Raw genomic sequence first — 57,671 nt, 5'->3', positions numbered from 1 at the left:
AGAGTGAAGAAGAATCATTTGCTCGTACCTTGAACTCTGGTCAACACTTTGCCCAAACCATCGTTGAAGACTTGAAAGCTAAAGGTCAAACAGTGATTGCTGGTCAAGATGTCTTCAAACTTTATGATACATACGGATTCCCTGTAGAATTGACAGAAGAAATCGCCGAAGAAGCTGGAATGACAGTCGATCGTGAAGGTTTTGAAGCAGCTATGAAGGAACAACAAGAGCGTGCGCGTGCATCAGCTGTCAAAGGCGGATCTATGGGGATGCAAAATGAAACCCTTCAAAACATTACAGTTGAAAGTAGCTTCAACTACAATGCCAGCCAATTGCCTTCTAAGTTGGTGGCTATCGTAGCGGACAATGCTGAAGTAGAGGCTGTATCAGAAGGGACTGCATCATTGATCTTTGCAGAAACTCCATTCTACGCTGAAATGGGTGGACAAGTTGCGGACCATGGTCAAATCTTGGATGCTGCAGGAAACGTCGTAGCGACGGTGACAGATGTTCAAAAAGCACCAAATGGACAGCCACTCCATACTGTTGAAGTTCTTGCTCCTCTTGCCTTGAACCAAGAATACACTTTGGCGATCGATACCAATCGTCGTCATCGTGTCATGAAGAACCACACAGCAACTCACTTGCTCCATGCGGCTCTTCACAATATCCTTGGTAACCACGCAACCCAAGCGGGATCTCTCAATGAAGTAGAATTCCTTCGCTTTGACTTTACTCACTTCCAAGCCGTGACTCCAGAAGAATTGCGCGCTATTGAACAACAAGTCAATGAAAAGATTTGGGAAGCGATCGCAGTCGAAACGATTGAAACAGATATCGATACTGCTAAAGAAATGGGAGCCATGGCCCTCTTTGGTGAAAAATACGGTAAAGAAGTTCGTGTTGTCACTATTGGTGATTACTCTGTTGAGCTCTGTGGTGGTACTCACGTAGGCAATACTTCTGAAATTGGTCTCTTCAAGATTGTCAAAGAAGAAGGAATCGGATCAGGAACTCGTCGTATCTTAGCAGTAACTGGTAAGGAAGCCTTCGAAGCATACCGTGAACAAGAAGACGCACTGAAAGCAGTCGCAGCAACCTTGAAAGCACCTCAACTCAAGGAAGTCCCTCATAAGGTGGAAGGTCTTCAAGAACAACTCCGTCAATTGCAAAAAGAAAATGCAGAATTGAAGGAAAAAGCGGCAGCAGCTGCAGCAGGCGATGTCTTCAAGAATGTTCAAGAAGCAAACGGCCACCGTTACATTGCCAGCCAAGTTTCTGTATCAGATGCAGGTGCCCTTCGTACCTTTGCGGATAACTGGAAACAAAAAGATTACTCTGATGTGCTTGTTCTTGTCGCAGCCATCGGTGACAAGGTCAATGTCCTTGTAGCCAGCAAGACAAAAGAAGTCCATGCAGGTAATGTCATTAAAGAATTGGCTCCAATCGTCGATGGACGTGGTGGTGGTAAACCAGACATGGCCATGGCAGGAGGAAGCAACCAAGCGAAAATCCAAGAATTGTTGGATGCTGTAGCAGGTAAATTGTAATTATCGAAGAGGTTGGATGTTTGTTCAACCTCTTTTTTCAACAAAGAAGCAGAGCCAATTAGAAAAAGAATGCAACAAAAAAACCTTTCCGTTTGGAAAGGTTTTTGTCTTATAGTCCGTAATTGTAATCGTCATCCTGCATGGCTTCTACTTCACCGAGAAGGTAACCATTTCCGACTTGAGAGAAGAAGTCGTGGTTAGAGGTACCGGTTGAGATTCCGTTCATGACGATTGGGTTAACGTCATCTGCTGAGTCTGGGAAAAGCGGATCTTGTCCCAAGTTCATGAGGGCTTTATTGGCGTTGTATCGAAGGAAGGTCTTGACTTCCTCAGTCCAGCCCACACCATCATAGAGGCTCTCTGTGTAACCTTCTTCATTCTCATAGAGAGTGTAGAGCAGATCATACATCCACTCTTTGAGTTTTTCTTGTTCTTCTTCTGATAATTCGTTAAATCCAAGTTGGAACTTGTAGCCGATATAGGTTCCGTGAACTGATTCATCACGAATGATCAACTTGATGATTTCAGCTACGTTGGCCAATTTGTTGTTTCCAAGATAGTAGAGAGGTGTGAAGAAACCAGAGTAGAAGAGGAAGGTTTCAAGGAAGACGCTGGCAACTTTCTTTTCAAGAGGGGTCCCATTGAGGTAGATTTCGTTGATGATTTCTGCCTTCTTTTGAAGGAAAGGATTGGTGTTGGTCCATTCGAAAATCTCTTCGATTTCTGACTTGGTATTCAAAGTAGAAAAGATAGAAGAGTATGACTTAGCATGGACTGATTCCATAAATTGGATGTTGTTAAAGACAGCTTCTTCATGGGGAGTACGAATATCCGCACGAAGAGCCTGAACACCTGTTTCAGATTGCATGGTATCTAGAAGGGTTAATCCCCCAAAGACTTTACCAACTAGGTCTTTTTCTTTATTAGACAACTTTCTCCAGTCATCCAAGTCGTTTGACAAAGGGATACGTGTATCCAACCAGAATTGCTCTGTCAGTTTTTCCCAGGTCGATTTATCGATGACATCTTCGATTGCATTCCAGTTAATGGCTTTGTAGTATGTTTCCATTTGCATCACTTTCTTTTTCTATTCATTCAATCGTTACTATTCTACCATAAATTGATAGAATACCGCACAAAAAGTCGGCGAACCGACTTTTGATAGCTATCTAGGATAGCGGATTAGATGACACAGCTTTCACATTGGTTGGCGCCAACTTCTCCACCATCATCTGTAAAGGTACGGACGTAGTAGATAGACTTGATACCCTTGTTAAAGGCGTAGTTCCGAAGGATAGACAAGTCACGAGTGGTTTGTTTGTTTTCAGTTTTCCATTCGTAAAGACCCTTTGGAATATCGCTGCGCATAAAGAGAGTCAGTGAAAGACCTTGGTCTACATGCTCAGTTGCAGCAGCATAGACATCGATGACTTTTCGCATATCCATGTCGTAGGCAGAAGTGTAGTAAGGAATCGTTTCCGTTGACAATCCTGCTGCAGGGTAGTAGATCTTACCGATTTTCTTCTCTTGACGTTCTTCAATCCGTTGTGTAATTGGGTGGATAGAAGCAGATACGTCATTGATGTAGCTGATAGATCCATTTGGTGCGACAGCCAAGCGGTTTTGGTGGTAAAGACCATCTGCTTGAACTTTAGCACGCAGTTCTGCCCAATCCTCAGCACTTGGGATAAAGATATCTTTAAAGAGTTCTTTGACGCGATCAGATTTTGGTACAAATTCTCCAGTCATGTACTTATCAAAGTAAGTACCGTTGGCATAGTCTGATTTTTCAAAGTTGTGGAAGGTGACACCACGTTCGCGTGCAATGTTATTTGATTCTACGAGAGTCCAGTAGTTCATGAGCATGAAGTAGATACTTGTAAACTCAACAGACTCAGGTGATCCGTATTCGATCAATTGTTGGGCAAGGTAGCTGTGAAGTCCCATAGCTCCAAGTCCGAACGAATGCGCCAATTTATTTCCGTGGTCAATAGTTGGAACGGCTACGATATGAGAGCTATCTGTAACGAAGGTCAAAGCACGGACCATGGCACGAATCGAACGTCCAAAATCAGGTGAAGTCATCATGTTAACCACGTTGGTTGAACCAAGGTTACATGAGACGTCTGTTCCCATTTGGACAAATTCTTGGGCATCGTTGATCAAGCTTGGTTCTTGAACCTGGAGGATCTCTGAACACAAGTTACTCATGATGATTTTTCCATCAACAGGGTTTGCCCGGTTAGCAGTATCGATGTTGACTACATATGGATAGCCAGATTCTTGTTGCAATTTAGAAATTTCAGTTTCCAAATCACGTGCCTTAATTTTAGTCTTGCGGATATTTGGATTAGCAACCAACTCATCGTATTTTTCAGTGATGTCGATGTAGTTGAATGGTACTCCGTATTCACGTTCCACAGAGTATGGGCTGAAGAGGTACATTTCCTCATTCTTACGCGCTAACTCATAGAATTTGTCTGGCACGACGACACCAAGTGAAAGGGTCTTAACCCGAACCTTTTCATCGGCATTTTCTTTCTTAGTTGAAAGGAAGGCGATGATGTCTGGGTGGAAGACGTTGAGGTAAACCACCCCAGCCCCTTGGCGTTGTCCCAATTGGTTAGAGTAAGAGAAGCTATCTTCAAAGAGTTTCATAACAGGTACGACCCCAGAAGCGGCTCCTTCATACCCTTTGATTGGTGCTCCAGCTTCACGAAGGTTGCTGAGAGAAATCCCAACCCCACCACCGATACGAGACAGTTGAAGGGCAGAGTTGATGGAACGTCCGATCGCATTCATATCATCGGTTACTTGGATCAAGAAACATGATACCAATTCCCCACGGCGGGCACGTCCAGCGTTTAAGAAAGAAGGAGTAGCTGGTTGGTAGCGTTGGTGGATAATTTCGTTTGCGATGTCTCGCGCGATAGCTTCATTTCCATCAGCAAAATAGAGAGCATTGAAAAAGACACGGTCTTCCATGCTTTCAAGATAGTATTCTCCATCATTTGTTTTCAAAGCGTATTGGTTATAGAATTTGTAGGCCGCCATGAAGGACTTGAATTGGAAGTTTTGGTCTTTGATAAATTGGGCCAATTCCTCTAAAAATTCAGGACGGTATTTCTCGATAAAAGCTCTCTCAATGTAATTGTGCTCGAGAAGGTACTGAATCTTGTCTGTAATCGAGTCAAAGGCTTTAGTATTTGGTACAACATTTTCTTTAAAGAACGCATCCAAAGCTTCTTTATCTTTATGAAGCATGATTTGGCCGTTTACTGGACGGTTGATTTCATTGTTAAGACGAAAATACGTCACATCTTCAAGAGATTTTAATCCCATAATAATCCTTTTCTAGTTCAAAAAAATGAAGAGGAGAAGTCCTCTCTTTCCAAGTAAAAAGTCTAGTGTTAGGTTGCTAACGCTAGACCCTATTTAAGCAAAATACTGTGTTTATTAAGAAAGTTTCTTCAACTTAGCTGGTTGAAAACCAGAAAATACTTCATCCGGTGTTTGAATAACTGGAGCAGCATTGAAGCCAAGGTTCTTAACATGCTCTACAAATTCTGGCTGTTCGTCTAAGTTAATTTCGCGGTATTCCACATGATTGCTATCGAGGAATCGCTTGGTCATTTTGCATTGAACACAATTATTTTTTGAATAAATGGTTACCATTTCTTTTCCGTTCTCCTATCGAAATATAAATCTGTAAACAGTATAAACAAAATCCAGCAACTTGTCAACAAAATAAAACTAAATATTGTGCAAAGAGATGAAATGGAGTTTTTAAAGCACAATATATTGTGGTGAGCGAAAAGTGTGAAAATCGAAGAAATGGGATAAGAATAGGCTTTAAAGCATCTTTAATTAGTTATAATTTTTTGGTGAATCAATATCCTGTGGTTCAACAGCTTCTTTTCATTGAAAGCGGAGGAAAATGTTACTTATAATATAGTAGAAAATTGAAAAGATATTTTCTCTGTTCTTCAGGTGCTTCTTAAAATGTATCTAAATTGGGATTTTTCTCAGTCTTTTTCTGTAAGTCAGTGATAAAAATCTTGAAAAAAATTTCAAAAGATGATATAATACCAAATTGTAAGGGTTATCAAAAGGTAACTCAAAAACTATTTTTAAAAAGGAGAGTCAAACTATGGCTTCTAAAGATTTCCACATCGTGGCAGAAACAGGTATCCACGCACGTCCAGCAACTTTGTTGGTTCAAACTGCTAGCAAATTTGCTTCAGATATTACTCTTGAATACAAAGGTAAATCAGTTAACTTGAAATCAATCATGGGTGTTATGAGCCTTGGTGTTGGTCAAGGAGCAGACGTTGTAATCTCTGCAGAAGGTGCTGACGCTGATGATGCTATCGCAGCTATCTCAGAAACAATGACTAAAGAAGGATTGGCTTAAAATATGACAAAAATGCTAAAAGGAATTGCAGCATCTGACGGTGTTGCCGTTGCTAAGGCATATTTGCTCATTCAACCAGACTTATCATTTGAGACTGTTTCAGTCGAAGATACAAGTGCAGAAGAAGCTCGTTTGGATGCAGCTCTTGAAGCTTCACAAAACGAGCTTTCTCTTATTCGGGAGAATGCAGTAGCAAGCCTTGGTGAAGAAGCAGCGCAAGTTTTTGATGCGCATATGATGGTTCTGGCTGACCCTGAAATGATTGGTCAGATCAAAGAAACAATTCGTACGAAAAAAATCAATGCAGAAGCTGGCTTGAAAGAAGTCACTGACATGTTCATTGCGATCTTTGAAGGAATGGAAGACAATCCTTACATGCAAGAACGTGCAGCAGATATTCGTGACGTTACCAAACGTGTCCTTGCCAACTTGCTTGGTAAAAAATTGCCAAACCCTGCTTCTATCAATGAAGAAGCAATCGTGGTTGCGCATGACTTGACTCCATCTGATACAGCACAGTTGAACAAAAAGTATGTAAAAGCTTTTGTTACGAATATCGGTGGACGTACCAGTCACTCAGCTATCATGGCTCGTACACTTGAAATCGCAGCTGTTCTTGGTACAAATAACATCACAGAACTTGTCAAAGATGGCGATGTTTTGGCTGTTTCAGGGATCACTGGTGAAGTAGTGATCAACCCTACTGAAGAACAAATCGCAGAGTTCAAAGCAGCTGGTGAAGCTTATGCGAAACAAAAAGCTGAATGGGCTCTCCTTAAAGATGCGAAAACAGTGACTGCTGATGGAAAACACTTCGAGTTGGCTGCCAACATCGGTACACCTAAAGATGTTGAAGGTGTAAACGATAATGGTGCAGAAGCTGTTGGTCTCTATCGTACAGAATTCTTGTACATGGATTCTCAAGACTTCCCTACAGAAGATGACCAATACGAAGCTTACAAAGCTGTTCTTGAAGGTATGAACGGTAAACCTGTGGTTGTTCGTACAATGGATATCGGTGGGGATAAAGAACTTCCTTATTTCGACCTTCCTAAAGAAATGAACCCATTCTTAGGTTTCCGTGCTTTGCGTATTTCTATCTCTGAAACTGGTAACCAAATGTTCCGCACACAATTGCGTGCCTTGCTTCGTGCATCTGTTCACGGTAAATTGCGGATCATGTTCCCAATGGTTGCTTTGTTAACTGAGTTCCGTACAGCTAAGGGTATTCTTGAAGAAGAAAAGGCTAAATTGCTTGCGGAAGGTGTTGCTGTTGCAGACGATATCCAAGTAGGAATCATGATTGAAATCCCAGCTGCAGCAATGCTTGCGGATCAATTTGCTAAAGAAGTTGATTTCTTCTCAATTGGTACTAACGACTTAATCCAATACACAATGGCTGCTGACCGTATGAACGAGCAAGTATCATACCTTTACCAACCATATAACCCATCTATCCTTCGTTTGATCAACAACGTGATCAAAGCGGCTCACGCTGAAGGCAAATGGGCTGGTATGTGTGGTGAAATGGCCGGTGACCAAACTGCTGTTCCACTTCTTGTCGGAATGGGCTTGGATGAGTTCTCAATGTCAGCGACATCTGTCCTTCGTACACGTAGCTTGATGAAGAAACTCGACACAGCTAAAATGCAAGAATACGCTAACCGTGCTCTTACTGAATGTTCAACAATGGAAGAAGTTCTTGAACTTTCAAAAGAATACGTGAACGTAGACTAAGAATTCAACAAGACTAAGACAAATCTGTCTTAGTCTTTTTTTACATTGTTCATAAAAATGTTCATTTTATTCGTAATAAACTAGTTAGTAATAAAAATAGTGATTTAAATGTTCGGTTTTTGTTTGATTTTCCTCGTATATATAGTATAATCGTAAGTAAGATAAGGAGGATGACCAAGGAAGGATCGAAAAGGTTCGGGAAAGAAAATGGAAAAACTTTTCCTGATAATTTTACATGATTTTACAGGAATCAACTTGAAAATTAAGTGATTTTATAGTAGAATAATATCAAATAGAAAACGCTTTCAAAAAGCAAAGAGGTGAGTATATGGATAGAAGCACAGACTTATGGACATTTGGAAGAGGGGATAATTTCCATCTTCAAGAGTACTTAGGAGCTCACAAGGAAACAAGGGGAGAACAAGAAGGCTTTACCTTCCGTGTTTGGGCTCCCAATGCTCAGGCGGTGGATCTGATTGGTGATTTCACTGATTGGGAAGCTCGTAAAATTCCAATGGTTCGTAATGAAGGAGGCGTCTGGGAAGTCTTCTGTTCCGATGCAAAAGAGGGAGATATATACAAGTATTTGGTGACTCGACAAAATGGTCATCAGGTGCAAAAAATCGATCCTCTAGCGTTATGGATGGAAAAGAGACCCAATACAGGATCTATTATTAAGACCATTCCAGAGAAAAACTGGAAAGATGGTCTCTGGAGAGCACGCCGCAAAAAACTTGGTTTTAAGGAACGACCTGTTAATATTTATGAGGTTCACGCAGGATCGTGGAAACGTAATGAGGATCATAGTTCCTATACCTTCAAACAACTAAAAGATGAACTCATTCCGTATCTGGTAGAGATGAACTACACCCACGTGGAATTTATGCCAGTGATGGCCCATCCATTGGGCTTGAGTTGGGGCTATCAGCTTATGGGATATTTTGCACTCGAGCAGACTTATGGTAGCCCAGAAGAGTTTCAAGACTTCGTGGAAGAATGCCACCTCAACAATATCGGAGTGATTGTGGATTGGGTACCAGGACATTTCATTATCAATGATGATGCCTTGGCGTATTATGATGGAACACCAACCTTTGAATACCAGGATGAACATCGGGCCCATAACTATGGTTGGGGAGCTTTGAACTTCGACTTAGGAAAGAATCAAGTCCAGTCATTCTTGATTTCTAGTTTGAAGTTTTGGATTGATACCTATCATTTAGACGGGATTCGGGTCGATGCGGTGAGCAATATGCTCTATCTTGATTACGATAGCGGTCCATGGACACCAAATATTGATGGTGGAAACCTCAACTATGAAGGTGTTCATTTCCTTAGACGTTTGAATGCGATTATCAAGAACGAACACCCAGATGTCATGATGATTGCAGAAGAAAGTTCTGCTGGTCAAAAGATCACGGGTCCTGAAGAAGAAGGTGGACTTGGCTTTGACTATAAATGGAATATGGGTTGGATGAATGATATCCTTCGATTCTACGAAGAAGATCCCATCTACCGGAAATTTGACTTTAACCTGGTAACCTTTAGTTTCATGTATGCATTTTCTGAAAACTTCTTACTACCATTTTCACACGATGAAGTGGTGCATGGTAAGAAGAGTTTGATGCATAAGATGTGGGGAGATCGTTACAATCAATTTGCTGGACTCCGTAACCTCTTGACCTATCAGATCTGTCATCCAGGTAAGAAATTACTCTTTATGGGTTCAGAATTTGGCCAGTTTTTGGAATGGAAGTCAGAAGAGCAACTGGAATGGGGCAATCTAGAGGATGAAATGAATGCTAAGATGCGTCGTTTCACTTCTCAGCTCAATCATTTCTACAAAGAACACAAGGAATTGTGGGAGATTGATGATAGCTTTGATGGCTTAGAGATTATTGATGCAGATAACCGGGATCAGAGCGTTTTGTCTATGGCTCGGAAAAATCGTAAAGGAGATATTCTGGTGTGCGTCTTTAATATGGCACCAGTAGAACGCAAGGACTTTACGATTGGTGTGCCTGTATCAGCTGTCTATGAAGAAATTTGGAATACAGAATTAGAAGAATGGGGAGGTGTCTGGAAAGAGCACAATCCGACAGTTCAGTCTCAAGATGGACTGTGGAAGGATTATGAACAAACTTTGACCTTTACTTTGCCGGCTTTAGGGGCTAGCATTTGGAAGGTGAAACGGAAGGTTCGCAAAACGAAATCTAAAACATCAGATAAAAAATGATGATCGGTTGACTCTAAGGGAGTCCAAGCTTTAAAAAGAGGAAGTAGTCAATGAAGAATGAAATGCTCGCTTTAATTCTTGCCGGTGGGCAAGGAACACGTCTTGGAAAATTAACCAAAAACATCGCGAAACCTGCGGTTCAATTTGGTGGGCGCTATCGGATTATCGATTTTGCTCTCTCAAACTGTGCCAACTCAGGAATTCACAATGTTGGTGTGATTACACAGTATCAACCACTTGCCCTTAACAGCCATATTGGGAATGGTTCCAGCTGGGGCTTGGATGGAATCAATACAGGTGTGTCTATTCTCCAACCTTATTCAGCTAGTGAAGGAAATCGGTGGTTCGAAGGAACTAGTCATGCTATTCTCCAAAACATCGACTATATCGACAGCATCAATCCGGAATATGTCTTGATTCTATCTGGGGACCACATCTACAAGATGGATTACGATGACATGCTTCAAGCACACAAGGATAATAACGCAAGCTTGACTGTTGCCGTCCTAGATGTTCCTTTGAAGGAAGCAAGCCGTTTTGGAATCATGAATACAGATGCCAATAATCGGATTGTCGAATTTGAAGAAAAACCAGCGGAACCAAAATCAACTAAGGCTTCAATGGGGATTTACATCTTTGACTGGGCTCGTCTGCGCAATATGTTAGTTGCTGCTGAAAAGAGCGATATCGATATGTCAGACTTCGGTAAAAATGTCATTCCAACGTATCTAGAATCAGGCGAAAGTGTTTATGCATATGAATTCAATGGTTATTGGAAAGACGTTGGTACGATTGAGTCTCTTTGGGAAGCCAATATGGAATATATCGATCCAAATAATGCCTTGGATAGTCGCGATCGTCACTGGAAAATCTATTCACGCAACCTTATTTCACCACCAAACTTCTTTGGGGAACATGCTCACATCGAAGATTCTCTTGTAGTCGATGGTTGTTTGGTAGACGGTACAGTCAAACACTCCATCTTATCAACAGAAGCTCAAGTTCGTGAAGGAGCAGTTGTTGAAGATGCTGTCGTGATGAGCAATGCCATTATCGGTAAAGGAGCTGTCGTGAAACGCGCGATTATCGGAGAAGGTGCAGTCATTGCAGAAGGTGTCGTGATTGATGGAACAGAGGAAGTACAAGTTGTCGGTTACAATGAAAAAGTGGGGGTAGCAACAGATGAAGATTGATAAATATTCAGCCATTTTAGGAAATACAGTTGGGTATCATGATATGTCCACTTTGACCAGCCATCGTCCGGTAGCATCCCTACCGTTTGATGGGAAATACCGCTTGATTGACTTCCCGTTGTCTAGTCTTGCGAATGCTGGTATTCGTAGTGTTTTTGGGATTTTCCAACAAGAAAATATTAGTTCGGTCTTTGACCATATTCGTTCAGGTCGTGAGTGGGGCTTGTCTACTTTATTGAGCCACTATTACCTCGGAATCTATAATACTCCTGTTGAAAATACAACGGTAGGGCCAGAATATTACCAACAATTGTTGACCTATTTGAAACGGTCTGGTTCCAACCAAACAGTTGCTTTAAACTGTGATGTTTTGATGAATATTGACCTCAACCAAATTTTCCACCTTCATAATACCATTGATCGTCCGATTACAGTGGTTTATAAGAAGTTACATCTTCAAAATATCTCTGAAGTCAATGCTGTCTTGAAAATTGATGAAACAGACCATGTTTCAGAGCAAAGACTTTTTGATGGCAAGGATCCTGACGAAGTCTACAACATGTCAACAGATGTCTTTATTGTGGACACTCCTTGGTTGATTGAAAAAATTGAAGAAGAAGCTAAGAAAGAATACCCACAAAAATTGCGCTATATCTTGCGTGATTTGGCGGTGGAATACAATGCTTTTGCCTTTGAATATACAGGTTACTTAGCCAATATTCATTCAGTTGAATCATACTACCATGCAAACTTGGATATGTTGGAAAACCAAAAATTCATGAAGCTCTTTTCACCAAACCAAAAGGTGTATACGAAAGTGAAGAATGAAGAACCAACGTATTATTCCAAGACATCACATATTAAAACGTCTCAATTTGCTTCGGGTAGTATTGTAGAAGGAACCGTTGAACGTTCCATTGTTTCACGTCGGGTACGCCTTCATGAAGGTTCAGAGGTCCGCAGTAGTCTTCTCTTCCCTGGTGTTGTGATTCATGAAAATGCAATCGTCGAACATGCCATCCTGGATAAGGGTGTCGAAGTGGCTGCTGGTGTGACGATTCGTGGGACAGAAGAAGCACCTGTCGTGGTTAAAAAAGGAACGATTGTTACAGAGGATATTGTCTAATGAAACTATTATTTGTTGCAGCTGAAGGAGCACCGTTTTCTAAAACAGGTGGTTTGGGAGACGTTATTGGCGCTCTTCCTAAATCCTTAGCGAAAAGTGGTCATGATGTGCGCGTGATCCTCCCTTACTATGATATGGTAGAGGCCAAGTTTGGAGATCAAATCGAAGATGTCTTGCATTTTGAGACCAAGGTTGGCTGGAGAAGTCAATATGTGGGTGTGAAACGCATTGTGCGAGATGGAGTCACCTTTTACTTTATTGATAACCAACATTATTTCTTTAGGGGCCATGTGTATGGTGACTTTGATGATGGTGAACGCTTTGCCTTCTTCCAGCTCGCGGCCTTAGAAACGATGGAACGGGTTGACTTCATTCCAGATGTTCTTCATGCCCATGATTACCATACAGCGATGATTCCTTTCTTGCTGAAGGAAAAATACCGTTGGATTCAAGCTTATCATGGAATTAAAACAGTATTGACTATCCATAATTTGGAATTCCAAGGTCAGTTCGACCCAGGAATGTTATGGGACCTATTCGGAGTTGGATTTGAACGCTATGCAGATGGAACGCTTCGGTGGAATGATTGCCTGAACTGGATGAAAGCCGGCATTCTATATGCTGACCGTGTGACAACTGTTTCTCCTAGCTATGCGCATGAGATTATGACTGCTGAATATGGTTGTGGCTTGGATCAGATCCTTCGGATGGAGTCTGGCAAGGTGACCGGAATTGTTAACGGGATTGATGCGGATCTGTATAATCCTGAAACGGATCCACTCTTGACCTATCACTTCAGTCTCTCAGATCTTTCAGGTAAAGCAGCTAGCAAACGAGCTCTTCAAGAACGTGTTGGTCTACCTGTTCGCGATGATGTTCCTTTATTTGGGATCGTCTCTCGTTTGACACGTCAAAAAGGTTTTGATGTGGTGGTAGAAGAGTTGCATCAACTTTTGCAAAAGGATATTCAGATTGTCTTGCTCGGTACAGGAGATCCTGGATTTGAAAATGCCTTTGCTTGGTTTGGTCAAGCCTACCCAGATAAACTTTCAGCGAATATCACATTTGATGTCCAATTGGCCCAAGAAATCTATGCAGCGTCGGATGTCTTCTTGATGCCAAGCCGCTTTGAACCATGTGGCCTTTCTCAGATGATGGCCATGCGTTATGGAACTCTTCCTTTGGTGCATGAAGTCGGCGGACTTCGAGATACGGTCCAACCGTATAATGCTGTTGATGGAAGTGGAACAGGCTTTAGCTTCAATAATTTGTCTGGCTATTGGTTTAACTGGGCAGTTGATGAAGCCTTGGCTGTCTACTACAATGACAAACAGGCTTGGTATGGTCTGCAAGAGCAAGCTATGACGCGTGACTTCTCATGGGATACGGCTAGTCAACGATACAATGATTTGTACCAATCCTTATAAATAGATCTATGATACAAACGCCTTTCGAGGCGTTTTTTGTGTTGCTTTCCTCCTATAAAGAAAACGGTTCATTTTTTTGAGTTTTAGAGCTTGCTAAAATAGAAGAAAAAAGATAAGATAGGTAAAGGTAAAAAATCCCGGGAAGGTTCTTATTTCTGGAAAGGACCTCAGCCTCTCTGAAAATAATCAGGTCCCTGCTCGAGGATTAAATATTACTATATAGGAATTTTAGGATGAAAAAAGCGAAACAAACGTTTGAAAAAATGACCAAATATTCGATTCGAAAATTATCTGTCGGTGTTGGTCCGGTAGCCATTGGAGCCTTTTTATTAGGAGGAAGCTTGTTAGGAGCTCGTCCTGTCCAAGCAGATCAGGTGACCCTACCTGCTCATGTGCACTTAGGATATGTGACAGAAGAAGAGCTGACCGCTGAAGAAAAAGCACAGGTGATTCATGCAATCCCTGAAGCATATCAAAATGAAGATACTTTCTATCTCGTCTATAAGAAGAAGGAAGCAACTCAGTCGGTTCTTCCTCAAACAGGAAGTCAGGAAGTCGCCCTTTTTGGGCTAAGTCTAGCCACTGCTTCCTTTGCGGTCCTCTTACTCTCTAAAAAGCACCGGAAGAAGGTCATGGGCGTCCTTTTGATTGGAGCCATGGGACAAAGTCTTCTACTTCCAGTTGAAGTCGCAGCCCTACAAAATCAAGTTTTGCGCGCCTATAATCAGGATCTTGCGATCGCATCGAGCAAAGATCTTGCAAATGGCGTGATTCAAATTGACGGCTATGACTATATTGGTTATCTGCGCTACCCGTCAGTCCAAAAGACGAGCTTACAAGAGCCAAAGGCTATGCAGGAAACGAAACCTTCTGTAGAAGGAACGATCAAAACAAGTACAGGGATTCCACAAGTGGAACCACAAGCGCGTGTGACCCCAGAAGTCGCTCCAGCCTTTCCTCAAGTTGAAAAACCAAGCCTGGAAGTCTCTACTGAGCCTGTGCCATTTGAAACTGTCAAACAAGCTGATCCTACATTACCTAAAGGGCAAACCAAGGTGCTGACTGCTGGTCAAAATGGGGAGCGAACCTTATTGACGGAAGTGAGTATGGTAGATGGACAAGAAGTTCGCAGAGTCGTTGAAAGCAAGGTCACTAAAGAACCAGTTTCACAAATTCTTGCTGTTGGAACAAAAGAAGATGCCCAACCAACCCCTCAACCCATTCCTTCTCCAGTTGTAACGGCTAAGGGGACACAAGAAGAAGGTCATGTCGGTGAAGCTCCTGTTCAACCAGAGACTCCAGTCTATACAGGTGTGGTAGAAGCTAAGGGAACGCAGGAAGAAGGCCATGTAGGGGAAGCCCCTGTTCAACCAGAGACTCCAGCCTATACAGGAGTAGTGGAAGCCAAGGGAACACAGGAAGAAGGTCATGTAGGGGAAGCCCCTGTTCAACCGGAGAACCCAGAATATACCGGTGTAGTAGAAGCTAAGGGAACAAAGGAAGAAGGCTATGTCGGCGAATCCCCTGTTCAACCGGAGAACCCAGCCTATACAGGTGTGGTGGAAGCCAAAGGGACACAAGAAGAAGGCCATGTCGGCGAAGCTCCTGTTCAACCGGAGAACCCAGCCTATCAAGTTACAGAAGGGACGGTAACAGAGACAGAAACGGTAATCCTTCCATATGAAACAGAGTATGTAACGGATGCCAATCGTTACACCGATGAAGAAAGCCTTCTTCAGAAAGGCGAGGCTGGAAGCCAGGAGATTCATCGTGTTTATAAGACGGTCAATGGCGAGAAGATTGGCGATCCCGTGAGCACGACAACTGAAACAGTAAAAGCTCCTGTGACAGAAAAAATTAGTCGTGGGACTAAGGCGATTGAAGGCCAAAAAGATGAAGTTGCTTTTGAAGAAATTCCATTTAAGACGGTAACCGAACAAGATGCCACCTTGCTAAAAGGAACCGAAAGGGTTTCTCAAACCGGTAAGAATGGGAAGAAGAAAATCACCAAGGTCTATAAGACCATTAAGGGAGTTAAGACAACGGATGCTCCTACGATTTCTGAGGAAGTAGTTGAACAGGCGCAAGATCAGATCATTCACCAAGGGACTAAAGAACTTGAAAAGCCAACCTTGACCTTGACCAACATTGATCAGGAAGAATTGAAGCGCAGTGTCAAAGCTACTTATCATTTGGATAAACCAGACGGTGTGACCATCAAGTCCATCCAGGCTGTATTGAAGAAGGGTGATCAAGTGGTGAAAACCCTGACCCTTTCAGAGACGGACTTGGCAGCTGCTTTAGCGGACTTGGACTACTACAAGGATTATACGCTCGCAACGACCATGGTCTATGACCGTGGAAATGGGGATGAAGAAGAAGTTCTCAAGGAAGAACCACTGAGAATTGATCTTAAAAAAGTTGAAATCAAAAACATCAAGGAAACCAGTCTGATTAGCGTGGATGACCAAGGTCTTGAGACTGATAGCAGCCTCTTGACTGAAACACCGTCTGATGTGAAGCCTTACTACTTAAAGGTTACCACCCATGATAATAAGGTCACGAAACTAGCCGTTGATAAAATCGAAGAAGTGACGGTAGATGGCACGACCCTCTACAAAGTAACAGCCAAAGCTCCTGATCTCATCCAACGGACTGCGGACAACCAGTTCAGTGAGGACTATGTCCACTATATTGCGAAACCAAAAGCACATGAAGGTGATGTCTACTACAATTTCAACGAACTTGTAAAAGCCATGCAAGCCAATCCGACTGGTACCTTTAAGATTGGTAGCAATATGAATGCGGCTAATGTCCAGCCAGCAGGGAAATCCTATGTGACCAATGCCTTCAAGGGAATTTTGGAAAGTACGGATGGAAATACATTTGCCATCCATAATATCACGCGACCACTGTTTGGGAACATCGAAGGTGGCTCGGTTAAGAATCTCTTGCTTGAAAATGTTGCGATTGACCTACCTGGGACTGATCGAGTAGCTCCAATCGCAGGTGTCATCAAAAATAATGCAACTGTTGAAAATGTTAAAGTAACAGGAAGTGTTGTTGGGAACAATGACGTAGCTGGTATTATCAATAAAATTGATGGCAGTGGGAAAGTAAGTAATGTCGCCTTTATCGGGAAACTGCACGCTGCTGGGAACAAAGGTGGCTATCTAGCGGGTGTTGTTGGTGAGAACTGGAAGGGTGTCGTAGAAAAAGCTTACGTTGATGCTGAAATCACTGGGAACAAAGCCAAAGCTGCAGGTCTCGTTTATTCCTCTCAAAATGGTGGAAATAACCACACAGTAGGTAAAGAAGGGGTTCTCAGAAATTCAGTTGCTAAAGGTTCAATTGAACTCAAAGAAGCGGTTCAATCTGGTGGATTACTGGGGACCAACTGGGCCTTGGGGACTATTGAAGACAACATCACCATGATGAAAGTCAAAACGGGTGAGATGGTCTTCGGACACTCGGATATCGACGCTGATGATTACTTCACCTATTCAAGAACCAAGCGCAATTACAGCGTGGAAGGCGTGAGTGAAGGGAAGAAATCCTTTAACAACTCCCGTAAAATCCCTAGCATCTCGCTGGCAGAAGCTGAGCAGAAAATCGAAGCAATGGGAATTACAGCTGATACATTCACCAGCAGCAAACCGATTGAAGACACGCTCAATCACCTTGTTAGCAAAGACGATCAATACAAGGCCATCACTGCTTACGATGCGACTCGTGAGCTGGCTTACCGTAATATTGCTAAATTGCAACCATTCTACAATAAAGAGTGGATTGTCGACCAAGGGAATAAATTGGCTGCGACGAGCCCTCTTTTGACCAAGGAAGTCTTGTCTGTGACCGCTATGAAGGGCAATGATTTTGTCACGGAACTAGCAGATGCTGATCACATCCTGATCCATTATGCCGATAAGACCAAAGATGTCTTTAGCATGACACCGAAAGATTCTAAAGTCAAACAAGTCAAAGAGTACAGTGTGGCGGAGCTCGGTGAAGTAGTCTACACGCCAAATATGGTGGACAAGGACCGTAGCGATCTCATCAGTGCCATCGTAGAGAAATTAAGTCCTGTAGAATTGCAATCAGATCCAATCTACACTCACTTAGGTCGAACAGGACCTAACAAAGTCAATGCCATTAAGAACCTTTACCTCGAAGAAAGTTTCCAAGAAGTCAAGGATAATCTGACTCACTTTGTCAAACAACTGGTTGAAAACCAAGACCATCAATTAAACACAGATGAGGCTGCTAAACGTGCCCTTATCAAGAAAGTTGATGACAACAAGGCGGCCGTTCTTTTAGGGCTTTCTTACCTCAATCGCTATTACGGAGTGAAGTTCGATGATGTCAATCTTAAGCAGCTCATGTTGTTCAAGCCAGACTTCTATGGGAAGAATGTTGATGTCTTAGACCGTTTGATTGAAATTGGTTCAAAAGAAGACTACATCAAAGGAACTCGTACCCATGATGCCTTCCGAGAAGTCGTTGCGAAGTCTACTCTTTCTAGCAACCTAAATGACTTCCTGAAGTACAATATGGACCTCTTTACAACTGATACAGACTTGAATGATTGGTTCATCAAAGCAACCAAAGACAATGTCTATATTGTGGAGCCTGAGACGACCAATCCAGCTTTCGCATCTGCTAAGCATAGAGCCTATGAGGGCTTAAACAATGATATTCACGGTAAAATGATCTTGCCACTCTTGAATCTTAAAGATGCGCACATGTTCTTGATTTCAACATACAATACCTTGGCCTATAGTTCCTTCGAGAAATACGGTAAAAACACTGAGGCAGAACGAAATGCCTTCAAGGCGGAAATTGATAAAGTAGCAAAAGCCCAACAGGACTACTTGGATTTCTGGTCGCGATTAGCAGCTGATAATGTTCGCAACCAGCTCCTAAAGAGCAATAATATGGTGCCGACCCCTGTCCTTGATAATCAAAACTATAAAGGCATTAGTACAGACCGTTATGGCCATACGAATAGTGGAAAAGATGTCGCTCCAATTCGTGAATTATATGGACCAACTGATCGTTACCATGCGACAGATTGGCGCATGGGAGCAACCGCTCGTGTCTATGGAAATCCTTATAAAGATGATTCGGTCTTCTTTATGGTGACGGATATGATCAGTGACTTTGGGATTTCTGCTTTTACCCATGAAACGACGCACGTCAATGACCGTATGGTATACTTGGGTGGCTGGAGACACCGTGAAGGAACGGATCTAGAAGCCTATGCTCAAGGCATGCTCCAAACGCCATCCGTATCCAATCCAAATGGGGAATACAAAGCTCTAGGTCTCAACATGGCCTATGAACGTCCAAACGACGGCAACCAATGGTACAATACCAATCCAAATGATTTGAAGTCACGTGACGAAATTGATCGGTATATGAAAGGCTATAATGACACTCTCATGCTTCTGGATTACCTAGAAGGAGAAGCCGTCCTCAATAAAGGCAGTCAAGACTTGAACAATGCATGGTTCAAGAAGGTTGATAAACAATACCGAGGAGCGAACACCAAGAATCAATTCGATAAGGTTCGACCGTTGAGTGATGAGGAAAAAGCCATTGCTTTACATACAGTAGATGACCTCATCACCAATAATTTCATGACCAACCGTGGTCCTGGAAATGGCGTCTATAATCCATCTGACTTTGGTTCAGCCTATGTGACTGTGCCGATGATGACAGGGATCTATGGTGGGAACACCAGTGAAGGGGCTCCTGGAGCCATGTCCTTCAAACACAATACTTTCAGGATTTGGGGCTATTATGGCTATGAAAAAGGATTCCTGGGTTATGCTTCGAACAAGTATAAACAAGAATCCAAACAAGCTGGACTTGCCACTCTAGGAGATGACTTCATCATTAGCAAGATTTCTGATGGAAAATTTAACACTCTTGAAGACTGGAAGAAAGCTTACTTCAATGAAGTTGTGACAAGTGCCAAAAATGGAATTCAGGCTATTGACATCGATGGTAAAACCTACAATAGCTATGAAGACTTGAAACGTGCATTTGCTGATGCAGTGGATAAAGATAAGGCTACTCTAAGTAACGGTTCTGTCAAATTTGACAATACGGTTGAACTGAAAGAAAAAATCTTTAAGAAATTGCTACAACAAACGGACAGTTTCAAAACCTCTATCTTTAAATAATTGAATTCTCTCATCTGCTGAGCAGGTGAGAGTTTTTTAGAAGAAAAAATGAATAGAGGTGGACAAAGTGTCTAAAAATTAAAAGGAATCAATCGTAGATCGGAAAAATTATCATATTAAAAAAATAACGTAATTTAACAAAAACGCTTTCTTTTCTAGGAAATATTTGACTATTATATCTTTTAGGAGTAAACTAAGGAGGTAAAATTAATAAAAGGAGAATTCATCATGAATTTAACATTTTTAGGTCTTTGTTTAGCCTGTTTTGGTGTATCACTGGCAGAAGGTTTGATGATGAGCAGCTTATTGAAATCTGCGTCTCGTCAACCAGAAATTATCGGTCAATTACGTAGTCTTTTGATCCTTGGTGTTGCCTTTGTCGAAGGTACTTTCTTCGTAACTTTGGTTATGGCCTTTATTATCAAATAAGCACTTCTAATTTAGAAAAGGAGGTGTCAAAACTTGGAAGAAAGTATCACTCCAACGATAACTCTTGGACCTGTAACTTTTAATTTGACCCTACTTGCTATGACCTTGATTGCTGTTTTGGTGGTTTTTGGCTTTATTTATTGGGCCAGCCGAAAAATGTCGATCCGACCCAAGGGCAAACAAAATGTGCTGGAATACGCATATGACTTTGTCGTAGGCTTTACAAAAGGAAATATTGGGGAACATTATATAAAGGACTATTCCTTGTTCTTGTTTGTTCTTTTCCTATTTCTTTTAGTGGCCAATAACATTGGATTGATGGCTAAAATCGAAACGACCAATGGTTACAATTTGTGGACATCACCAACCGCTAACCTCGGTTATGACTTTGCCTTTTCATTTTTGATCACCTTAATCGCCCATGTAGAAGGAATTCGCCGACGTGGTGTGAAGGAATATTTAAAGGCTTTTGTGACACCTGGATTTATGACCCCCATGAATATTTTGGAAGAATTAACGAACTTTGCCTCCTTGGCACTTCGGATCTTCGGAAATATCTTTGCGGGTGAGGTACTAGCAAGCTTACTTGTGACTTTGTCGCATCAGGCTGTTTATTGGTATCCATTTGCCTTTATTGGAAGCATGGCGTGGACAGCGTTTTCGATTTTCATTTCATGTATCCAAGCCTATGTGTTTACCATGTTGTCATCAATCTATATTGGTAAGAAAATTAATGGCGAAGAGTAAGTAGAGGAGGAGTAGAAGAATGCATGTATCAATGAGTGAAATTATTGGTAACTTTATTCTCATTGCTGGTTCCTTCCTATTATTAATCTTTTTAATAAAGAAATTTGCATGGAACAATATCAATGTAATTTTAGAAGCGCGTGCCAAAAAGATTACAGATGATATTGATGGAGCAGAATCAGCTCGTCAAAAAGCTGAGGAACTAGCAAGTAAACGTGAAGAAGAGTTGGCAGGTAGCCGCAAAGAAGCTGCGTCTATCGTCGAAAATGCAAAGGAAACTGCAGAAAAGAATAAATCTCAGATCCTTTCAGAAGCCACTCAAGAAGCAGTACGTTTGAAAGAAAAAGCGCAACAAGAAATTGCGCATAAAAAAGAAGAAGCATTGAACAGTATCAAAGGTGATGTGGCAGATCTCACTGTCAATCTTGCCAGCAAATTGTTGAGCCAACAGCTGGATGCTGAAGGTCAACGCCAACTGATCGATCGCTATCTTGATGAATTAGGAGAAGCCTAATGGACAAAAAGCAACTGATGGTGATTGAGAAATATACCCAGCCTTTTGTTCAATTGGTCTTTGAAAAAGGAGTACAAGACCTAGTCTTTGAAAAATTGACCCAAATCAAGGGTGTTTTTGAGGAGACTGGACTTGCTAACTTCTTAGCTCATATCGGTGTAGAGGATGAAGAGAAAGCAAAAAGTCTAAGACTTTTTCAATCCTCTGATTCACAATTACTCGACCATTTGATTGAAGTGGTTATTCTCAATCATCGTGAAGCCTTATTTTATGACATTGTAACGATTTGTTTGGATCAGATTCAACTATTGAGCAACGCTTTTGTCGTCACTGTTACGACGGTTGCTGGTTTGGATCCTGTTCAAGAGCAAAAGCTAATCCCCATTATCGAAAGAAAATTTGGGATTCAAGTTCGCTCGATCCAACAAAAGATCGATCCAGATTTAATTGGTGGCTTTGTCGTGACAGCCAATCATAAAACGTTGGATACCAGTCTCAAACACCAATTGCAAGTTATAAAATCTAAATTGAAATAGAAAGTGGTGTGAATTTTGGCGATTAACGCACAAGAAATCAGCGCTTTAATTAAGCAACAAATTGAAAATTTCAAGCCAAACTTTGACGTCACTGAGACAGGTGTTGTAACCTACATTGGTGACGGGATTGCCCGTGCTCATGGTCTTGAAAATGCCATGAGTGGTGAGTTGTTGATCTTTGAAAATGGCTCATACGGGATGGCCCAAAACTTAGAAACAACGGATGTCGGGATCATCATTTTGGGTGATTTCACGGATATTCGTGAAGGAGACTCTGTCCGTCGTACAGGTAAAATCATGGAAGTCCCTGCAGGGGATGCCTTGATTGGTCGGGTTGTCAACCCACTTGGCCAACCAGTGGATGGTTTGGGTGAGATTGTGACAGATAAATTCCGTCCAGTTGAAACACCAGCTCCTGGCGTTATGCAACGGAAATCTGTCTCAGAACCCCTACAAACTGGTTTGAAAGCCATTGATGCCCTCGTTCCAATCGGACGTGGCCAACGGGAATTGATTATCGGGGACCGTCAAACAGGGAAAACTTCGATTGCCATCGATACCATCTTGAACCAAAAGGGTCAAGACATGATCTGTATCTATGTGGCGATTGGTCAAAAAGAATCAACAGTTCGTACGCAAGTAGAAACTCTTCGTAAATACGGAGCCATGGATTATACGATTGTGGTAACCGCTTCGGCTTCCCAACCGTCTCCATTGCTCTACTTGGCACCTTATGCCGGGGTTGCTATGGCAGAAGAGTTCATGTATAACGGTAAACACGTTTTGATCGTCTATGATGATTTGTCAAAACAAGCCGTAGCCTACCGTGAATTGTCCCTTCTTCTCCGTCGTCCACCAGGACGTGAAGCCTTCCCAGGGGATGTCTTCTATCTCCACAGCCGTTTGTTGGAACGTTCTGCGAAAGTTTCAGATGAATTGGGTGGGGGTTCTATTACAGCTCTTCCAATCATTGAAACCCAAGCAGGAGATATTTCTGCTTATATCGCAACCAACGTGATTTCGATCACAGACGGACAAATCTTCTTGCAAGATAGTTTGTTCAATGCTGGTATTCGTCCAGCCATTGATGCAGGTTCTTCTGTATCTCGTGTAGGGGGAGCTGCCCAAATCAAGGCTATGAAGAAAGTTGCGGGTACCCTTCGTATCGACCTCGCTTCCTACCGTGAATTGGAAGCCTTCACGAAATTTGGTAGTGACTTGGATGCTGCGACTCAAGCGAAATTGAACCGTGGTCGCCGAACAGTTGAAGTCTTGAAACAACCTGTTCATGAACCATTGACGGTTGAAAAACAAGTCGTGATCTTGTATGCCTTGACTCATGGTTTCTTAGATAGTGTTCCAGTAGACGACATTCTTCGTTTCCAAGAAGAGTTGTTTGATTACTTCGAAGCACATTATCATCAAATCTTTGAGACGATTCGTTCGACACATGATCTTCCAGCAGAAGAAGAACTGGATGCAGCCCTTACTGAATTTGTCAACCAGTCAAATTTCAAATAGAAATAGGAGTGGAAGATGGCAGTTTCATTAAATGATATTAAAAATAAAATTGCATCCACAAAAAACACCAGTCAAATCACCAATGCCATGCAGATGGTGTCTGCTGCCAAACTTGGTAAATCTGAGCAGGCAGCCAAGGATTTTCAGGTTTATGCTGCTAAGGTTCGTAAGCTCTTAACAGACTTGCTCCATGGACATGAAACAGAAAATACCAAGTCCCATCCGATGTTGGTGAGTCGCCCGGTAAAAAAGACAGCTTATATCGTGATTACATCCGATCGTGGTTTGGTTGGAGGTTACAATGCCTCCATCCTTAAAACCATGATGGAAATGAAGGCAGAATACCATCCAACTGGAGATGACTTTGAAGTGATCTGTATTGGAAGCGTCGGTGCGGATTTCTTCCGTGCCCGTGGGATTCAGCCGGTTTATGAATTGCGTGGTTTGCCTGATCAGCCTAGCTTTAAGGAAGTTCGCAAGATCATTTCGAAAACAGTCCAAATGTATCAGGAAGGCTTGTTTGATGAGTTGTACGTCTGTTACAACCACCACGTCAACAGTTTGACGAGTCAAATGCGGGTGGAACAAATGCTTCCAATTATTGATTTGGACCCAAATGAAGCGGATGAGGACTATGTATTGAATCTAGAATTGGAATCTAGTCGAGATGCCATTTTGGATCAATTGCTTCCTCAATTTGCTGAAAGCATGATCTATGGTGCCATTATTGATGCTAAAACAGCTGAAAATGCTGCTGGGATGATGGCCATGCAAACTGCAACAGACAATGCCAAGAAAGTCATTGATGAATTAACGATTCAATACAACCGTGCTCGTCAAGCAGCGATTACACAAGAAATTACCGAAATCGTTGCGGGTGCTAGCGCCCTTGAATAGTTGTCGGATACAATTTTAAATACAAAAACAGATGCTTGAAAGAGAACTTTTGAGCAGTAGAAATTACTTAGAATAGGAGAATGACATGAGTTTAGGCAAAATTTCTCAGGTCGTAGGTCCCGTCGTAGACGTTGCCTTTTCCGTTGGAGATAAACTTCCTGAGATCAATAATGCGCTTGTAGTCTATAAAAATGACCAACAAAAATCAAAAGTCGTTCTTGAAGTAGCTTTGGAACTTGGTGATGGGGTCGTACGGACCATCGCCATGGAATCAACCGATGGTTTAACCCGTGGAATGGAAGTCTTGGACACAGGTCGTCCAATCTCTGTTCCTGTCGGAAAAGAAACCTTGGGACGTGTCTTCAATGTTCTTGGAGATACCATTGACTTGGATCAACCTTTTGCTGAGGATGCTCCTCGTGACTCCATCCACAAAAAAGCTCCATCCTTTGACGAGCTCTCTACTTCAGAAGAAATTCTTGAAACAGGGATCAAGGTCATTGACCTCTTAGCCCCTTATTTGAAAGGTGGGAAGGTCGGACTCTTCGGTGGTGCCGGAGTTGGGAAGACTGTCTTGATTCAAGAATTAATCCATAATATTGCCCAAGAACACGGTGGTATTTCTGTATTTACCGGTGTTGGGGAACGGACACGTGAAGGGAATGACCTTTACTGGGAAATGAAAGAATCTGGCGTTATTGAAAAAACAGCCATGGTCTTTGGACAAATGAATGAGCCACCTGGAGCACGGATGCGTGTTGCTTTGACTGGTTTGACCATTGCGGAATACTTCCGTGATGTCGAAGGTCAGGACGTTCTCTTGTTTATCGACAATATCTTCCGTTTCACCCAAGCCGGATCTGAAGTATCAGCCCTTTTGGGACGGATGCCTTCAGCCGTTGGTTACCAACCTACTTTGGCAACTGAAATGGGGCAATTGCAAGAACGGATTACGTCAACCAAGAAAGGTTCTGTTACATCCATCCAAGCCATCTATGTGCCAGCCGATGACTATACAGACCCAGCGCCAGCAACCGCCTTTGCCCACTTGGATTCAACAACCAACTTGGAACGTAAATTGGTACAATTGGGGATCTACCCTGCGGTGGACCCATTGGCATCAAGCTCACGTGCCCTTTCTCCAGAAATCGTAGGAGAAGAACACTATGCAGTAGCATCTGAGGTCAAACGTGTCCTTCAGCGTTACCATGAATTGCAAGATATCATTGCTATCTTGGGGATGGATGAATTGTCTGACGAAGAAAAGACCTTGGTTGCTCGTGCTCGCCGGATCCAATTCTTCTTGTCACAAAACTTCAACGTTGCGGAACAATTTACCGGTCAACCTGGTTCATACGTACCTGTTGCAGAAACTGTTCGTGGTTTTAAAGAAATCTTGGACGGAAAATATGACCATCTTCCTGAAGATGCCTTCCGTGGTGTTGGATCGATCGAAGATGTGATTGCCAAAGCTGAAAAAATGGGATTCTAAGAAGAGGTGAAAGATGAGTCAAATGAACGTCCAAATCGTTACACCGGATGGACTGGTTTATGATCATCATGCCGCATTTGTATCTGTCAAGACAATTGATGGTGAATTAGGGATTTTACCTCATCATATCAATACCATTGCGGTTTTGGCTGTAGACCAAGTAAAGGTTCGTCGGATAGACGATGACAAACATATTGATTGGATTGCAGTCAATGGGGGGATTATCGAAGTAGCAGGTAATGTCATTACCATTGTTGCCGATTCTGCCGAACGTGCTCGAGATATCGACATTAGTCGTGCAGAACGTGCCAAACTGCGAGCTGAAAAAGCGATTGAAGAAGCCAAAGATCAGCATTCGGTTGATATGGAACGTCGTGCTAAAATTGCTCTTCAACGCGCCATTAACCGGATTAATGTCGGAAATCGTTTATAACATATTAAAAAATAAGGTAGAGGTCTTGTCCTCGCCTTATTTTTGTTGAGTGAGAATCAAAAGAAGAAAGTGAGAATCAAATATGGTATAATAGCTGTATGATCCAAATGATTTTTAACTTTTCAAGCCATTTATTGTTTATCTTTTTTGCCTATTACCTATTGTTGAACCTAGTTCAATGGGAAAAGTTTTTAAAAGTAAGTACTGAAAATGCTGTTAAAATCCGTTTTTTGATCTTGATGCTCAGCATTGGAATCGGCTATCTAGCCAGCTCATTTTTTATCAGCGTGTATGAGATGAGTCGGCAGATTTTTATTGGCCAATTCTAGCCACATTTTATCAAAAATATGGTATGATAGAAGTCGTGACTTTAAGAAATTGGAGAACAATCCCGTATGGAAAAAATAATCGTTAATGGTGGAAATAATCGACTAGTTGGAACTGTCAAAATCGAAGGAGCAAAAAACGCTGTCCTTCCGCTTCTTGCTGCAACAGTCCTTGCAAGTGAGGGCGTGACAACCTTAAAAAACGTCCCTGTTTTATCAGATGTCTTCACAATGAACAATGTCGTTCGTGGTTTGAATGCACAAGTGACCTTCAATGAAGAAGAAAATACGGTTGTCGTAGATGCGCAAGAAAAATTATCAGAGGAAGCGCCTTATAAGTATGTGAGCAAGATGCGGGCCTCTATCGTTGTCTTGGGTCCTGTCTTGGCACGCAATGGCCATGCTAAAGTTTCCATGCCTGGAGGCTGTACGATCGGTAGTCGTCCAATAGACCTCCATCTCAAAGGTCTGGAAGCCATGGGGGCTGAAATTACACAAACGGCCGGCTATATTGAAGCGAAAGCAGATCGTCTCAAGGGAGCACATATCTATATGGACTTCCCATCAGTAGGGGCGACACAAAATATTATGATGGCTGCAACCTTGGCTGATGGAGTCACCGTGATTGAAAATGCTGCGCGGGAACCTGAGATTGTTGACCTAGCTCTTTTGCTCAACAAAATGGGAGCTAATGTCAAGGGGGCAGGAACTGAGACCTTAACCATCGTCGGTGTGGAGAGCTTGCACGGGGCAGACCACAATGTTGTACAAGACCGCATCGAAGCTGGAACCTTTATGATTGGGGCAGCCATGACCGGTGGAGATGTCTTGATCGAAGATGCCATTTGGGAACACAATCGTCCTCTGCTGTCTAAGATGCAGGAGATGGGCGTGACGGTAACCGAAGAAGAAAATGGAATTCGGATTCAATCGGATATCAGTAAGCTCCGTCCAGTGACCGTTAAAACTCTTCCCTACCCAGGATTCCCAACTGATATGCAGGCTCAATTTACAGCCTTGATGGCCATGGCTAAGGGTGAGTCCACCATGATTGAAACCGTCTTTGAGAATCGTTTCCAACATTTGGAAGAAATGCGTCGAATGGGCGTTCACTCAGATATTATGCGGGATACAGCTCGTATCGTAGGAGGTGAAAGCTTCCAAGGTGCAGAGGTCATGTCGACCGATTTGCGCGCGAGTGCAACGCTTGTCTTGATGGGCTTAGTGGCAGAAGGAGAAACAAAGGTCAGCAAATTAAGTCACTTAGACCGTGGTTATTATCAATTCCATGAGAAATTGGTGGCACTTGGTGCAGACGTGAAACGTGTAGAGGAAGCAGACGATGAAAACTAATCTTCGCTATGTTGGAAAACAGCTAGGAATTGTCCTCCTGTTGGCTGTGATTGGCATCATCATTTTTGCAATTGGTTTGGTCATTGGCTATGGAGTGATTGGCGATGGAAAAAATCCATGGTCCATTCTCTCTCCGGATACCTGGTCAGAAATCATTGGAAAGCTAACCGGCAAATAAGATTTAAATAACATTGAGTAAAAAGGAGAGCAGCGAATTGAGTCAGTGACCCATCTAGCGCTGCTCTTTTTTGGAGAGAGGTATGACAAAACAAACAGTAAGCAAACGAACCAAACAAACCTTAGCAGGTTTTGTGGTGGCAACAGCCCTAGCAATCGGGGGCTATTATTTTAATCAACCGACAATAAAAGAAGCGACGGATCAGGTTGTTTCCGTGGTGACCAGTAGCCAAGAGGAAACACCCAGTAAAGAGTTAGCTAGCTCTGTACTAACGAAATCTGCTCGTTCACAATTAGGAAATGACATAGAATGGAACGGAGCTGGAGCCTTTGTCGTTAAGGGCAATCGAACAGATTTGGATGCCAGTGTGGCTAGTCAACCCTATGCGGATAACAAGACAAAAGAAGTCAATGGAAAGACCGTACCGACAGTTGCCAATGCCATCATGACTAAGGCGACTCGTCAGTACAGAGATCGCGATGCAACAGGAAGTGGCCTAACCGATTGGAAACCTGCAGGTTGGCATCAGGTTCATAATCTGTCAGGCGAGTACGACCATGCTGTGGATAGAGGTCATCTATTGGGTTACGCCTTGATCGGCAATCTCAAAGGCTTTGACGCCTCTACTAGCAATCCCAAAAATATCGCCGTGCAAACGGCTTGGTCCAATCAAGCCAATGATCCTCATTCCACTGGTCAAAACTACTATGAGACCCTGGTTCGAAAAGCCCTAGATAAGAACAAGCGGGTCCGCTATCGGGTCACTTTGATCTACAATCAGCCGGAAGATCTGATTCCTTTAGGTTCTCAGATCGAAGCCAAATCGAGTGACGGGACTCTTGAGTTCAATGTCTTTGTTCCTAATGTTCAAAGTGGAATGAGCCTGGATTACCAGACAGGAAAAGTAACCATCCATCAATAAGCAAAAAAGCAGGTTTATTTAAGTTATTTTTAAGAATGGAGTGTTACAATTGCATACCTTCTTTAAGAGAAAGGAGAATGTATGAGAACTATTTTTCGGTTTTTCAGAGGAATCCTTCGCATGGCTTGGAGTCTCTTTTGGGGATTTTTCTGGACCATTGCGATCAGTTTTCTCATCCTTGTGGGGATCATCTATTTCACAGATTCTCCTAGTTCTGGTATGGATGGGGTTGGGCGAGCTGCCCAAAAGGTTGTCTATCAAGTTGGAAATTTATTTGGTGATCAGGGCTTTGCATCGCGCTTTGGGATGGCGCCTAGCTCACAGACGACGCAGACGGATAATCATGAGCATAGTGGTGCTCGCTGGGAAAAAGCAGAGGCCACGGTTTATCTAGATCCCAATATCAGTCAAACTTTTATAAAAGCCTATCAGGATGCCATTGAGGCTTGGAACCAAACAGGTACCTTTACTTTCAAGCTGGTCACAAATGAAAAAGAGGCCAATGTGGTCTTGACCGAAATGGACAACGCATCCGTTTCTGCAGCAGGAGAGACTGCCTCTCAAACTAACCTCTTAACCAATCGGTTCACCCACATCACAGTTCGCCTCAATCGCCATTATCTGTTAAATTATATCTATAACTATAGTTATGATCGGATTGTCAATACAGCTGAGCATGAGCTAGGCCATGCGATTGGGTTGGACCACACAGATGGAGAATCGGTCATGCAACCAGCTGGCTCTTTCTACAGTATTCAGGATTCAGATGTAGAAGCAGTCCGGCAATTATACAAGGAATAATGAGTTTTAAAATACTTGCTAAAAGTTCTGGGCCTCAAGGGGCTCGGGATTTTTTTGATGCTTCGTCTTCCCTTGTTTAATCCGTAAAAAGATAGTAAAATAGGGACATGATTATTTTACAAGCTAACAAAATTGAACGCTCTTTTGCAGGGGAGGTTCTTTTTGATAATATCAGCCTGCAAGTGGATGAACGGGACCGGATTGCCCTGGTCGGAAAGAACGGAGCTGGCAAGTCCACGCTCTTGAAAATCTTGGTCGGAGAAGAAGAGCCGACTTCTGGGGAAATCAATAAAAAGCGGGACCTTTCCCTCTCCTATCTAGCTCAGGATAGCCGCTTTGAGTCGTCCAATACCATCTACGATGAGATGCTTCATGTCTTTGACGATCTCCGTAAGACGGAGAAAAGTTTGCGGCAGATGGAGCTTGAGATGGGGGAAAAAACTGGGGCTGACTTGGACAAACTTATGCAGGATTATGACCGTCTATCTGAAGAATTCCGTCAAGCTGGTGGCTTCACCTATGAGGCAGATATCCGTGCTATTCTAAACGGCTTCAAGTTTGATGAGTCCATGTGGCAGATGAAGATTGAAGAGTTATCTGGTGGGCAAAATACCCGTCTAGCCCTGGCCAAGATGCTCTTGGAAAAGCCAAATCTCTTGGTACTGGACGAGCCGACCAACCACTTGGATATTGAGACCATTGCCTGGTTGGAAAACTATCTGGTCAATTATAGTGGGGCCCTTCTCATTGTCAGTCACGACCGCTATTTCCTAGATAAGGTCGCAACCATTACTTTGGACTTGACCAAGCATTCTTTAGATCGCTATGTCGGCAATTACTCCAGTTTTGTGGAGCAAAAAGAACAAAAATTGCTGACCGAAGCCAAGAACTACGAGAAGCAACAAAAAGAAATTGCAGCGCTCGAAGACTTTGTTAATCGCAATTTGGTGCGGGCCTCAACCACCAAGCGGGCCCAGTCTCGTCGCAAGCAGTTGGAAAAAATGGAGCGCCTAGACGAGCCCGAAGCTGGGACCAAGTCTGCCCATATGACCTTCCATTCTGATAAGATCTCTGGCAATGTCGTTTTGACAGTAGAAGAGGCGGCCGTTGGCTATGATGATCAAATCCTGTCCGAGCCGATCAATCTGGATATCCGTAAGATGAATGCGGTCGCTATTGTCGGACCAAATGGGATCGGGAAATCTACTCTTATCAAGTCTATTGTCGGGCAGATTCCTTTCATCAAGGGGGAAGCCCGTTTTGGGGCCAATGTCGAGGTGGGCTACTATGACCAGACCCAAAGTAAACTAACCCCTCACAATAGTGTCTTGGATGAGCTCTGGAATGACTTTAAACTGACACCAGAAGTAGAAATTCGCAATCGACTAGGAGCCTTCCTTTTCTCAGGGGACGATGTCAAGAAAACCGTCGGCATGCTGTCGGGAGGAGAGCGGGCGCGCCTACTCTTGGCCAAGCTGTCCATGGAAAACAACAATTTCTTGATTCTCGATGAACCGACCAACCACTTGGACATCGATAGCAAGGAAGTACTGGAAAATGCCTTGATTGATTTTGATGGGACCCTGCTCTTTGTCAGCCACGACCGCTACTTTATCAATCGGGTAGCGACCCAAGTCTTAGAACTCTCAGAAGAGGGCTCGACCCTTTATCTGGGAGACTATGATTATTATTTGGAGAAAAAAGCAGAGTTAGAGGCCCTTGCTGCAGCGCAAGCAGAAGCTGAGCCCGCTTCTTCAACGGAAGAAGTCACTAGCAATGACTATCACTTGCAAAAACAAAATCAAAAGGAACTCCGTAAAATCACCCGTCGCATTGAGCAATTGGAAGCAGAGATGGAAGAGCTAGATCAGAAAATCCAAGACATCACCGAAACCATGCATAGCACCAATGATGCAGCCGACTTAGTTCAACTCCAGAGTGACCTGGACCAACTGACTGTCCAGCAGGAAGCGGTCATGGAAGAGTGGGCAGAACTGTCAGAGCAGGTGGAATAGATGGAAGATTTAGGCAAAGTTTTTCGTGAATTTCGAATCAGTAAAAATTATTCGTTAAAAGAAGCTGCAGGAGAAGCCTGCTCGACCTCCCAGTTATCCCGCTTTGAATTGGGGGAGTCGGATCTGGCTACGTCGCGCTTCTTTGAAATTTTGGACAATATCCATGTGACGATTGAGAATTTTATGGATAAGGCTAGGAATTTTCAACACCATGAGCATGTCGCCTTGATGGCTCAGATTATTCCTCTTTACTATGCAAATGATATTGCTGGTTTTCAAAGGCTTCAAGGAGAACAACTGGAAAAGGCTACAAGTTCGACCAATCCCCTCTATTTTGAATTGAACTGGATTTTGTTACAAGGGCTGATTTGCCAGAGAGATGCCAGCTACACGATGAAGCAACGTGATCTGGAAAAGGTGGCGGATTATCTCTTTCAAACGGAAGAATGGACCATGTATGAGTTGATCCTTTTTGGCAATCTTTATAGCTTTTATGATGTGGATTATGTCACTCGGCTTGGTAGAGAAGTGATGGAGCGGGAAGATTTCTACAAGGAAATTGGTCGCCATCGAAAACTGGTCTTGATTCTAGCTCTGAATTGTTACCAGCATTGTTTAGAACACCGTTCTTTTGAAAGTGCTAGTTATTTTGAAGCCTCTGTGGAAAAGATTATCGGCAAGAGCATCAAACTCTACGAGCGCAATGTCTTTCATTACCTCAAGGGATTTGCCCTCTATCAGAAGGGGCTAGAGAAAGAAGGGAATCAGCAAATGCAAGAGGCTATGCATATTTTTGATGTGCTAGGTCTCCCAGAGCAGGTAGCTTACTATCAAGAACACTTTGATAAATTTGTAATAGATGAATGTTCCTAAATAGGAGAGAGATAAAGGAGATTTTATGAACCGACATGCGGTCCAATTAATTAGTCGTGGAGCGATTACCAAAATTGGAAATATGCTCTATGATTATGGGAATAGTGTCTGGCTGGCCTCGATGGGAACTATAGGAAAGACGGTATTAGGAATCTATCAGATTTCTGAGTTAGTGATAGGGATCCTCGTGAATCCTTTTGGAGGGGTGATTTCAGACCGTTTTTCTCGTCGCAAGATTTTGATGACGACCGACTTGGTGTGTGGTCTCCTGTGTTTGGCGATTTCTTTTATCAGAAATGATCGTTGGATGATTGGGGCTCTGATTGTTACCAATATTGTTCAGGCCATTGCCTTTGGTTTTTCTCGACCTGCCAATAAAGCCATTATTACAGAAGTTGTAGAGAAAGAAGAGATTGTAACCTATAATGCGCACTTGGAGCTGGTCTTACAAGTTGTTAGTGTCAGTTCTCCCGTGTTTTCTTTCCTAGTTCTACAATTTGCCAGTCTCTATGCGACCCTCTTACTAGATGCCCTGACCTTTTTCATTGCCTTTGTCCTAGTGGCATTCCTTCCGAAAGAAGCAGCAAAGGTTCAAGAAAAGAAACAGTTTACGGGGAAAGATATTTTTTCTGATATCAAGGAGGGGTTAGACTATATCTGGCATCAGAAAGAGATTTTCTTTCTCTTGTTGGTGGCTTCCGGCGTTAATTTCTTTTTTGCGGCTTTTGAGTTTTTACTTCCATTTTCCAATCGACTCTACGGGGGCAAGGGGGCTTATGCGACCATCTTAACATTGGGAGCTATTGGATCTATTCTAGGAGCACTTGTTGCCAATAAAATTACATCAAGTATGAAAATTCTCCTGTTTTTACTTATCATGGCAGGTGTAGGAGTGTTCATAATGGGCTTGCCTCTTCCGACTTATCTTTCCTTTTCGGGAAATCTGGTCTGTGAATTTTTTGTGACCATTTTCGACATCCACGTTTTTACTCAAGTGCAAACCAAGGTGGAAGATGATTATCTAGGTAGAGCCTTGAGTACGATTTATACTTTGGCTGTTCTCTTTATGCCCATCGCCAAAGGTTTGATGACTTGGTTGCCAAGTGTCCGAGTAGAATCCTTTCTCCTGATTGGAGCTGGAGTTATTCTCTTTTCACTCTTGGCTCAGCTACTAGCTAAGCAGCTTCAATCAAAAGAACAGTAGATATCCTTTTATAAAATTGTAACTTATTGTTTTTCCCAAATAAGGGACAAAATAAAAACCTCTTTCATGAACTGATACAATAGTTTCAGAAAATGAAGGAGGTTTTTTTGATGAATCGATATGCAGTCCAATTAATTGCTCGTGGGGCGATCAATAGAATGGGAAATATGCTCTATGATTATGGGAACAGTGTCTGGCTGGCCTCGATGGGGACGGTGGGAAAGACGGTATTGGGGATCTATCAGATTTCTGAACTCGTCACCTCCATTCTAGTCAATCCATTTGGTGGCGTGATCTCAGACCGTTTTTCTCGTCGCAAGATTTTGATGACGACCGACCTGGTGTGTGGTCTCCTTTGTTTGGCGATTTCTTTTATCAGGAACGATCGTTGGATGATTGGAGCTTTGATCTTTGCTAATATTGTTCAGGCCATTGCCTTTGCATTTTCTCGTACGGCTAACAAAGCCATTATCACTGAGGTCGTAGAGAAGGACGAGATTGTGACCTATAATGCCCGCTTGGAGTTGGTCTTACAGGTTGTCGGTGTTAGCTCACCTGTGTTCTCTTTCCTTGTTTTACAATTTGCCAGTCTCCATGCGACCCTCTTACTGGATGCACTGACCTTTTTCATCGCCTTTGTCCTAGTGGCATTCCTTCCGAAAGAAGAAGCCAAAGTTCAAGAAAAGAAACGGTTCACAGGAAAAGATATTTTTTCGGACATCAAGGATGGACTGCACTATATCTGGCATCNGAAAGAAATTTTCTTTCTCCTCTTGGTGGCTTCCAGTGTCAATTTCTTCTTTGCAGCTTTTGAGTTTTTACTCCCATTTTCCAATCGGCTCTACGGGGTCAAGGGCGCTTATGCGACCATCTTAACCTTGGGGGCTATTGGCTCCATCATCGGAGCCTTGATTGCTAATAAATTTAAATCAAGCATGGAAATGCTTCTCTTCTTATTGATTTTAACAGGAGTAGGAGTATTCATGATGGGCTTGCCTCTTCCTCCTCTTCTATCCTTTTCTGGAAATTTAGTCTGTGAACTCTTTATGACGATTTTTAATATCCACTTTTTTACCCAAGTGCAAACAAAGGTGGAAAGAGACTATCTGGGCAGGGTATTAAGCACTATTTTTACCCTAGCCATTCTCTTTATGCCCATCGCTAAAGGCTTGATGACTTGGTTACCAAGTGTCCGAGTAGAATCGTTTCTCCTGATTGGAGCTGGAGTCATTCTCTTTTCACTCCTAGCTCAAGTAGTCGCCAAACAACTGCAAGCAAAAGAAAGTAAATCAGCATAAAAAAAGCACCGATCGGTGCTTTTTTAGTTGTTATCTTTTTCTTCTATTTTTACTTCTTTCTTTTCTTCCTCCAGTTGTTTTTGAGTGCTCTTGAGTTCTTTTTTTAGGGAGAAGCCCTTTGAAAAATTAACCAAGGTCATGACAAATGCACCCAAGAGGACACAGAGCAAGATCAGAATGATCAAGGGCAATTTAAATTGGACCAAGAGGAAATTCACAGTTACTGGTTGCATGTTTGCAAGGGAAATACCAGCAATCAATAAAATTAAAAGTAATAAAGCAATGTAGTGTAGATTATTTTTGTTCATCATTATCTCCTTATTGTTCAGTCGGTGCCTTGCTTTTCACATCAGCGTATTCTTCCGGCTGCTCTAGGCTTAGAATCTCCTCATAAGCCGGTAGGGAAAGGTCCTTGCCATATTTATTTTTTAAGGCAGTGCTCACTAGGCGATAGGCCAAATTGGCATTTCGGGACAAGATAGGACCGTGGAAGTAGCTGCCAAAGACATTTTTGTAATGAACCCCTTCGCCCCCATCTTCTTTGTTGTTCCCATTTCCATAGACAACCTTGCCCAGCGGTTTTTCATCCTCTGCCAAGAAGGTCCGACCTTGGTGGTTTTCAAAACCATAGTAGGTTTCATTGAACTCTTCGTTATGGATTTTGATGTCGCCAATGTAGCGATTGTTTTCTTGGTTGAGGGTATAATGCCCCATAATACCAAGGCCCTCAATGCGTTTGCCAGAAGCTTCAATGTAGTACTGGCCTAGAAGCTGAAAGCCACCACAGATAGCAAGGACCACACCATCTTCATCAATAAAGCGTGCAAGATCTTCTTTTTTATCTGGAAGATCTTCTGATACAATGGTCTGTTCGTAGTCTTGGCCTCCACCGAAAAAGGCGATATCATAGGCATCAGGGTCAAATCGGTCTTTGAGAGAGACGATATCCACTGTGACATGGGCTCCAAGTTTTTCCGCAACGTACTTGAGCATGAGGATATTCCCATTGTCTCCGTAGGTATTCATTAAGTTGCCGTAGAGATGGGCAATGCGCAGGCTGTAAGGATACTGTGCCTGATCAGAAGATTCTAGAGAAGTATAAGTCATTAGTGCATCTCCTTTTCAATCAGGTGTTCTTGGGCCAAGAGTTCACGGAACTCAAGCATGGCCGTATAAGTGGCTAAGATATAGGCGTGAGGGGTTTCCTGTTGCTGGATGCGTTGGAAGACCTCTTTTAATTCAGCCATTTCTGTGATCTTTTCAGCCGGATAGCCAGTGACCCGAAGTCGCCGAGCAATCTCAGAGTGGCGCACCCCACCAGCATTGATTTCTGGAATATCCATCTGGGTGATTTGCTCAAAATCTGCATCCCAAATCCAGCTGGTGTCGATTCCGTCTGCATAATTCGCATTAAGGAGGACTGATAAGCTAAAGGAATAAGGTGCTAGTTTGATCATTTCAATGGCTTGGGTCGCACCAACTGGATTCTTAATCAGAACCAAGGTACATTCCTTATCCCCAATCTTAAAGGTTTCCTGACGACCAAAGACAGCGCGACTGCGATCAAATCCTTGCTTAATCACTTCAGGTTGCACTCCAAAGAATCCAGCAACGGAAACAGCAGCTAAGGCATTGTAGATGTTGTAGAGACCGCCGATATTGATGTGGTAGTCTTGGCCTTGAATCCGAAATTGGGAAGAGCGCTGGGTTAAAGAGAGGAGGTCTGATACGGCATAAGTCAGAGGAGGTCTGTGGAAACCACAGTGCTCACAGATATAATCCCCAAGATTTGCATAGGTATTGAGCTTGTACTTGAGGATGTTGTGGCAATGCGGACAGAGGATTCCTTCCGTATTGTAATGAGCTAGTTGTGGCTCTGATTTGTCAGTATCAAATCCATAATATTGGATCGGATTGGATAAGGTCTGACTATTAAAGAGCGGACTATCACCATTTAACAAGACTGTTGCAGTTGGGACCTTGTGAATGGCATCCAAAATCATTTGGTAGGTCGTATAGATCTCTCCATAGCGGTCCATCTGGTCCCGGAAAATATTAGTGACCACAAAAAGGCTGGGCTTAATATAATCACAAATCCGAGAGAGGCTGGCCTCGTCAATTTCAAGTACCGCAATCGGTCGATTTGATTTCGAATGCTTAGCCCGTAAGAAGGTCGTTGTAATCCCAGAGATCATATTGGCCCCACTTGGATTGGTCAAAATAGGTCCAAAAGCTTCTTGGAGAATACCTACTGTTAGCGCAGTGGTCAGGGTTTTTCCATTTGTCCCTGTAATCACAACAATCTCATAGTTTTTTGCCAGTTGACTGAGAATATCTTTATCAAATTTGAGGGCTACTTTACCTGGTAGGGTTGATCCCCGCCCCATCTTTTCTAGAATAGAGCCGGAAAGCTTTCCTGCCAGAAGGCCCAAGGTTGTATTTATCTTCATAAATCATATTTTATCATAAAAAGCATCAGAAGGTTACAGAAAAATCTGTTGAAACGTGTTATAATAAGATGATGTCTTTTAGAGAAGTGGTAGGTATGAGAATATGAATATTCAACAGTTTTCAAATCCACAATTTTGGACCAGTTTGTTCCCGAATTGGTGGAGTGTTATTATCAATATCATCGATATTGCCCTGGTGGCTTGGTTGTTGTATTTTTTGATCAAGGCTATCGTCGGGACCAAAATCATGATTTTGGTGCGTGGGGTCATTATCTTTTTCTTGGCTCAATTTTTAGCCAATTTTTTGGGTTTAACGACTATTTCTTGGCTGATCAATCAAGTGATTACCTATGGGGTTATCGCGCTGGTTGTGATTTTCTCCCCTGAAATTCGGATTGGCTTAGAGCGTTTAGGTCGGGCGACAGAATTTTTTACGACGAGTGAAGTCAGTCAGGAAGAGAAAATGGTACAGGCCTATGTTAAGGCAGTGGCTTATATGAGCCCACGTAAGATTGGTGCTTTGGTAGCTATTCAAGGGGCCAGAACCCTTCAGGAATACATTTCTACAGGGATTCCACTAGATGCGGAAATTTCAGGAGAATTGCTGATTAATATCTTCATTCCTAATACTCCTTTGCACGATGGAGCGGTCATTGTCCGCAATGATAAAATTGCCGTTTCTTGTGCCTACCTGCCCTTGACGGAAAATACCGGAATTTCAAAAGAGTTTGGAACGCGTCACCGTGCAGCTATTGGCTTATCTGAAGTTTCTGATGCCTTTACCTTCGTGGTATCAGAAGAAACGGGCGGGATCTCTGTGACCTATAATGGAACTTTCCGACACGATTTAACTTTAGAAGAGTTTGAGGCAGAATTGAGATCCTTCTTGGTTCCTGAAGAGAATAAAACGAGTAGTTGGAAAGAGCGTCTATTTGGGAGGGTAACAAAATGAGATCGAAAAAAGAATTTCTTTATGTTTTCGCCTCCGTCTTATTGTCCTTTATCTTGTTTATCAATGCATCTTCCTTTAATTTTCAAAATAATAGTAGCGCTAGACAAGTGAGCTCAGAGACCTACACCAATACCTTGACCAATATTCCAATTGATGCCAAGTATAATGACAAGAAATATTTTGTCAGTGGATTGACATCTGAGGTAACAGTCTTTCTAAAGGGTTCAAACCGGGTCGCACTTGCAAGTGAGATGCAACCGGGAACTAGGAAGTTTCGCGTGGTAGCGGATCTTCGTAAGGTCAAGGAAGGTACCGTTGAAGTGCCGTTGATTGTGGAAGATCTTCCAGCTGGTTTGACAGCAACCGTAGAGCCTCAGAAAGTTTCTGTAAAAATCGGTAAGAAAGCGAAAAAATCGTTTGCAGTTAGAGCCACGATCCCGGATAATCAAATTGTGGATGGAATTACGGTAACGGATATTTCTCTTGAAAAAACTAAGGTGGAAGTGACGAGTGATCAAGAAACCTTAAGTCGTATTGATCATGTCCAAGCTGTCTTCCCATCCAGTGAGATCATCAGTGGAAATTATAGCGGAGCCATTTCCTTAAATGCAGTGGATGCTCAAGGAAATATTCTACCAGGCTTGGTTAATCCGAGTGAAACACGGATTCAAGTGACTACAAAGAGTAGCTCGTCTACGTCAAGCTCTAGCAGTTCGTCGTCGACCTCTTCCAGTTCAAGTAATTAGAAAGTAAAAAGGTAATCAAAAATGGGTAAATATTTTGGAACGGACGGTGTCCGTGGAGAAGCAAATGTAGAATTAACGCCAGAATTAGCCTTTAAGTTGGGTCGTTTCGGTGGTTATGTGTTGAGCCAACATGAAGAAGAAACACCTTTGGTATTTGTTGGACGTGATACGCGTATTTCTGGTGAAATGCTGGAGCATGCTTTGATCGCTGGCCTCTTATCAGTTGGGATTCGCGTTTATAAGTTGGGTGTGATTGCCACGCCAGGTGTTGCCTATCTGGTTCGTACGGAAAAAGCCAGCGCCGGCGTTATGATTTCTGCTAGCCACAATCCAGCCTTGGACAATGGAATCAAATTCTTTGGTGGTGATGGTTTCAAATTGGATGATGATCGCGAGCTTGAAATTGAAGCCTTGCTTGATGCCGCTGAAGATACCCTTCCACGTCCAAGTGCGCAAGGTTTAGGAACAGTCATGGAATATCCGGAAGGCTTGCGTAAGTATCAAGAATTCCTTGTATCGACAGGTGTCCAACTCGAGGGCATGCACGTGGTTTTGGATACAGCAAATGGTGCAGCCTCTACCAGTGCTCGTCAAATCTTTGCAGATTTAGGAGCTCAATTGACTGTCATCGGTGAAAACCCAGATGGTTTGAACATCAATGATGGGGTTGGCTCTACTCACCCAGAGCACTTGCAAGAGAAAGTGAAAGAAGTAGGCGCAGCGATTGGTCTTGCCTTTGACGGAGATAGTGATCGCTTGATTGCAGTGGATGAAAATGGAGAAATCGTAGACGGGGATAAGATCATGTACATCATCGGTTCGTATTTTTCAAGCAAGGGCTTGCTCGAAAAAAATACGATCGTTACAACCGTCATGTCCAATCTCGGTTTCCACAAGGCATTAGATGCGAAGGGGATTCAAAAAGAAATCACAGCTGTTGGAGACCGTTATGTGGTCGAAGAAATGCGCAAATCTGGGTATAACCTTGGTGGGGAACAGTCCGGTCATGTAGTCATCATGGATTACAACACGACTGGTGATGGTCAATTAACAGGCGTTCAATTAACCAAAATCATGCAAGAAACCGGCAAAAAATTGTCTGAATTAGCTGCAGAAGTAACCATTTACCCACAAAAGCTTGTCAATATCCGAGTTGAAAATAGCATGAAAGACAAGGCGATGGAAGTGCCTGCTATTCGTGAAATCATTGAAAAAATGGAAGCGGAAATGGCAGGAAATGGTCGTATCCTTGTGCGTCCAAGTGGAACCGAACCCCTCCTTCGTGTCATGGCAGAAGCACCAACCCATGAAGAAGTGGACTACTATGTGGATACCATTGCTGCAGTTGTCCAAGCAGAAATCGGACTTTAAAAATGAATGTGTCTAGGTGTGAGCTTTGTGTATTCAAAAGTCAGGGACCATTCTTATCGATCCTGCTTATGAGCGTTCGTATCTTTCGCTCAGAAAAAAACACTCCTAAAGATAAAAAGAGATCAGACTTCTGTCTGGTCTTTTTGTGTAGGCGCGATTTGAAAAATCCCCTATTTCGTGGTAAAATAGGGCTAATGAATTTATAGTAATCGAGGTATTAGAAGTGGCTTTTGGAGATAACGGAAAACGTAAAAAAACACCATTTGAAATGATCACGATGGTTGTCATTGTGATTATGTTGATTGTAACGGTTGGTGCAATCTTTGCAACCGCAATTGGTGCTCTTTCTTATTAAGACGCACACAGAAATAAAGGAAATCATCTATTTATGAGTATGTTTTTAGATACAGCCAAGATTAAGGTCAAGGCTGGAAATGGCGGCGATGGCATGGTGGCCTTTCGCCGTGAAAAATATGTCCCTAATGGCGGACCTTGGGGTGGTGATGGAGGTCGTGGAGGAAACGTCATCTTCGTAGTAGACGAAGGTTTGCGCACTCTGATGGACTTCCGTTATAACCGTCATTTCAAAGCCCAAAATGGGGAAAAAGGAATGACAAAAGGGATGCACGGACGGGGAGCAGAAGATCTCTATGTACGAGTCCCTCAAGGAACGACCGTCCGAGATGCTGAGACTGGCAAGGTCATTACAGACCTAGTTGAAAATGGACAAGAGTACATTGTCGCACACGGTGGCCGTGGAGGACGTGGAAATATTCGTTTTGCTACTCCAAAGAATCCAGCTCCAGAAATTTCTGAGAATGGGGAACCTGGTCAGGAACGCGAACTCGAATTAGAACTCAAGGTCTTGGCAGACGTTGGTTTGGTTGGCTTCCCTTCTGTTGGGAAATCTACCCTTCTTAGTGTCATCACTTCAGCCAAACCAAAGATTGGAGCTTATCATTTCACTACTATCGTTCCAAATTTGGGCATGGTTCGGACGCCATCAGGTGAATCCTTTGCAGTCGCAGACCTTCCTGGATTGATCGAAGGAGCTAGCCAAGGTGTTGGACTAGGAACCCAGTTCCTTCGTCACATCGAGCGCACCCGTGTTATCTTGCATGTTATTGATATGTCGGCGAGCGAAGGACGCGACCCTTATGAAGACTATGTTCAAATTAATAAAGAGCTTGAAACCTATAATCTTCGTTTGATGGAGCGGCCTCAGATTATTGTGGCAAATAAGATGGATATGCCAGAGAGCCAAGAAAACTTGAAAGAGTTCAAGAAGAAATTGGCAGCCAATTACGATGAGTTTGATGAACTGCCACAGATCTTCCCGATCTCTAGTTTGGCGCATCAAGGTTTGGACAACTTGTTAGAAGCAACGGCAGAATTGTTAGACAAAACGCCAGAATTCCTCTTGTATTCAGAAGACGAAATGGCCCAAGAAGAAGTCTACTATGGCTTTGATGAAGACCAGCCAGCCTTTGACATCAGTCGGGATGACGATGCCGCTTGGGTCTTGTCTGGTGAAAAACTTGAAAAACTCTTTAATATGACGAATTTCGATCGTGATGAAGCGGTCATGAAATTTGCTCGTCAATTGCGTGGCATGGGTGTTGATGAAGCTCTCCGTGCGCGTGGGGCAAAAGATGGCGATATCGTCCGGATCGGTAAATTTGAATTTGAGTTTGTAGATTAGGATAGATCCCCAGCGGATCAAGGATTCCAAATAAGAAGTGAGGCTTTTTCAGTGGGAGATAAACCAATATCTTTTCGAGATGAAAATGGAAATTTTGTTTCAGCAGCCGATGTTTGGAATGCTGAAAAACTAGAAGAACTCTTTAATACGCTAAATCCTAAGCGCAAATTGCGCTTACAAAGGGAAAAATTAGCAAAAGAAAACCAGCAGAAGTAAATAGACTTGGAGAATACTATGGCAAAAACAATTCATACAGATAAAGCACCCGCAGCAATTGGACCTTATGTTCAAGGGAAAATCGTAGGGAATCTTCTCTTCGCAAGCGGACAAGTTCCCTTGTCACCTGAAACAGGCGAAATCATTGGCGAAACCATCCAAGAACAAACAGAACAAGTCTTAAAGAACATTGGGGCTATTTTGGAAGAGGCTGGGACAGACTTTGACCACGTGGTGAAAACTACTTGTTTCTTAAGTGATATGAATGACTTTGTACCTTTTAATGAGGTCTATAAAACAGTCTTTACTACAGAGTTTCCAGCTCGATCTGCTGTTGAAGTAGCACGCCTGCCACGTGATGTGAAGGTTGAAATTGAAGTTATTGCGGAAATCAAAGCCTAATAACCATTCAAAGACAAAAAGACAGAGTGGAGAGCAGGAAACTGTAGGCCACTCTGTTTTATTTATGGGAGGAGAAAATGACAGAAAGTAAGATTCAACTGGTCATGGTAACAGGGATGAGCGGTGCGGGCAAGACCGTCGCCATCCAATCGTTTGAGGATTTGGGTTACTTTACCATCGATAATATGCCACCGGCGCTCTTGCTGAAATTTATTGAGCTCATGCGCCACAGTCCCGATAACAATAAATTAGCCGTTGTTGTGGACATGCGGAGCCGTTCTTTTTTCAATGAAATTCGCACCATTTTGGATGAATTGGACAACCAAGAAGACCTCGATTTCAAGGTCTTGTTCTTGGATGCCACTGATAGTGAGTTGGTAGCACGATACAAGGAAACCCGTCGCAGCCACCCACTAGCGGCAGATGGCCGTGTCTTAGATGGGATTACTCTAGAGCGCGAACTCTTGTCCCCTTTAAAAAATATCAGTCAAAATGTGGTGGATACGACTGAGTTGACACCTCGTAATTTGAGAAAAACGATCGCAGAACAATTTGCCAGTCAAGATAATCAGCCAGATTTTCGGGTTGAGGTCATGTCATTTGGGTTTAAATATGGCCTTCCGATCGATGCTGACCTTGTCTTTGACGTGCGTTTTCTTCCAAATCCCTACTATAAATTGGAACTTCGGAATTTAACCGGTCAGGATCCAGCAGTCTATGATTATGTCATGGATCACCCTGAATCAGAGGACTTTTACAGTCATCTTCATGACTTGATTGTTCCTATTTTACCGTCCTATAAACGTGAGGGTAAATCCGTTCTCACCATTGCTATGGGATGTACCGGTGGGCAACACCGTTCAGTAGCCTTTGCAGAGCGCTTAGCACATGATTTAGAAAAAAATTGGCAGGTCAATTGCAGTCATAGAGACAAGGACAGACGGAAAGAAACGGTGAATCGCTCATGAGAAAACCTAAAGTAACCGTTATTGGAGGAGGAACAGGAATTTCTGTTATCCTCGATAGTCTGAGAAAGAAACCGGTCGACATCACTGCCATCGTAACCGTTGCAGATGATGGCGGGAGTTCAGGTGAATTGCGGAAGAACATCCAAAAATTGACACCACCTGGAGATCTTCGAAATGTGCTGGTTGCCATGTCAGATATGCCTCGTTTTTATGAGAAGGTCTTTCAATACCGCTTTGCTGACGATGATGGCCCTTTGGCCGGTCACCCTTTGGGAAACTTGATCATTGCAGGGATTTCAGAGATGCAAGGCTCGACCTATAATGCCATGCAATTGTTAACCAAGTTCTTTCATACGACCGGCAAGATCTATCCTTCCAGTGATAGTCCCTTGACCCTTCATGCCGTCTTTCAAGATGGAAAAGAAGTGGTAGGAGAAAGCCACATTGCTAACTACACTGGCATGATTGATCATGTCTATGTGACCAATACATTCGATCAAGAGCGGCCAAAAGCTAGTAAGAAAGTGGTGGAAGCTATTCTTGAAAGTGATATGGTTGTCTTGGGTCCTGGTTCGCTCTTTACCTCGATCCTTCCTAATTTGATGATCGATGAGATTGGGAAAGCCATCCTTGAAACCAAGGCTCAGGTAGCCTATGTTTGTAACATCATGACCCAAAGAGGAGAAACCGAGCATTTCACAGACAGTGACCACGTTGCCGTTCTACATAAACATTTGGGAGAGAAGTTTATCGATACCGTCCTTGTCAATATAAATCAGGTTCCCGCAGCTTACATGAACAGTAACAAATTTGATGAATACTTGGTACAGGTAGAGCACGATTTCAAGGGTTTGCACTCGCAAGTTCCCCAAGTGATTTCTTCTGATTTCTTGAAGTTGGTCAATGGAGGAGCTTTTCATGATGGCGAAAAAGTAGTCGAAGAACTGATGCAGATCGTGCAGGTGAGAAAATGAGTTTTACGGTTCGTGTCAAAGAAGAATTATTGTCTCTCAAGCGATTTGAAAAGAGTGAATTGGCTGCCATTATCAAGATGTCTGGAAGTCTTGGGATTTCAATGGGGGGCTTGACGCTCTCGGTAACAACAGAAAATGCCAAGATTGCCCGCCATATCTATGAATTGTTGCATCATTTCTACGGGGCTAAATCGGATATTCGCCACCACCAAAAAACCAATTTGAAAAAAAATCGTGTCTATACAGTATTCTTGGATGAAAAGGTGGAAGAGATTCTAGCTGACTTGCATTTGGCAGATGCCTTTTTTGGGATTGAGACAGGCATTGATGCCAGTGTTTTAGAAGATGAAGCAGCTAGTCGTGCTTATCTTCGGGGGGCCTTTCTGTCGAGTGGTTCCATCAAGGATCCTGAAAAAGGAAAGTACCAACTGGAAATTCATTCTGTTTATACAGACCACGCGGAAGGAATTGCCCTTCTCATGCAAGGATTTTTACTAGATGCGAAAACCATCGAGCGGAAAAAAGGAGTGGTGACCTATCTGCAACGAGCGGAAGATATTATTGATTTTCTCATTGTGGTAGAGGCCATGCAAGCTATGCAGGAATTTGAGTCTATCAAGGTCATGAGAGAGACGCGCAATGACCTCAATCGGGCCAATAATGCCGAGATGGCCAATATCCAGCGAACAGTCACAGCTAGCATGAAAACCATTAATAATATCAGTAAAATTGTCGATACGGTCGGTCTAGGAAGTTTACCAAGTGACCTGCAAGAAGTTGCTTATATTCGGATGAACCATCCAGATTATTCCATTCAGCAGATCGCCGATAGTTTGCAACAACCTATTTCAAAAAGCGGTGTTAATCACCGCTTGCGTAAGATCAATAAGATCGCAGACGATTTAGACAAATAAAAAAGGCCAAAGGCCTTTCATAATGAGGATAAAGTCTTTTTAAAAACTTTCCTTTGGTGAGTACGGACGTCAGCGAACTTCATAGAAGTTCCATGACTTAGTTTTGAGCCTAATGTCTCAAAACTCCCGAGTGCCTGAAACGTATTGTTTCAGGCACTTTTCTCACAGCGGAAAGTTTTTGTATTTTCTTGATTCATACTATAAATAGGAACTCATTTTTACTTCTTTGCAGAATCGATTAACTTAAAATAGTTTGACTTCAATTTAAAAAGGGCCAAAGGCCTTTTTTATTATAAACTGGTTGAGTGCGTTGGTTGGACTTTTTTATCTGGATAGATGTAGTTGATGGCATTGTTTACAGCTGTTGGAGCTTCTCCCAGACCTGTAGCGATGAGATCGATCTTTCCTTCATAGAAGCAGCAGTCTCCACAGGCATAAATTCCAGGAAGGCTGGTTTCTTGTTTTTGGTTGACCTTGATTTTATGGCGTTGCAATTCTACACCCCATTCTTTCAAGTTTCCGATTGAAGATTTAAAGCCATAGTTGACAAATAAGTGATCAATCGGGATGTGTTCAGTTTCATCGGATTTAACTTTTGTGATTTCAAGATGAGTGGCATGACCATTTTCGCCAATCAAGCGGCTAGGAACAAATGGTGTTTTGATGCTAACAGAAGATTGTTTGAGTTCTTCTACACTATGTTCTAAAGCACGGAAGTTATCCCGACGATGAATGATCGTAGTTGGAGCAATCTTGTCAAAAGCAAGAGCCCAGTCTACAGCAGAGTCTCCACCACCAAGGACGGTCACCTGCTGTCCTTCATATTGTTGGATGTTCGAAACATGATAGTGGACGTTATCAAAGTCTTCAGCTCCCTCAATGTCAAGGGCGCGTGGCTTAAAGGCACCACCGCCCATGGCTATAATGACTGCTTTAGACTGATGCACTTGGCGAGAAGTAGTGATGGTGAAGAGGTCGCCTTCTTTTCGAATATCCTCTACAGTTTCATTGAGAAAGATCGGTGTATCAAACCGTTTGACTTGCTCGATCAAGCGGTTGCTCAATTCTTCACCAGTCAAATTGGTAAAGCCAGGTACATCGAGGATACTCTTTTCTGGATAGAGAATAGCTGGTTGCCCTCCCAGTTGAGGTAAGGAATCAATCAGTTTGACTTTTACTTGGCGCATATTGCCATAAAAAGCAGCAAACAGACCAACTGGTCCGCCCCCAACAATTGTAATATCATAAATTTCTGACATAGTATCTCCTTCAGGGTTTTCTTTGTTTCCATTGTATCATAAAATGGGAAGAATGAAAAAGTTGGAAAAAGAAATGACATGAAGGCTAGGAGGGCTAGAAAAGTTTCAAAAGATCTTGACAGCGTCCTTAAAGTGTGATAAAATTATTAAGATTTTAGGCTTGAAGGGAGTGAAAAATATGTCAAAAACAGTAGTACGTAAGAATGAATCTCTTGACGATGCTCTTCGTCGTTTCAAACGTGCGGTTACTAAAGCTGGTACTCTTCAAGAAACACGCAAACGTGAATTCTATGAAAAACCTTCTGTAAAACGTAAACGTAAATCAGAAGCAGCTCGTAAACGTAAAAAATTCTAATTGAATACAAGAACAGACTTCGGTCTGTTTTTTGTTTTTTTCATCCGTTAAAGACAAAAAAACCGATCTTCTAGCTAGAAGATCGGATCTTTTTATCTGATTATTTGTTTGCAAGCAAGTCGCGGATTTCAGTAAGCAACTCTTCTTGAGTAGGAGCAGGAGCTTCTTCTTCGACAGCTTCTTCTTTTTTACCAAGGTTTTGAGCTTTTTCAGCAGCTTTCACTACGAAGAAAAGAACAGTACCAACAACAAGGAAGTTGATCACAGCGCTCAAGAAGCTACCGTATGCAACACCGTTCCATGACAAATTAGCAATCTTATCAACACCAGCAGCTTTCATAGCTGGTTTCAAAATAAGTGGAGTGATGATATCGTTAACAAGTGATGTTACGATAGCTCCAAATGCAGCTCCGATAACGACTGCTACAGCAAGGTCAACAATATTCCCACGAAGGAGAAAAGCTTTCAAATCTTTTAACATATCCTAAATATGTCCTATCATAATAATTTTTTACTATGATAGTATAACGGAAAAATATTCGACTGACAAGGAATATGCCTCATTTTTTAAAATTAGTGATAAAGGTTGAAAATCTTTTCTTTTATGTGTGAAATCGGTAGGAAAAAATTTACTTTTACTAACTTTTAGTATAAAATATAAAGTGATAATCTATGGTAAAATGGAGGCACTGTTTATGGTTGATAAAGAGCTAATTGCAGAAATTAAAAACAGTGTAAACATTGTTGAAGTTATTGGAGAAGTTGTTTCTTTGACCAAGGCTGGCCGTAATTTTTTAGGGCTCTGTCCTTTTCATGGTGAAAAGACTCCTTCTTTTAATGTCGTTGAAGACAAGCAGTTTTACCATTGTTTCGGATGTGGTCGCTCGGGAGATGTCTTTAAGTTTATTGAGGAATACCGTGGAGTCGCTTTTATGGATGCGGTCCAGATCGTAGCAGAAAAAGCGGGTATTGCGCTTCAGTACCAAGCAAGGCCGGCTCAACCAACGTCTATCAATCCCAACCAAGAACTTTATGAGATTCATCAGGAAGCCAGTAAGTTCTACCAGGCGATTCTGATGACGACAAAGATGGGAGAAGAAGCGCGAAATTATCTGTATGAACGTGGATTGACGGATGAGGTCATCCGACATTTTCAATTGGGCTTAGCCCCAGCAGAAGGGAATTATCTCTATCGAAATCTCTCTGAGAAGTTCTCTGAGAAAGTGATTACCGATTCGGGGTTATTCACAATCTCAGATGCTGGAACAGTTTTTGATGCCTTTCAGGATCGGATTATGTTTCCTTTGACGGATGATAGTGGACGTGTCATTGCTTTTTCTGGTAGACTGTGGAAACTAACGGATGATGGCAGTCATCAAGCCAAGTACAAGAATAGTCGAAGTACCCGTCTATTTAATAAGAGTTATGAACTTTATCATTTGGATCAAGCTAAGACGAGCGCCAAAAAGCAACATGAAATGTATATCATGGAAGGCTTTATGGATGTCATTGCGGCTTATCGAGCTGGGATTGAAAATGCAGTCGCCTCTATGGGGACAGCCTTGACACCAGAGCACGTCCAGCACCTGTCTCATTTTACCAAAAAGGTCATTTTGACCTATGATGGGGATAAGGCGGGACTTGAAGCAACCGCTAAGGCCTTGGATGTCTTGCAGGATCTGGAGTTGGAGATCGTCCGTATCCCTGATCAGATGGATCCCGATGAGTACCTCAAAAAGACCTCCCCAGAAGATCTAGCTTCCCTCTTGAAGAATTCGCGGATCAGTAAGGTTGAATTCTTGATGCACTACTGGAAACCCCAGTATATTGAGAACTTACAGGCACAGATTGAGTTTGTCGAGAAGCTGGCACCGATGATCGCCCAGACGCGCTCCATCACAGCGCAAAACACCTATATTTATAAGTTGGCAGATTTATTGCCAGACTTTGATTATTTGCAGATTGAGCAGATTGTCAATAATTGTCGCTTGCATCAACGGCAGGAGGATCAAAGTGGTGGACGATCAAGAACGTCGAATTTTTCAGTCGATCTCCTGCCTAATCGTGGGATGACGCGCTTGATCAAGGCGGAAAATCATTTATTAAGTAGGATGAAAGATTTTCCAATGGTGCTTAATGATTACCGTTTGCGACCTGATTTTGTCTTTGACACACCGGAGTTACAGATCTTGTACCAATTACTCTGTCAAAATGGAGAAGTCACATCTCAGGATTTGTCCGAGCAACCTGAAGGGGTCCAGCACGCCTGGTACCGGATGGTAGAAGAAGATTTGCCAGAAGAGATAGCGGATGGTGAATTAGAAGAAGTGGAAGAAACGCGAAATCGTGAGCTTCTTCGCAAAGAAAGTCAACAAATTGGAAATAAAGTGAAGGAAGCTTCCTCGACAGGGGATGCGGAAAAAGCTTTATTGGAACTCGAGCGTTTGATCGCTCAAAAAAGAAGAATGGAGTAGGAATGGCTAAAGAACAAAAAGATATTACAACATTGGACGTTCAAATTGCAGAGTTTATTCGCAGCCACAAGAAAAGTGGAACTGCAACAGATGATGAAATTAATGACAAGTTGGTTATTCCATTCACACTAGATGCAGATGGGATTGAAGATCTTTTGCAACGGATTCAAGATGCAGGAATTTCGATCACGGATAAAGATGGTAACCCAAGTGCGCGTGTGTTGAACAATGAAGAAGAGCCAGAATTGTCAGATGAGGAATTGCTTGGAAGCAACTCTGCCAAGGTCAACGACCCAGTACGGATGTACTTGAAAGAAATTGGGGTTGTTCCTCTTTTGACAAATGAAGAAGAACAAGAATTGGCTATCTTAGTGGAACAAGGTGACTTGGAAGCCAAGCAACGTCTTGCAGAAGCCAACCTTCGTTTGGTTGTATCCATTGCGAAACGTTACGTTGGTCGTGGAATGCAATTTTTGGATTTGATCCAAGAAGGAAATATGGGCTTGATGAAGGCCGTTGATAAGTTTGACTATACCAAAGGGTTCAAGTTCTCTACCTATGCTACTTGGTGGATTCGTCAGGCTATCACTCGTGCCATTGCAGACCAAGCACGGACCATTCGGATCCCTGTTCACATGGTGGAAACCATTAACAAGTTGGTTCGTGAACAACGCAATCTCTTGCAAGAATTGGGACAAGACCCAACGCCTGAACAAATCGCTGAACGCATGGATATGACGCCTGATAAGGTACGCGAAATCTTGAAGATTGCCCAAGAGCCTGTTTCTTTGGAAACGCCAATCGGGGAAGAAGACGATAGCCATTTGGGAGATTTCATCGAAGATGAAGTGATTGAAAATCCAGTAGACTACACCACTCGTGTGGTTCTACGTGAACAATTAGATGAAGTCCTCGATACCCTGACAGACCGTGAAGAAAACGTACTTCGTTTACGTTTCGGTTTGGATGATGGAAAAATGCGGACCTTGGAAGATGTGGGTAAAGTCTTCAACGTGACCCGTGAACGGATCCGTCAGATCGAAGCCAAAGCCCTCCGTAAACTCCGCCACCCAAGCAGAAGCAAACCATTGCGTGATTTTATTGAGGATTAAAAATGTCCGGGGGACATTTTTAACGGTCGCCTAGAAATAAAAAAGCGACCTAGGTCCGGGGGACATTTTTAACGGTCGCCAAGAAATGAAAAAGCGACCTATGTCCGTGGGACCTTTTTAACCCGAGCTAAGCAATTCTATCGAGAGTAACATAACAAAAAAAGGAAGTGTCATATGGCATATACAACTGAGCAAATTGAAGAAATTAAAAATAAAATCTTAAATGCTTTGGAAGAGGTAATCGATCCTGAGCTTGGGATTGACATTGTTAATTTAGGTCTTGTTTACGAGATCCATTTTGATGGTGAAACTGGAGCGACCATTATTGATATGACGCTAACGACCATGGGATGTCCATTAGCGGATCTTCTGACAGATCAGATTCATGATGTTTTAGCAGAAGTAGAAGAAGTGACATCGGTGGATGTGAAGTTGGTCTGGTATCCTGCTTGGACGGTTGAAAAAATGAGCCGCTATGCACGGATTGCACTTGGAATTAGTTAAACATTCTATTCATCAAAACAAATCAGAGGTTGGGGGCTTCCCTAACCTCTGATTTGTTTACATCTGTATTTTTGAACAACCATTTTCAAATTCTTAGCAAATTTTCAGATAAAGTTGCAATCATCAAGAGGACAAGGTATAATAGCATAAATAGAAAATAAAGGAGATTTACATGAATCAGTATCCTTTGGTCTACTTGGACCATGTGACAAAGAATTATGGGCATGAAGTTGCTCTCATGGATGTTAGTTTGAACATCCAACCTGGCCGTATTATTGGCCTTTTGGGGCCTAATGGTAGCGGGAAAACAACCATCATTAAATTGATTAATGGTTTGTTGCAACCAAGCCTTGGAAATATCTATATTCATGGTCAATTACCATCCCCAGCTTCTAAAAAAGTTGTTTCCTATTTGCCGGATACGACTTATCTGAGTGAAAATATAAAAATTAGTGATGCTATTAGCTATTTCCAAGATTTTTATTCAGATTTTAATGTCCAACGAGCTTACCAATTGCTCAACGATTTGCATTTGCATCCAAATCAAAAATTGAACAGCCTTTCAAAAGGGAACAAGGAAAAAGTACAATTGATTTTGGTGATGAGTCGTGAAGCTGACTTGTATGTCCTTGATGAACCAATCGGTGGGGTCGACCCAGCAGCGCGTGATTATATTTTGCGGACCATTATTCAAAACCGACGTCCAAACTCTTCTGTCTTGATTTCTACTCACTTGATTGCGGATATTGAGCAAGTTTTGGATGAAGCGATTTTCATCAACCAAGGAAGAATCCTCTTGCATGAAAATACGACTGTTTTGCGCAATCAACACGGAAAATCAATCGATGAGATCTTCCGTGATCAATTCCGTGTTTATTAGGAGGACCCTATGTTTGGTAAATTATTAAAATATGAATTTAAATCGACAGCTAAGTGGTATTTATTGATCACCCTGATCGCACTAGGTTTGTCAGTGATTACAGGTGTTATTGGTGGAAGTGCTACAAACGGTTTTGTGGATATGGAAACCAATAGTATGCAAATCATAACTGGGACTCTTGGGATTCTCATTTTTGGAGGAGTCATTGGTCTTTATCTTAGTAACTACTATATTATTATTCGTCGTTTCTATTCCAACTTATACGGACGTGAAGGTTACTTGACCTGGACCCTTCCAGCTAGCCCTCATGCGATCATTTTGTCTAAATTTGTGGGAGCTTTAGTAGCGAGTCTTTACTGCCTATTCCTTCTATTTTTTAGTGGTTTTATCACAATTATTGTGATGGGCGCTGTCATTGGTCAAGACCTCTCTCCTGTATTTAGTATTATCGCTGAGGCTTTTAGTCATTCTATTGCTTATTGGATTATCATCTGGTGGATTTTTACCACAGCTTCAGGAATCTTACTATTTTATGTATCAATCGCACTTGGCCAACTGTTCCAAAATCGTCGTGGATTGAAGGCTATTCTGTTTTTCTTTCTCTTGTGTATTGTGTTAAGTATCATCGGTACAGCAGTCAATCCATTAAAAGATTCATATGCTGTCGGATATGCATTGGTTTATGGAAATATTGATGAATTTGGACCAAACTTCATCCCAGGTCTCATTTATGAAGTCATTAAGATTGTTTCTATGTACTTCACCATTCACTACATCAGCAAGTACAAGTTGAATCTTCAATAATAACAGTAAATTGAGCAAGGAGCTCTCCAGTGGAAGCCTTCTTGTTCAATTTTTTTCTTTTGCATTTTTAGCTACATTTTGATATACTAATTGTATTCGTTTTGGGGTCGTTACGGATTCGACAGGCATTATGAGGCATATTTTGCAACTCATCTAGCGGATGTAAAACGCCAGTTAAATATAACTGCAAAAAATAATAATTCTTACGCTTTAGCTGCCTAAACACCAGCAGGCGTGACCCGATTCGAATCGCTCGTGTTTGATGACAGGTCTTTATTTTAGCGAGATACGATCTAACTTTGTCTAGAAGTTAGATAAGAGATTGATAGACTCGCAGGTACAGGGCTTGAGTTATGTGTCGTGTAGCTGTTAAACTAAGACATAACCTATGGTTGTAGACAAATATGCTGGCAGGTGTTTGGACGTGGGTTCGACTCCCACCGGCTCCATCTATAGTTTCTAAAGCTTTCTAAATTTTTCTAAAACGTTGTAAAAACAACGTTTTTTGTTTTATACTTTCTATTCCTTTTTGAACCTTTTTGAAACCGACAGACCCAAAAACAGACCCTTTTTTATCCAAAGGGTCTGTCTTTATGTTATTTGTCTAAAAATCAATATAGTTTGCAAATTTCTCACCAATATCATCCTTGGCCTCTCTGGTGATGTGAGTATAGATGTTCATGGTTGTTTTTAAATCTGAGTGTCCAAGTCTATACTGGACCTGTTTGAGTGTCATTCCAGCTTCGAAGCATAGGCTGGCATGTGTATGTCGGAAGCCGTGGATCCTAATCGGACGCACATCCGAATCTTTGACAATTTGTTGTAGCCATTTCCGTGGTAGTGTTCCTGGTATTGGTTTTCCTAATTCATTCTCAAAGATAAAAGTAGTAGTAGGATTCATTTCTCTCCACTCTGTGAGCAGTTCACTTGTCTTTTCGTCCAAGCTGATCAATCGGTTGCTACTTTTGTTTTTTGTAGGACCGACAGATTCCCCGTCAAATCCTCTCGTAATGGCTTTATTTATGCTCAGAGTGTTATTGGTCCAGTCTTCCCATTTGAGGGCTAAAACCTCCCCTTTTCGAGCCCCTGTGAAGGCTAGAAGACGAAAGAGGACTTTCTTCCTCAGTTCATCAGTTTGGTCTACTAATTCAAGGAAAGATTTCAGTTCCTCCTTATCGTAAAAATCGCTATCTGTATCTACTTGCTTTCTGACAAGAGTTGTTACACTCTCAACCGGATTGGTTGAGGTGTAGCCATGTCTGATAGCGTACTTACATATGTTATTCATCAAGCCTTTCATTTTACGTCCATAGACCAACTTCTTGGACCAGTCATTGACTTGTTCCTGAAGCTGAAGAGGAGTGAGAGAAGAGATTTTTTTATCTCCCAAAGTCGGATAAATATGATTTTTTATATTCCGTTCGGTCTTTATGTAGGTGCTATCCTGTACTGTGTCAGCATATTCCTTGAGCCATTCTTCAGCAACTTCCTCAACAGTGATTTCCTTGACAGTGATTTCCTCGCTATTTTCAAGGTCGGTTTGAAGTTGGAGAAGTGCTGCTCTTGCCTTGGCTTTTGTCTGGAAGCCCTGACGCTTTACATACTTGTCCTTTCCATTTTCTTTACCAACATAGATCCTAAATTTATAGGCTGTATCGCCATTTTTCTTTTTATATGACTTTATTTCCATTGTGTTTCACCTCATTTCTTGGTAAAATGGGTATAAGAAAAAGACCTTTTTAATGGCTTTTCTTATATTGTGTTCCTCACACTCAATTTTTGGCGAAGGAGAGTGTGGGGATTTTTTATTAAAATTTTATTTTATATATTTCAGCTATCCGTTTTAAAAAGTCTTCTGGTATATTTAGCGTTGCATATATATCTCCCCTTGGAGAATAGTTGACTCTAGGATTGAATTCATCATTTGTAAATAAAGCACCAAAATCATATAAATACTGTCTGAATACAATAGGGTCATTAATTAGCACAGCAATAGAAAGCATTACAGCAAACAAATCTTTTTTCCCGATTCCACTAAGATATTCTTTTTCAGTTAGAACTTCTTTTGAAAGCACCGAAAGAAGAAGGACTTTGGTTAATTCATTTGTCACATTCGATAAAAAAGTTCTATTACCGTGTGCTATATTATTTCTATATTCTTGTAATAAAGATAGCATAGAAAGAAGTAGCTCCTTGGCACTTTCTCCATCTAGTTCGAAATATTCGAAGAATTGTTTTGCTATATCAATTTTTATATCTTCTCTACAAATTTTGTACCAATTAATTGTAGTCCCAAAATAAATACCTCCAGTGGCGACCCAAGGCGGAATATCGCCATGTTTTATCCTGTAATGCTGAATCGAAGCACTGTTCTTATTGTTATCAATTTGATTTTTTATATTACTAATTTCTGCTTTTCGATCAAGCTCGCCATTAGATTTGTACTTTTCAAAATCCAAATATTCCAACATAGAAACTCCAATTTTTTGAGCAATTTTGTAGGATAGTTTAGTTTTTAAGGATTTTTCAATATAGATTATATATTTGAACAATAAATTGTTAAGCGCTTGGTCTATCAGAAAAATTCGATGTAATGAAGTAAACGAAACAGGCTCATTAAATTGTTCGATGTTTAATTCATTATTAAAAAAAGTCCCGAATATATCTTTATAGCCATTCACAATTCCATAATAAGAAATACTTTGAAGGACTTCTTTTGTGAAAATCTCATTTTCAATAACGATTCTCTTGTTTCTCATTAATGCAATTTGTTGGTTGTATGTTAGAAAAGGTTTATTAGTAGACAAAAAAGAAAACCTCCTATCTAGGAGATAGAAGGTATTCCTAGCCACATCCGTAGCCATTTAATTCCCTTCTATCTTATCATTATTCTATGATCGCGTCAAGTCATTATAATTTCAATTTAACTAAATCACCAACTTGAATCTTAGGATTTTTTGCTTTTAGTGGATTAATGTCTTTTTCATTTACATCAAGAGCGCTCTTAACCATCTGTTTCCCACCATTCAAAAAACTAGATACAGAGAACGTAGTATTCTCCTTTAAACTTTGTGCAATTGAAAATTTAGGATAGACTTCAGTGATAATTAGATCTCCTTTTAAAAAATCATATCTGCCAAGAGAATTACCGTCTATATCTGTAATCTCAGGACCTGGTTCATAAATACTTATTTTTGTATCAACATGAATTGATTTAGAGTCATACCCTTTATCTATCATAACTGTATATTGATCCAGAATACGGATAACTTTTGCAATAGCCATTATTTTTCTCCTTATCTAACTAATTAGTGAATTATATTCGTCTTTGACCATCGTTTCATTTGCGATGGTCTTTAGACTGTATTTTTCCATAAAATGCAGATAGTTGAAATCTCTCACATCATCCATCAACTTCAATTCTTCTTCAAGCAAGTGATGAATCATGCTTCTATCTGCTTGTAATTCGCAAAGCTCCCTGTTCAATTCGTATTGAAAAGGAGTGTGTTCTTTGTGACCAAGTTCATGAAGAGCAACTTGTTTTTGTTCATCGTTACTCGTGAAGAGCTACTTGTTTTTGATCTTCTACTGACAAATTAAAGTCCAGCGCTAGAACATTCAAAGCAGGATTGAAGAAGCCGGGGCTGTGCCAATTGCTTCCATCAAAGTAGCAGAGATTCACACCTTCTTTGGCACAAAGCTCTTGTACTGTCATATAGTATACCTCTATTTATTTTTCAAGTGCGCCTCCAGAACTGCTGTAATGAAATCTATGTCATCTTCCGTCAATGGTTTTCCGTCAAATAACATTGATTGCGCAGCAATATCTCTGAGATCTAATGGTGCAGAAGCATCACCATCTTTCGCAATGTTAGGATTTTCCGTGCGTCCCAAGAGGTAGTCGGTGGACACATTGAAGTAATCTGCGATTTCTGAAATTCGTTCAGTAGACGGTTTGGAATTTTTTAGATTATAAATAGTATTCCTACTATAACCTAGTTTTTCTTCCAATAAATTTATTGAAAGCCCTTGCTTTTGGGCAAGTTCTTTAATTCTGTCAAATGTCTGAAACATTGATTTTTCAACCTTTCTGAGAATATGACAAAAAATATTTAATATTTCACATTAAAACACTTGACAAAGTTAATGTGGAGTATTAAAATAGTTTTTGTAAGTTA

Annotated in this window: 53 protein-coding genes, 1 other RNA gene and 1 pseudogene (1 of these 55 only partly in view); 42 read left to right on the top strand and 13 right to left on the bottom strand. The window is 42.0% G+C overall.

Annotated features, from left to right (window positions below):
- Positions 1–1,550: the 3' portion of an alanine--tRNA ligase gene (alaS, locus tag ADH92_RS02375; RefSeq protein WP_049496746.1), read on the top strand. 1,069 nt of this gene lie to the left of the window's left edge; the window shows 1,550 of its 2,619 coding nt (coding positions 1,070–2,619); its start codon lies off the left edge, out of view; the stop codon is at positions 1,548–1,550.
- A 109-nt stretch (positions 1,551–1,659) separates the two neighbouring features.
- Here alaS and nrdF read toward each other — a convergent pair whose 3' ends face one another.
- The 3 genes from nrdF to nrdH all read right to left on the bottom strand — a co-directional run bounded on the left by nrdF (position 1,660) and on the right by nrdH (position 5,225).
- Positions 1,660–2,619 carry a class 1b ribonucleoside-diphosphate reductase subunit beta gene (gene nrdF / locus ADH92_RS02370; protein ID WP_037617283.1) on the bottom strand — a complete coding sequence of 320 codons (960 nt, stop codon included), beginning with the start codon at positions 2,617–2,619 and terminating at the stop codon, positions 1,660–1,662.
- 113 nt (positions 2,620–2,732) lie between these two features.
- Positions 2,733–4,892, bottom strand: a complete 2,160-nt coding sequence (gene nrdE, locus ADH92_RS02365; protein ID WP_049496745.1) for a class 1b ribonucleoside-diphosphate reductase subunit alpha — start codon at positions 4,890–4,892, stop codon at positions 2,733–2,735.
- A gap of 114 nt (positions 4,893–5,006) precedes the next feature.
- Positions 5,007–5,225, bottom strand: a complete 219-nt coding sequence (nrdH, locus tag ADH92_RS02360; protein WP_003006408.1) for a glutaredoxin-like protein NrdH — start codon at positions 5,223–5,225, stop codon at positions 5,007–5,009.
- A 475-nt stretch (positions 5,226–5,700) separates the two neighbouring features.
- Between nrdH and ADH92_RS02355 the strand changes: the two genes are divergently transcribed.
- The 24 genes from ADH92_RS02355 to ADH92_RS02240 all read left to right on the top strand — a co-directional run bounded on the left by ADH92_RS02355 (position 5,701) and on the right by ADH92_RS02240 (position 35,410).
- A complete protein-coding gene (locus ADH92_RS02355) occupies positions 5,701–5,964 on the top strand; it encodes a phosphocarrier protein HPr (RefSeq protein WP_003006411.1) in 264 nt (87 codons plus the stop codon).
- A 3-nt stretch (positions 5,965–5,967) separates the two neighbouring features.
- Positions 5,968–7,701 carry a phosphoenolpyruvate--protein phosphotransferase gene (gene ptsP, locus ADH92_RS02350; RefSeq protein WP_003006414.1) on the top strand — a complete coding sequence of 578 codons (1,734 nt, stop codon included), beginning with the start codon at positions 5,968–5,970 and terminating at the stop codon, positions 7,699–7,701.
- A gap of 328 nt (positions 7,702–8,029) precedes the next feature.
- Positions 8,030–9,937: a 1,4-alpha-glucan branching protein GlgB gene (gene glgB, locus ADH92_RS02345; RefSeq protein WP_049496744.1), complete on the top strand. Its 1,908-nt coding sequence runs from the start codon at positions 8,030–8,032 to the stop codon at positions 9,935–9,937.
- Between the two features lie 50 nt (positions 9,938–9,987).
- Positions 9,988–11,130, top strand: a complete 1,143-nt coding sequence (locus tag ADH92_RS02340; protein WP_049496743.1) for a glucose-1-phosphate adenylyltransferase — start codon at positions 9,988–9,990, stop codon at positions 11,128–11,130.
- Positions 11,120–12,256: a glucose-1-phosphate adenylyltransferase subunit GlgD gene (glgD, locus tag ADH92_RS02335; protein WP_049496742.1), complete on the top strand. Its 1,137-nt coding sequence runs from the start codon at positions 11,120–11,122 to the stop codon at positions 12,254–12,256. Before ADH92_RS02340 ends, glgD begins: the two co-directional genes overlap by 11 nt.
- Complete coding sequence (glgA, locus tag ADH92_RS02330; protein ID WP_003006424.1) at positions 12,256–13,683, top strand: glycogen synthase GlgA; 1,428 nt, start codon at positions 12,256–12,258, stop codon at positions 13,681–13,683. The genes glgD and glgA overlap by 1 nt, the downstream gene beginning before the upstream one ends.
- 233 nt (positions 13,684–13,916) lie before the next feature.
- Positions 13,917–19,871 (top strand): ZmpA/ZmpB/ZmpC family metallo-endopeptidase, encoded by a 5,955-nt coding sequence (locus ADH92_RS02325; protein ID WP_049496733.1) that lies wholly within the window; start codon positions 13,917–13,919, stop codon positions 19,869–19,871.
- 228 nt (positions 19,872–20,099) lie between these two features.
- Positions 20,100–20,300, top strand: a complete 201-nt coding sequence (locus tag ADH92_RS02320) for a F0F1 ATP synthase subunit C (RefSeq protein ID WP_003006433.1) — start codon at positions 20,100–20,102, stop codon at positions 20,298–20,300.
- 33 nt (positions 20,301–20,333) lie between these two features.
- Positions 20,334–21,047: a F0F1 ATP synthase subunit A gene (gene atpB / locus ADH92_RS02315; RefSeq protein WP_049496732.1), complete on the top strand. Its 714-nt coding sequence runs from the start codon at positions 20,334–20,336 to the stop codon at positions 21,045–21,047.
- A gap of 19 nt (positions 21,048–21,066) precedes the next feature.
- Complete coding sequence (gene atpF, locus ADH92_RS02310; RefSeq protein ID WP_049496730.1) at positions 21,067–21,561, top strand: F0F1 ATP synthase subunit B; 495 nt, start codon at positions 21,067–21,069, stop codon at positions 21,559–21,561.
- Positions 21,561–22,097 carry a F0F1 ATP synthase subunit delta gene (locus tag ADH92_RS02305; RefSeq protein WP_049496726.1) on the top strand — a complete coding sequence of 179 codons (537 nt, stop codon included), beginning with the start codon at positions 21,561–21,563 and terminating at the stop codon, positions 22,095–22,097. The genes atpF and ADH92_RS02305 overlap by 1 nt, the downstream gene beginning before the upstream one ends.
- A 15-nt stretch (positions 22,098–22,112) precedes the next feature.
- On the top strand, positions 22,113–23,618 hold the full coding sequence (gene atpA / locus ADH92_RS02300; RefSeq protein WP_049496722.1) for a F0F1 ATP synthase subunit alpha: 1,506 nt from the start codon (positions 22,113–22,115) through the stop codon (positions 23,616–23,618).
- Between the two features lie 15 nt (positions 23,619–23,633).
- Positions 23,634–24,515 (top strand): F0F1 ATP synthase subunit gamma, encoded by an 882-nt coding sequence (locus ADH92_RS02295; RefSeq protein ID WP_013903320.1) that lies wholly within the window; start codon positions 23,634–23,636, stop codon positions 24,513–24,515.
- Between the two features lie 85 nt (positions 24,516–24,600).
- Positions 24,601–26,007, top strand: a complete 1,407-nt coding sequence (atpD, locus tag ADH92_RS02290; RefSeq protein WP_013903321.1) for a F0F1 ATP synthase subunit beta — start codon at positions 24,601–24,603, stop codon at positions 26,005–26,007.
- A gap of 13 nt (positions 26,008–26,020) precedes the next feature.
- A complete protein-coding gene (locus ADH92_RS02285) occupies positions 26,021–26,440 on the top strand; it encodes a F0F1 ATP synthase subunit epsilon (protein WP_049496717.1) in 420 nt (139 codons plus the stop codon).
- Positions 26,441–26,538: 98 nt separating this feature from the next.
- The gene (locus ADH92_RS02280; RefSeq protein WP_013903322.1) at positions 26,539–26,769 is read left to right on the top strand and encodes a DUF1146 family protein; all 231 of its coding nucleotides are present in this window, start codon (positions 26,539–26,541) and stop codon (positions 26,767–26,769) included.
- A 66-nt stretch (positions 26,770–26,835) separates the two neighbouring features.
- Entirely contained in the window at positions 26,836–28,119 is a 1,284-nt protein-coding gene (gene murA, locus ADH92_RS02275) for a UDP-N-acetylglucosamine 1-carboxyvinyltransferase (RefSeq protein ID WP_014713091.1), read from the top strand.
- On the top strand, positions 28,109–28,297 hold the full coding sequence (locus ADH92_RS02270; RefSeq protein WP_049486327.1) for a DNA-directed RNA polymerase subunit beta: 189 nt from the start codon (positions 28,109–28,111) through the stop codon (positions 28,295–28,297). The genes murA and ADH92_RS02270 overlap by 11 nt, the downstream gene beginning before the upstream one ends.
- An 82-nt stretch (positions 28,298–28,379) precedes the next feature.
- On the top strand, positions 28,380–29,219 hold the full coding sequence (locus ADH92_RS02265) for a DNA/RNA non-specific endonuclease (protein ID WP_049496714.1): 840 nt from the start codon (positions 28,380–28,382) through the stop codon (positions 29,217–29,219).
- A gap of 81 nt (positions 29,220–29,300) precedes the next feature.
- Positions 29,301–30,020 carry a M57 family metalloprotease gene (locus ADH92_RS02260; RefSeq protein ID WP_049496711.1) on the top strand — a complete coding sequence of 240 codons (720 nt, stop codon included), beginning with the start codon at positions 29,301–29,303 and terminating at the stop codon, positions 30,018–30,020.
- 107 nt (positions 30,021–30,127) lie between these two features.
- On the top strand, positions 30,128–32,035 hold the full coding sequence (locus ADH92_RS02255) for an ABC-F family ATP-binding cassette domain-containing protein (RefSeq protein WP_049496706.1): 1,908 nt from the start codon (positions 30,128–30,130) through the stop codon (positions 32,033–32,035).
- Positions 32,036–32,908 carry an XRE/MutR family transcriptional regulator gene (locus tag ADH92_RS02250; protein ID WP_049496702.1) on the top strand — a complete coding sequence of 291 codons (873 nt, stop codon included), beginning with the start codon at positions 32,036–32,038 and terminating at the stop codon, positions 32,906–32,908.
- Between the two features lie 25 nt (positions 32,909–32,933).
- On the top strand, positions 32,934–34,112 hold the full coding sequence (locus ADH92_RS02245; protein WP_049496697.1) for an MFS transporter: 1,179 nt from the start codon (positions 32,934–32,936) through the stop codon (positions 34,110–34,112).
- Between the two features lie 110 nt (positions 34,113–34,222).
- The gene (locus ADH92_RS02240; protein WP_049496694.1) at positions 34,223–35,410 is read left to right on the top strand and encodes an MFS transporter; all 1,188 of its coding nucleotides are present in this window, start codon (positions 34,223–34,225) and stop codon (positions 35,408–35,410) included.
- 23 nt (positions 35,411–35,433) lie between these two features.
- Here ADH92_RS02240 and ADH92_RS02235 read toward each other — a convergent pair whose 3' ends face one another.
- From ADH92_RS02235 to murT, 3 genes are read right to left on the bottom strand one after another with little or no spacing between them, the layout of a single operon-like run.
- A complete protein-coding gene (locus ADH92_RS02235; protein ID WP_049496690.1) occupies positions 35,434–35,718 on the bottom strand; it encodes a LapA family protein in 285 nt (94 codons plus the stop codon).
- Between the two features lie 10 nt (positions 35,719–35,728).
- The gene (gatD, locus tag ADH92_RS02230; RefSeq protein ID WP_049496688.1) at positions 35,729–36,517 is read right to left on the bottom strand and encodes a lipid II isoglutaminyl synthase subunit GatD; all 789 of its coding nucleotides are present in this window, start codon (positions 36,515–36,517) and stop codon (positions 35,729–35,731) included.
- Positions 36,517–37,860 carry a lipid II isoglutaminyl synthase subunit MurT gene (gene murT, locus ADH92_RS02225; RefSeq protein ID WP_049490563.1) on the bottom strand — a complete coding sequence of 448 codons (1,344 nt, stop codon included), beginning with the start codon at positions 37,858–37,860 and terminating at the stop codon, positions 36,517–36,519. Before murT ends, gatD begins: the two co-directional genes overlap by 1 nt.
- A gap of 103 nt (positions 37,861–37,963) precedes the next feature.
- On the opposite strand from murT, the gene cdaA reads away from it, so the two are divergent.
- The 10 genes from cdaA to whiA all read left to right on the top strand — a co-directional run bounded on the left by cdaA (position 37,964) and on the right by whiA (position 46,105).
- A complete protein-coding gene (gene cdaA, locus ADH92_RS02220; protein WP_049490565.1) occupies positions 37,964–38,812 on the top strand; it encodes a diadenylate cyclase CdaA in 849 nt (282 codons plus the stop codon).
- Positions 38,809–39,558, top strand: a complete 750-nt coding sequence (locus tag ADH92_RS02215) for a CdaR family protein (RefSeq protein WP_003006499.1) — start codon at positions 38,809–38,811, stop codon at positions 39,556–39,558. The genes cdaA and ADH92_RS02215 overlap by 4 nt, the downstream gene beginning before the upstream one ends.
- A gap of 21 nt (positions 39,559–39,579) precedes the next feature.
- Positions 39,580–40,929 carry a phosphoglucosamine mutase gene (glmM, locus tag ADH92_RS02210; RefSeq protein WP_003006502.1) on the top strand — a complete coding sequence of 450 codons (1,350 nt, stop codon included), beginning with the start codon at positions 39,580–39,582 and terminating at the stop codon, positions 40,927–40,929.
- Between the two features lie 223 nt (positions 40,930–41,152).
- Complete coding sequence (locus tag ADH92_RS10380; RefSeq protein WP_003011566.1) at positions 41,153–41,284, top strand: DUF4044 domain-containing protein; 132 nt, start codon at positions 41,153–41,155, stop codon at positions 41,282–41,284.
- A gap of 33 nt (positions 41,285–41,317) precedes the next feature.
- Positions 41,318–42,631 (top strand): GTPase ObgE, encoded by a 1,314-nt coding sequence (gene obgE / locus ADH92_RS02205; RefSeq protein ID WP_023917726.1) that lies wholly within the window; start codon positions 41,318–41,320, stop codon positions 42,629–42,631.
- Positions 42,632–42,682: 51 nt separating this feature from the next.
- Positions 42,683–42,847 (top strand): hypothetical protein, encoded by a 165-nt coding sequence (locus tag ADH92_RS10815; protein ID WP_003006512.1) that lies wholly within the window; start codon positions 42,683–42,685, stop codon positions 42,845–42,847.
- Positions 42,848–42,865: 18 nt separating this feature from the next.
- Complete coding sequence (locus ADH92_RS02195; protein ID WP_003006514.1) at positions 42,866–43,249, top strand: RidA family protein; 384 nt, start codon at positions 42,866–42,868, stop codon at positions 43,247–43,249.
- 77 nt (positions 43,250–43,326) lie between these two features.
- Complete coding sequence (gene rapZ, locus ADH92_RS02190; protein ID WP_049496680.1) at positions 43,327–44,217, top strand: RNase adapter RapZ; 891 nt, start codon at positions 43,327–43,329, stop codon at positions 44,215–44,217.
- The gene (locus tag ADH92_RS02185) at positions 44,214–45,191 is read left to right on the top strand and encodes a YvcK family protein (RefSeq protein WP_003017791.1); all 978 of its coding nucleotides are present in this window, start codon (positions 44,214–44,216) and stop codon (positions 45,189–45,191) included. Before rapZ ends, ADH92_RS02185 begins: the two co-directional genes overlap by 4 nt.
- The gene (gene whiA, locus ADH92_RS02180; protein WP_049496677.1) at positions 45,188–46,105 is read left to right on the top strand and encodes a DNA-binding protein WhiA; all 918 of its coding nucleotides are present in this window, start codon (positions 45,188–45,190) and stop codon (positions 46,103–46,105) included. The genes ADH92_RS02185 and whiA overlap by 4 nt, the downstream gene beginning before the upstream one ends.
- 290 nt (positions 46,106–46,395) lie before the next feature.
- On the opposite strand, the gene ADH92_RS02175 is transcribed toward whiA, so the two are convergent.
- Positions 46,396–47,364 carry an NAD(P)/FAD-dependent oxidoreductase gene (locus tag ADH92_RS02175; protein ID WP_049496674.1) on the bottom strand — a complete coding sequence of 323 codons (969 nt, stop codon included), beginning with the start codon at positions 47,362–47,364 and terminating at the stop codon, positions 46,396–46,398.
- A 178-nt stretch (positions 47,365–47,542) separates the two neighbouring features.
- On the opposite strand from ADH92_RS02175, the gene rpsU reads away from it, so the two are divergent.
- Complete coding sequence (rpsU, locus tag ADH92_RS02170; RefSeq protein WP_000048054.1) at positions 47,543–47,719, top strand: 30S ribosomal protein S21; 177 nt, start codon at positions 47,543–47,545, stop codon at positions 47,717–47,719.
- Between the two features lie 100 nt (positions 47,720–47,819).
- Here the strand turns inward: rpsU and mscL are convergent, their stop codons facing one another.
- The gene (mscL, locus tag ADH92_RS02165; RefSeq protein ID WP_021152922.1) at positions 47,820–48,200 is read right to left on the bottom strand and encodes a large conductance mechanosensitive channel protein MscL; all 381 of its coding nucleotides are present in this window, start codon (positions 48,198–48,200) and stop codon (positions 47,820–47,822) included.
- 214 nt (positions 48,201–48,414) lie between these two features.
- Between mscL and dnaG the strand changes: the two genes are divergently transcribed.
- From dnaG to ssrA, 6 genes are all read left to right on the top strand, one after another.
- Entirely contained in the window at positions 48,415–50,193 is a 1,779-nt protein-coding gene (dnaG, locus tag ADH92_RS02160) for a DNA primase (protein WP_049496671.1), read from the top strand.
- Positions 50,194–50,195: 2 nt separating this feature from the next.
- Positions 50,196–51,305, top strand: coding sequence for an RNA polymerase sigma factor RpoD (gene rpoD, locus ADH92_RS02155; protein WP_021152924.1), 1,110 nt, complete (start codon positions 50,196–50,198; stop codon positions 51,303–51,305).
- A gap of 174 nt (positions 51,306–51,479) precedes the next feature.
- Positions 51,480–51,809 (top strand): metal-sulfur cluster assembly factor, encoded by a 330-nt coding sequence (locus tag ADH92_RS02150; protein WP_004220168.1) that lies wholly within the window; start codon positions 51,480–51,482, stop codon positions 51,807–51,809.
- A gap of 172 nt (positions 51,810–51,981) precedes the next feature.
- Positions 51,982–52,689, top strand: coding sequence for an ABC transporter ATP-binding protein (locus ADH92_RS02145; RefSeq protein ID WP_021152925.1), 708 nt, complete (start codon positions 51,982–51,984; stop codon positions 52,687–52,689).
- 9 nt (positions 52,690–52,698) lie between these two features.
- Positions 52,699–53,493, top strand: a complete 795-nt coding sequence (locus ADH92_RS02140) for a hypothetical protein (protein ID WP_049496668.1) — start codon at positions 52,699–52,701, stop codon at positions 53,491–53,493.
- Positions 53,494–53,596: 103 nt separating this feature from the next.
- Positions 53,597–53,945, top strand: a transfer-messenger RNA (tmRNA) gene (gene ssrA / locus ADH92_RS10375).
- A gap of 152 nt (positions 53,946–54,097) precedes the next feature.
- Here ssrA and ADH92_RS02135 read toward each other — a convergent pair.
- From ADH92_RS02135 to ADH92_RS02115, 5 genes and pseudogenes are all read right to left on the bottom strand, one after another.
- Positions 54,098–55,183, bottom strand: a complete 1,086-nt coding sequence (locus tag ADH92_RS02135) for a tyrosine-type recombinase/integrase (protein ID WP_049496663.1) — start codon at positions 55,181–55,183, stop codon at positions 54,098–54,100.
- A 118-nt stretch (positions 55,184–55,301) separates the two neighbouring features.
- On the bottom strand, positions 55,302–56,300 hold the full coding sequence (locus ADH92_RS02130) for an Abi family protein (RefSeq protein ID WP_160312905.1): 999 nt from the start codon (positions 56,298–56,300) through the stop codon (positions 55,302–55,304).
- 103 nt (positions 56,301–56,403) lie between these two features.
- Positions 56,404–56,778, bottom strand: coding sequence for a hypothetical protein (locus ADH92_RS02125; RefSeq protein WP_049496657.1), 375 nt, complete (start codon positions 56,776–56,778; stop codon positions 56,404–56,406).
- A gap of 15 nt (positions 56,779–56,793) precedes the next feature.
- A pseudogene (locus ADH92_RS10460) lies at positions 56,794–57,208 on the bottom strand (M78 family metallopeptidase domain-containing protein).
- A gap of 11 nt (positions 57,209–57,219) precedes the next feature.
- Entirely contained in the window at positions 57,220–57,567 is a 348-nt protein-coding gene (locus ADH92_RS02115) for a helix-turn-helix domain-containing protein (protein ID WP_049483879.1), read from the bottom strand.
- Positions 57,568–57,671: the final 104 nt, after the last annotated feature.

It is taken from the genome of Streptococcus parasanguinis (genome assembly GCF_001073155.1).
Taxonomy (GTDB): domain Bacteria; phylum Bacillota; class Bacilli; order Lactobacillales; family Streptococcaceae; genus Streptococcus; species Streptococcus parasanguinis_D.
This window is presented reverse-complemented; position numbering and strand designations above follow the sequence as displayed.

Excerpts from the sequence above, each read along its gene's own strand:
- ADH92_RS02325 (WP_049496733.1), top strand. The coding sequence starts at position 13,917 with ATGAAAAAAGCGAAACAAACGTTTGAAAAAATGACCAAATATTCGATT.
- ADH92_RS02260 (WP_049496711.1), top strand. The coding sequence starts at position 29,301 with ATGAGAACTATTTTTCGGTTTTTCAGAGGAATCCTTCGCATGGCTTGG.
- atpD (WP_013903321.1), top strand. The coding sequence starts at position 24,601 with ATGAGTTTAGGCAAAATTTCTCAGGTCGTAGGTCCCGTCGTAGACGTT.
- atpF (WP_049496730.1), top strand. The coding sequence starts at position 21,067 with ATGCATGTATCAATGAGTGAAATTATTGGTAACTTTATTCTCATTGCT.
- ADH92_RS02195 (WP_003006514.1), top strand. The coding sequence starts at position 42,866 with ATGGCAAAAACAATTCATACAGATAAAGCACCCGCAGCAATTGGACCT.
- ADH92_RS02175 (WP_049496674.1), bottom strand. The coding sequence starts at position 47,364 with ATGTCAGAAATTTATGATATTACAATTGTTGGGGGCGGACCAGTTGGT.
- glgA (WP_003006424.1), top strand. The coding sequence starts at position 12,256 with ATGAAACTATTATTTGTTGCAGCTGAAGGAGCACCGTTTTCTAAAACA.
- gatD (WP_049496688.1), bottom strand. The coding sequence starts at position 36,517 with ATGACTTATACTTCTCTAGAATCTTCTGATCAGGCACAGTATCCTTAC.
- glgD (WP_049496742.1), top strand. The coding sequence starts at position 11,120 with ATGAAGATTGATAAATATTCAGCCATTTTAGGAAATACAGTTGGGTAT.
- ADH92_RS02250 (WP_049496702.1), top strand. The coding sequence starts at position 32,036 with ATGGAAGATTTAGGCAAAGTTTTTCGTGAATTTCGAATCAGTAAAAAT.
- cdaA (WP_049490565.1), top strand. The coding sequence starts at position 37,964 with ATGAATATTCAACAGTTTTCAAATCCACAATTTTGGACCAGTTTGTTC.
- ADH92_RS02355 (WP_003006411.1), top strand. The coding sequence starts at position 5,701 with ATGGCTTCTAAAGATTTCCACATCGTGGCAGAAACAGGTATCCACGCA.
- nrdF (WP_037617283.1), bottom strand. The coding sequence starts at position 2,619 with ATGGAAACATACTACAAAGCCATTAACTGGAATGCAATCGAAGATGTC.
- glmM (WP_003006502.1), top strand. The coding sequence starts at position 39,580 with ATGGGTAAATATTTTGGAACGGACGGTGTCCGTGGAGAAGCAAATGTA.
- ADH92_RS02150 (WP_004220168.1), top strand. The coding sequence starts at position 51,480 with ATGGCATATACAACTGAGCAAATTGAAGAAATTAAAAATAAAATCTTA.
- obgE (WP_023917726.1), top strand. The coding sequence starts at position 41,318 with ATGAGTATGTTTTTAGATACAGCCAAGATTAAGGTCAAGGCTGGAAAT.
- ADH92_RS02185 (WP_003017791.1), top strand. The coding sequence starts at position 44,214 with ATGAGAAAACCTAAAGTAACCGTTATTGGAGGAGGAACAGGAATTTCT.
- ptsP (WP_003006414.1), top strand. The coding sequence starts at position 5,968 with ATGACAAAAATGCTAAAAGGAATTGCAGCATCTGACGGTGTTGCCGTT.
- ADH92_RS02115 (WP_049483879.1), bottom strand. The coding sequence starts at position 57,567 with ATGTTTCAGACATTTGACAGAATTAAAGAACTTGCCCAAAAGCAAGGG.
- rpoD (WP_021152924.1), top strand. The coding sequence starts at position 50,196 with ATGGCTAAAGAACAAAAAGATATTACAACATTGGACGTTCAAATTGCA.
- ADH92_RS02235 (WP_049496690.1), bottom strand. The coding sequence starts at position 35,718 with ATGAACAAAAATAATCTACACTACATTGCTTTATTACTTTTAATTTTA.
- ADH92_RS02295 (WP_013903320.1), top strand. The coding sequence starts at position 23,634 with ATGGCAGTTTCATTAAATGATATTAAAAATAAAATTGCATCCACAAAA.
- ADH92_RS02135 (WP_049496663.1), bottom strand. The coding sequence starts at position 55,183 with ATGGAAATAAAGTCATATAAAAAGAAAAATGGCGATACAGCCTATAAA.
- murT (WP_049490563.1), bottom strand. The coding sequence starts at position 37,860 with ATGAAGATAAATACAACCTTGGGCCTTCTGGCAGGAAAGCTTTCCGGC.
- ADH92_RS02340 (WP_049496743.1), top strand. The coding sequence starts at position 9,988 with ATGAAGAATGAAATGCTCGCTTTAATTCTTGCCGGTGGGCAAGGAACA.
- dnaG (WP_049496671.1), top strand. The coding sequence starts at position 48,415 with ATGGTTGATAAAGAGCTAATTGCAGAAATTAAAAACAGTGTAAACATT.
- ADH92_RS02280 (WP_013903322.1), top strand. The coding sequence starts at position 26,539 with ATGATCCAAATGATTTTTAACTTTTCAAGCCATTTATTGTTTATCTTT.
- ADH92_RS02255 (WP_049496706.1), top strand. The coding sequence starts at position 30,128 with ATGATTATTTTACAAGCTAACAAAATTGAACGCTCTTTTGCAGGGGAG.
- ADH92_RS02285 (WP_049496717.1), top strand. The coding sequence starts at position 26,021 with ATGAGTCAAATGAACGTCCAAATCGTTACACCGGATGGACTGGTTTAT.
- murA (WP_014713091.1), top strand. The coding sequence starts at position 26,836 with ATGGAAAAAATAATCGTTAATGGTGGAAATAATCGACTAGTTGGAACT.
- rpsU (WP_000048054.1), top strand. The coding sequence starts at position 47,543 with ATGTCAAAAACAGTAGTACGTAAGAATGAATCTCTTGACGATGCTCTT.
- ADH92_RS02215 (WP_003006499.1), top strand. The coding sequence starts at position 38,809 with ATGAGATCGAAAAAAGAATTTCTTTATGTTTTCGCCTCCGTCTTATTG.
- nrdE (WP_049496745.1), bottom strand. The coding sequence starts at position 4,892 with ATGGGATTAAAATCTCTTGAAGATGTGACGTATTTTCGTCTTAACAAT.
- mscL (WP_021152922.1), bottom strand. The coding sequence starts at position 48,200 with ATGTTAAAAGATTTGAAAGCTTTTCTCCTTCGTGGGAATATTGTTGAC.
- ADH92_RS02305 (WP_049496726.1), top strand. The coding sequence starts at position 21,561 with ATGGACAAAAAGCAACTGATGGTGATTGAGAAATATACCCAGCCTTTT.
- whiA (WP_049496677.1), top strand. The coding sequence starts at position 45,188 with ATGAGTTTTACGGTTCGTGTCAAAGAAGAATTATTGTCTCTCAAGCGA.
- ADH92_RS02265 (WP_049496714.1), top strand. The coding sequence starts at position 28,380 with ATGACAAAACAAACAGTAAGCAAACGAACCAAACAAACCTTAGCAGGT.
- ADH92_RS02145 (WP_021152925.1), top strand. The coding sequence starts at position 51,982 with ATGAATCAGTATCCTTTGGTCTACTTGGACCATGTGACAAAGAATTAT.
- ADH92_RS02245 (WP_049496697.1), top strand. The coding sequence starts at position 32,934 with ATGAACCGACATGCGGTCCAATTAATTAGTCGTGGAGCGATTACCAAA.
- ADH92_RS02270 (WP_049486327.1), top strand. The coding sequence starts at position 28,109 with ATGAAAACTAATCTTCGCTATGTTGGAAAACAGCTAGGAATTGTCCTC.
- rapZ (WP_049496680.1), top strand. The coding sequence starts at position 43,327 with ATGACAGAAAGTAAGATTCAACTGGTCATGGTAACAGGGATGAGCGGT.
- ADH92_RS02140 (WP_049496668.1), top strand. The coding sequence starts at position 52,699 with ATGTTTGGTAAATTATTAAAATATGAATTTAAATCGACAGCTAAGTGG.
- ADH92_RS02125 (WP_049496657.1), bottom strand. The coding sequence starts at position 56,778 with ATGGCTATTGCAAAAGTTATCCGTATTCTGGATCAATATACAGTTATG.
- nrdH (WP_003006408.1), bottom strand. The coding sequence starts at position 5,225 with ATGGTAACCATTTATTCAAAAAATAATTGTGTTCAATGCAAAATGACC.
- ADH92_RS02320 (WP_003006433.1), top strand. The coding sequence starts at position 20,100 with ATGAATTTAACATTTTTAGGTCTTTGTTTAGCCTGTTTTGGTGTATCA.
- glgB (WP_049496744.1), top strand. The coding sequence starts at position 8,030 with ATGGATAGAAGCACAGACTTATGGACATTTGGAAGAGGGGATAATTTC.